Source organism: Massilia cellulosiltytica (assembly GCF_047325105.1).
GTDB classification, from domain to species: Bacteria; Pseudomonadota; Gammaproteobacteria; order Burkholderiales; family Burkholderiaceae_D; genus Telluria; species Telluria orientalis.
Genome location: NZ_CP168562.1, coordinates 6284297 through 6340390, shown reverse-complemented (window position 1 = coordinate 6340390; position 56094 = coordinate 6284297). Strand labels below are relative to the sequence as shown.

52 protein-coding genes (2 of these 52 only partly in view) are annotated in these 56094 nt (G+C 66.7%); 43 read left to right on the top strand and 9 right to left on the bottom strand.

Features of this window, described 5'->3' with window-relative positions:
• On the top strand, positions 1-120 hold the end of the coding sequence (locus ACEN9H_RS27785) for a methyltransferase (protein ID WP_413672847.1). Its footprint begins 486 nt before the window's first position; 120 of the gene's 606 nt are visible here — the last part of the coding sequence; its start codon lies off the left edge, out of view; the stop codon is at positions 118-120.
• Positions 121-210: 90 nt separating this feature from the next.
• On the top strand, positions 211-966 hold the full coding sequence (locus ACEN9H_RS27780) for an SDR family NAD(P)-dependent oxidoreductase (RefSeq protein ID WP_413672846.1): 756 nt from the start codon (positions 211-213) through the stop codon (positions 964-966).
• 1 nt (position 967) lies between these two features.
• Here the strand turns inward: ACEN9H_RS27780 and ACEN9H_RS27775 are convergent, their stop codons facing one another.
• Positions 968-1858 (bottom strand): AraC family transcriptional regulator, encoded by an 891-nt coding sequence (locus tag ACEN9H_RS27775; protein WP_413672845.1) that lies wholly within the window; start codon positions 1856-1858, stop codon positions 968-970.
• Between the two features lie 292 nt (positions 1859-2150).
• Here ACEN9H_RS27775 and ACEN9H_RS27770 point away from each other — a divergent pair, with 292 nt between their 5' ends.
• The 16 genes from ACEN9H_RS27770 to ACEN9H_RS27695 all read left to right on the top strand — a co-directional run bounded on the left by ACEN9H_RS27770 (position 2151) and on the right by ACEN9H_RS27695 (position 20651).
• The gene (locus ACEN9H_RS27770) at positions 2151-2462 is read left to right on the top strand and encodes an FmdB family zinc ribbon protein (RefSeq protein WP_413672844.1); all 312 of its coding nucleotides are present in this window, start codon (positions 2151-2153) and stop codon (positions 2460-2462) included.
• A 77-nt stretch (positions 2463-2539) separates the two neighbouring features.
• On the top strand, positions 2540-3163 hold the full coding sequence (locus ACEN9H_RS27765; RefSeq protein ID WP_413672843.1) for a DUF502 domain-containing protein: 624 nt from the start codon (positions 2540-2542) through the stop codon (positions 3161-3163).
• Positions 3164-3248: 85 nt separating this feature from the next.
• Entirely contained in the window at positions 3249-5042 is a 1794-nt protein-coding gene (gene aspS / locus ACEN9H_RS27760) for an aspartate--tRNA ligase (protein WP_200948878.1), read from the top strand.
• A gap of 134 nt (positions 5043-5176) precedes the next feature.
• On the top strand, positions 5177-5632 hold the full coding sequence (gene nudB / locus ACEN9H_RS27755; RefSeq protein WP_413672842.1) for a dihydroneopterin triphosphate diphosphatase: 456 nt from the start codon (positions 5177-5179) through the stop codon (positions 5630-5632).
• Between the two features lie 78 nt (positions 5633-5710).
• Entirely contained in the window at positions 5711-7387 is a 1677-nt protein-coding gene (locus ACEN9H_RS27750; RefSeq protein WP_413672841.1) for a diguanylate cyclase, read from the top strand.
• A 107-nt stretch (positions 7388-7494) separates the two neighbouring features.
• Positions 7495-8778, top strand: a complete 1284-nt coding sequence (locus ACEN9H_RS27745; RefSeq protein ID WP_413672840.1) for an HD-GYP domain-containing protein — start codon at positions 7495-7497, stop codon at positions 8776-8778.
• The gene (locus tag ACEN9H_RS27740; RefSeq protein WP_413672839.1) at positions 8775-10451 is read left to right on the top strand and encodes an ATP-binding protein; all 1677 of its coding nucleotides are present in this window, start codon (positions 8775-8777) and stop codon (positions 10449-10451) included. Before ACEN9H_RS27745 ends, ACEN9H_RS27740 begins: the two co-directional genes overlap by 4 nt.
• Before the next feature lie 279 nt (positions 10452-10730).
• On the top strand, positions 10731-10922 hold the full coding sequence (locus ACEN9H_RS27735) for a hypothetical protein (protein WP_413672838.1): 192 nt from the start codon (positions 10731-10733) through the stop codon (positions 10920-10922).
• A gap of 107 nt (positions 10923-11029) precedes the next feature.
• Positions 11030-11857: an endonuclease/exonuclease/phosphatase family protein gene (locus ACEN9H_RS27730; protein WP_056126690.1), complete on the top strand. Its 828-nt coding sequence runs from the start codon at positions 11030-11032 to the stop codon at positions 11855-11857.
• Positions 11858-11859: 2 nt separating this feature from the next.
• Entirely contained in the window at positions 11860-13020 is a 1161-nt protein-coding gene (clsB, locus tag ACEN9H_RS27725) for a cardiolipin synthase ClsB (RefSeq protein WP_413672837.1), read from the top strand.
• 12 nt (positions 13021-13032) lie between these two features.
• Complete coding sequence (locus ACEN9H_RS27720; RefSeq protein WP_056126693.1) at positions 13033-13416, top strand: RNA-binding S4 domain-containing protein; 384 nt, start codon at positions 13033-13035, stop codon at positions 13414-13416.
• 142 nt (positions 13417-13558) lie between these two features.
• Positions 13559-14188 (top strand): TetR/AcrR family transcriptional regulator, encoded by a 630-nt coding sequence (locus tag ACEN9H_RS27715; RefSeq protein WP_056126731.1) that lies wholly within the window; start codon positions 13559-13561, stop codon positions 14186-14188.
• Positions 14189-14223: 35 nt separating this feature from the next.
• Positions 14224-16014: an acyl-CoA dehydrogenase C-terminal domain-containing protein gene (locus tag ACEN9H_RS27710; protein ID WP_413672836.1), complete on the top strand. Its 1791-nt coding sequence runs from the start codon at positions 14224-14226 to the stop codon at positions 16012-16014.
• A gap of 162 nt (positions 16015-16176) precedes the next feature.
• Positions 16177-18573 (top strand): 3-hydroxyacyl-CoA dehydrogenase/enoyl-CoA hydratase family protein, encoded by a 2397-nt coding sequence (locus ACEN9H_RS27705; protein WP_413672835.1) that lies wholly within the window; start codon positions 16177-16179, stop codon positions 18571-18573.
• 29 nt (positions 18574-18602) lie between these two features.
• Positions 18603-19799 carry an acetyl-CoA C-acyltransferase gene (locus tag ACEN9H_RS27700; protein ID WP_056126699.1) on the top strand — a complete coding sequence of 399 codons (1197 nt, stop codon included), beginning with the start codon at positions 18603-18605 and terminating at the stop codon, positions 19797-19799.
• A gap of 78 nt (positions 19800-19877) precedes the next feature.
• On the top strand, positions 19878-20651 hold the full coding sequence (locus tag ACEN9H_RS27695; protein WP_413672834.1) for an enoyl-CoA hydratase: 774 nt from the start codon (positions 19878-19880) through the stop codon (positions 20649-20651).
• Between the two features lie 77 nt (positions 20652-20728).
• Here ACEN9H_RS27695 and ACEN9H_RS27690 read toward each other — a convergent pair whose 3' ends face one another.
• The gene (locus ACEN9H_RS27690; RefSeq protein ID WP_413672833.1) at positions 20729-21562 is read right to left on the bottom strand and encodes an oxidoreductase; all 834 of its coding nucleotides are present in this window, start codon (positions 21560-21562) and stop codon (positions 20729-20731) included.
• Positions 21563-21652: 90 nt separating this feature from the next.
• On the opposite strand from ACEN9H_RS27690, the gene ACEN9H_RS27685 reads away from it, so the two are divergent.
• From ACEN9H_RS27685 to ACEN9H_RS27665, 5 genes are all read left to right on the top strand, one after another.
• Positions 21653-22624, top strand: a complete 972-nt coding sequence (locus ACEN9H_RS27685) for an AraC family transcriptional regulator N-terminal domain-containing protein (protein ID WP_413672832.1) — start codon at positions 21653-21655, stop codon at positions 22622-22624.
• Positions 22625-22644: 20 nt separating this feature from the next.
• Positions 22645-23541: a LysR substrate-binding domain-containing protein gene (locus tag ACEN9H_RS27680; RefSeq protein WP_413672831.1), complete on the top strand. Its 897-nt coding sequence runs from the start codon at positions 22645-22647 to the stop codon at positions 23539-23541.
• Positions 23542-23732: 191 nt separating this feature from the next.
• The gene (locus ACEN9H_RS27675) at positions 23733-25010 is read left to right on the top strand and encodes an MFS transporter (protein WP_413675643.1); all 1278 of its coding nucleotides are present in this window, start codon (positions 23733-23735) and stop codon (positions 25008-25010) included.
• A gap of 16 nt (positions 25011-25026) precedes the next feature.
• Entirely contained in the window at positions 25027-26238 is a 1212-nt protein-coding gene (locus ACEN9H_RS27670; RefSeq protein ID WP_413672830.1) for a CaiB/BaiF CoA transferase family protein, read from the top strand.
• The gene (locus ACEN9H_RS27665) at positions 26235-27173 is read left to right on the top strand and encodes a hydroxymethylglutaryl-CoA lyase (RefSeq protein WP_413672829.1); all 939 of its coding nucleotides are present in this window, start codon (positions 26235-26237) and stop codon (positions 27171-27173) included. The genes ACEN9H_RS27670 and ACEN9H_RS27665 overlap by 4 nt, the downstream gene beginning before the upstream one ends.
• 9 nt (positions 27174-27182) lie before the next feature.
• Here the strand turns inward: ACEN9H_RS27665 and ACEN9H_RS27660 are convergent, their stop codons facing one another.
• A complete protein-coding gene (locus ACEN9H_RS27660) occupies positions 27183-28127 on the bottom strand; it encodes a hypothetical protein (RefSeq protein WP_413672828.1) in 945 nt (314 codons plus the stop codon).
• A 3-nt stretch (positions 28128-28130) separates the two neighbouring features.
• Positions 28131-28880: a DUF6345 domain-containing protein gene (locus ACEN9H_RS27655; protein WP_413672827.1), complete on the bottom strand. Its 750-nt coding sequence runs from the start codon at positions 28878-28880 to the stop codon at positions 28131-28133.
• 200 nt (positions 28881-29080) lie between these two features.
• Between ACEN9H_RS27655 and ACEN9H_RS27650 the strand changes: the two genes are divergently transcribed.
• Positions 29081-30601, top strand: coding sequence for a CHAD domain-containing protein (locus ACEN9H_RS27650; RefSeq protein ID WP_413672826.1), 1521 nt, complete (start codon positions 29081-29083; stop codon positions 30599-30601).
• Positions 30602-30872: 271 nt separating this feature from the next.
• Here the strand turns inward: ACEN9H_RS27650 and ACEN9H_RS27645 are convergent, their stop codons facing one another.
• On the bottom strand, positions 30873-32243 hold the full coding sequence (locus ACEN9H_RS27645; protein WP_413672825.1) for a S41 family peptidase: 1371 nt from the start codon (positions 32241-32243) through the stop codon (positions 30873-30875).
• A 190-nt stretch (positions 32244-32433) separates the two neighbouring features.
• Here ACEN9H_RS27645 and ACEN9H_RS27640 point away from each other — a divergent pair, with 190 nt between their 5' ends.
• Together ACEN9H_RS27640 and ACEN9H_RS27635 are read left to right on the top strand one after the other, a co-directional pair.
• Positions 32434-34077, top strand: coding sequence for an acid phosphatase (locus ACEN9H_RS27640; protein WP_413672824.1), 1644 nt, complete (start codon positions 32434-32436; stop codon positions 34075-34077).
• Between the two features lie 337 nt (positions 34078-34414).
• Complete coding sequence (locus tag ACEN9H_RS27635; protein ID WP_413672823.1) at positions 34415-35188, top strand: DUF4142 domain-containing protein; 774 nt, start codon at positions 34415-34417, stop codon at positions 35186-35188.
• 24 nt (positions 35189-35212) lie between these two features.
• Here the strand turns inward: ACEN9H_RS27635 and ACEN9H_RS27630 are convergent, their stop codons facing one another.
• On the bottom strand, positions 35213-35788 hold the full coding sequence (locus ACEN9H_RS27630; RefSeq protein ID WP_413672822.1) for an FMN-binding negative transcriptional regulator: 576 nt from the start codon (positions 35786-35788) through the stop codon (positions 35213-35215).
• Entirely contained in the window at positions 35788-36252 is a 465-nt protein-coding gene (locus ACEN9H_RS27625) for an OsmC family protein (RefSeq protein ID WP_413672821.1), read from the bottom strand. The genes ACEN9H_RS27630 and ACEN9H_RS27625 overlap by 1 nt, the downstream gene beginning before the upstream one ends.
• 103 nt (positions 36253-36355) lie before the next feature.
• Here ACEN9H_RS27625 and ACEN9H_RS27620 point away from each other — a divergent pair, with 103 nt between their 5' ends.
• Positions 36356-37837, top strand: coding sequence for a PLP-dependent aminotransferase family protein (locus ACEN9H_RS27620; RefSeq protein ID WP_413675642.1), 1482 nt, complete (start codon positions 36356-36358; stop codon positions 37835-37837).
• Here ACEN9H_RS27620 and ACEN9H_RS27615 read toward each other — a convergent pair.
• Both ACEN9H_RS27615 and ACEN9H_RS27610 read right to left on the bottom strand, forming a co-directional pair.
• Complete coding sequence (locus tag ACEN9H_RS27615) at positions 37829-38185, bottom strand: c-type cytochrome (protein ID WP_413672820.1); 357 nt, start codon at positions 38183-38185, stop codon at positions 37829-37831. The two genes, ACEN9H_RS27620 and ACEN9H_RS27615, sit on opposite strands and share 9 nt — an antisense overlap.
• A complete protein-coding gene (locus ACEN9H_RS27610) occupies positions 38182-38721 on the bottom strand; it encodes a c-type cytochrome (protein WP_413672819.1) in 540 nt (179 codons plus the stop codon). Before ACEN9H_RS27610 ends, ACEN9H_RS27615 begins: the two co-directional genes overlap by 4 nt.
• A gap of 83 nt (positions 38722-38804) precedes the next feature.
• On the opposite strand from ACEN9H_RS27610, the gene ACEN9H_RS27605 reads away from it, so the two are divergent.
• The 16 genes from ACEN9H_RS27605 to ACEN9H_RS27530 all read left to right on the top strand — a co-directional run.
• A complete protein-coding gene (locus tag ACEN9H_RS27605; protein ID WP_413672818.1) occupies positions 38805-39194 on the top strand; it encodes a c-type cytochrome in 390 nt (129 codons plus the stop codon).
• On the top strand, positions 39191-40120 hold the full coding sequence (locus ACEN9H_RS27600) for a c-type cytochrome (protein ID WP_413672817.1): 930 nt from the start codon (positions 39191-39193) through the stop codon (positions 40118-40120). Before ACEN9H_RS27605 ends, ACEN9H_RS27600 begins: the two co-directional genes overlap by 4 nt.
• Positions 40117-42594 (top strand): cytochrome c oxidase subunit I, encoded by a 2478-nt coding sequence (gene ctaD / locus ACEN9H_RS27595; RefSeq protein ID WP_413672816.1) that lies wholly within the window; start codon positions 40117-40119, stop codon positions 42592-42594. Before ACEN9H_RS27600 ends, ctaD begins: the two co-directional genes overlap by 4 nt.
• Positions 42595-42599: 5 nt before the next feature.
• A complete protein-coding gene (locus ACEN9H_RS27590) occupies positions 42600-42938 on the top strand; it encodes a hypothetical protein (RefSeq protein ID WP_371765164.1) in 339 nt (112 codons plus the stop codon).
• Between the two features lie 310 nt (positions 42939-43248).
• Entirely contained in the window at positions 43249-44310 is a 1062-nt protein-coding gene (gene tssA, locus ACEN9H_RS27585; RefSeq protein ID WP_413672815.1) for a type VI secretion system protein TssA, read from the top strand.
• Between the two features lie 37 nt (positions 44311-44347).
• On the top strand, positions 44348-44848 hold the full coding sequence (tssB, locus tag ACEN9H_RS27580; protein ID WP_371765162.1) for a type VI secretion system contractile sheath small subunit: 501 nt from the start codon (positions 44348-44350) through the stop codon (positions 44846-44848).
• Positions 44849-44867: 19 nt separating this feature from the next.
• Positions 44868-46355, top strand: a complete 1488-nt coding sequence (gene tssC / locus ACEN9H_RS27575; RefSeq protein ID WP_160406612.1) for a type VI secretion system contractile sheath large subunit — start codon at positions 44868-44870, stop codon at positions 46353-46355.
• A gap of 74 nt (positions 46356-46429) precedes the next feature.
• Positions 46430-46921 (top strand): Hcp family type VI secretion system effector, encoded by a 492-nt coding sequence (locus ACEN9H_RS27570; protein ID WP_056126746.1) that lies wholly within the window; start codon positions 46430-46432, stop codon positions 46919-46921.
• A 77-nt stretch (positions 46922-46998) separates the two neighbouring features.
• Positions 46999-47793, top strand: coding sequence for a type VI secretion system accessory protein TagJ (locus ACEN9H_RS27565; RefSeq protein WP_413672814.1), 795 nt, complete (start codon positions 46999-47001; stop codon positions 47791-47793).
• A complete protein-coding gene (gene tssE, locus ACEN9H_RS27560) occupies positions 47786-48292 on the top strand; it encodes a type VI secretion system baseplate subunit TssE (RefSeq protein WP_056126748.1) in 507 nt (168 codons plus the stop codon). Before ACEN9H_RS27565 ends, tssE begins: the two co-directional genes overlap by 8 nt.
• Complete coding sequence (gene tssF, locus ACEN9H_RS27555; RefSeq protein ID WP_413672813.1) at positions 48289-50172, top strand: type VI secretion system baseplate subunit TssF; 1884 nt, start codon at positions 48289-48291, stop codon at positions 50170-50172. The genes tssE and tssF overlap by 4 nt, the downstream gene beginning before the upstream one ends.
• Positions 50157-51164, top strand: coding sequence for a type VI secretion system baseplate subunit TssG (gene tssG / locus ACEN9H_RS27550; protein ID WP_413672812.1), 1008 nt, complete (start codon positions 50157-50159; stop codon positions 51162-51164). The genes tssF and tssG overlap by 16 nt, the downstream gene beginning before the upstream one ends.
• A gap of 21 nt (positions 51165-51185) precedes the next feature.
• Positions 51186-53888, top strand: coding sequence for a type VI secretion system ATPase TssH (gene tssH, locus ACEN9H_RS27545; protein ID WP_413672811.1), 2703 nt, complete (start codon positions 51186-51188; stop codon positions 53886-53888).
• A 46-nt stretch (positions 53889-53934) separates the two neighbouring features.
• Positions 53935-54540: a hypothetical protein gene (locus ACEN9H_RS27540; protein ID WP_413672810.1), complete on the top strand. Its 606-nt coding sequence runs from the start codon at positions 53935-53937 to the stop codon at positions 54538-54540.
• A 21-nt stretch (positions 54541-54561) separates the two neighbouring features.
• A complete protein-coding gene (locus ACEN9H_RS27535) occupies positions 54562-54951 on the top strand; it encodes a DUF4280 domain-containing protein (protein WP_056126754.1) in 390 nt (129 codons plus the stop codon).
• A 16-nt stretch (positions 54952-54967) separates the two neighbouring features.
• Positions 54968-56094, top strand: partial view of a type VI secretion system Vgr family protein gene (locus ACEN9H_RS27530; protein ID WP_413672809.1) — the 5' portion only. 847 nt of this gene lie beyond the right edge of the window; the window shows 1127 of its 1974 coding nt (coding positions 1-1127); the start codon lies at positions 54968-54970; its stop codon lies beyond the right edge, outside the window.

Genomic DNA, 56094 nt, shown 5'->3' with positions numbered 1-56094 from the left:
CGTGATGAGCTCGATGCCTTGCTGAAGCCCGCGTTCGAGTGCATCGCCGACGAGCCCGTCGAGGATTCGATCCCTGTCTTCGCCGGCAAGGAACGCTGGATGATCTGGCGGCGCTTGTAGAATCAGGCAAAAACGGCCCGGTTTCCGGCAACGGCCGGGCCCCACGGCGCCCGATACTCGCTGCTCCTCAATCACCGACAGGAGCACATCATGGCAAAGATCGCCATCGTTACCGGCGCCAGCCGCGGCCTTGGCCGCAATACCGCACTGCACATCGCCCGCGGCGGCGGCGACGTCATCCTCACTTACCAGAATCGCGCGGACGATGCCCGTGCGGTCGTCGACGAGATCCGCGCGCTGGGCCGCAGGGCGCTGGCGCTGCGGCTGGACGTCGGCGACACGGCCGGCTTCGCGCTGTTCGTCGAGCACGTGCGCGCCGGCCTGCGCGACGTCTGGCAGCGCGACCGTTTCGACCACCTCGTCAACAACGCCGGCCACGGCGACATGGCCGCGATCGAAGACACGACGGAGGCGCAGTTCGACCGCCTGATGAACGTCCACGTGAAGGGCGTGTTCTTCCTGACGCAGGCGCTGTTGCCGCTGCTGGCGGACGGCGGCCGCATCGTGAACCTGTCGTCCGGACTGACGCGCGTGTCGTATCCCGGCTTTGGCGCGTACGCGGCGGCCAAGGGCGCGGTCGAAGTGCTGTCCGTGTATCTGGCCCGGGAACTGGGCCGGCGCGGCATCACCGTCAACACGGTGGCGCCGGGTGCCATCGAGACGGATTTCCTCGGCGGCGCCGTGCGCGACACGCCCGACCTGAATGCGGTCTTCGCGCAGATGACGGCGCTCGGTCGCGTGGGCGTGCCGGACGACATCGGACCGGTGATCGCCAACCTGCTGGGCGACGGCAACGGCTGGATGACCGGTCAGCGCATCGAAGTGTCGGGTGGCCAGGTGATCTGATTCAGGCGGCGTCCAGGCGCTGCTGCGCGTCCGCGACGTCGCGCATCGGCGGCTTGCCGAACATGCGCCCGTATTCGCGCGTGAACTGCTGCACGCTTTCGTAGCCGACCGCATACGCGGCATGGCTGGCATTGACGCCTTCGGCCAGCATCAGGCGGCGCGCCTCGATCAGGCGCAGCTGTTTCTGGAATTGCAGCGGGGAGAGCGACGTCACGGCGCGAAAGTGCTGGTGAAACGCGGACGGGCTCATGCCTGCGACCTCGGCCAGCTTCTCGACGGGCAGCCGCTGCGTGTACTCGGCGCGCAGCAGGGCGACGGCGCGGGCGACGCGGCGCACGTGGCTGTCCGGCAGGCCCAGGCGCCGGATGGCTGCACCATGGCGTCCGGCCAGCAGCCAGTAGTGGAACTCGCGTATCAGGGCCGGCTGCAGCACCGGCAGCGCGGCCGGGCGGTCGAGCAGGCGCATCAGGCGCAGCGCCGAGTCGGCGGCGTGGCTGTCGGTCGACTCGATCCGCACCGGCGCGCCGTCGGCGTCGCCGCTGGCCGCCATGTCCGTCGCCAGGGTGGCGATGACGGCCGGGTCCAGGTCGAGCACGAGCGAATAATAGGGCGCGGCCACGCTCGCCTCGGTGACCTGGCTGGCCGTCGGCACGTCGGCGGTGATGACGAGGGAGTCGCCGGCGCGGAAGGTGAAGGACTGCGTGCCCATCGTGACGTGCTTGGCGCCCTGCAGCACCAGGCATACCAGCGGGCGCTGGATCTGGTAACTCAGTTCGGTGCGTGCGGCCGCGCGGATCGCCGTGAGGCCCCGAATCGGCGTCGACGCGGCACCGTCGCGGCCGACGTGGGCGTCCGCGTACCTGCGCACGGCATCGAGCAGTGAAGTGTCCATGTGGACTATGGTAAAGAAAAGGGCCCGCAAGCGGGCCCTGAGTGAAGTGCTTTTCTGCGGTATTGCGGCGGGCCGGAAGCCGGTCGCGCAAACTTCTGTTTCTTAATCCTTGTGCAGCATTGCTGCTAAGAATGCTATTTAATCAGTTAAGTTGACGTTCGGCAAACAGAAAACAATCGTGCGCTGACGAAAAACAACACTGTTTCCACAATGCACCAAGCCGGCCAGGCGTCCATCGGTGCCGTAAAAGCTTTATAATTCAGGGTTTTGATGATTTTTGCGGAGTATTCAGATGCCGATTTACGCCTACCGCTGCGATGAATGCGGTTTTGCCAAGGATGTGCTGCAAAAGATTTCCGATCCGGTTCTGACCGTTTGCCCTTCGTGCGGCAAGTCATCGTTCAAGAAGCAAGTCACCGCCGCCGGTTTCCAATTGAAAGGTACCGGCTGGTACGTGACCGACTTCCGCGGTGGCTCTGCGCCGGCAACCGGCACGGCCCCGGCGGCGACGTCGTCCGACAATGGCACGGGCAGCAGCAGCACCGACGCGTCGCCCGCGCCGGCGCCGGCCGCCGCGCCGGCGAAGGACAGCAGCAGTACCTGACCGCGGCGCCGGCCCATCGCGGCCGGCGCATAATGAGCACCCGACAAATCCTCGGACGAGATCCGTCACGACAATCGATGCGTAAATATTTCATTACAGGCGCGCTGGTCCTGGTTCCCCTGGCGATCACGGCCTGGGTACTGAACTTCGTGATCAGCACGCTGGACCAGTCGCTCGTGCTCGTACCGAGCGAGTGGCAGCCGCGCACGTACATCCCTGGCCTCGGGGCCATCATCACGCTGGCCATCGTGTTCCTGACCGGCGTGCTGACCAATAACCTGGTCGGCAAATGGTTCGTGCGCATGTGGGAGCGGCTGCTGCAGCGCATTCCCGTCGTGAACTCGGTCTACGGCAGCGTCAAGCAGGTGTCGGACACGCTGTTCTCGTCGTCGGGCAACGCGTTCCGCAAGGCCGTCCTGATCCCGTACCCGCACGAGAATTCGTACACGATCGCCTTCCTGACCGGCGTGCCGGGCGGCGACGTCAAGAACCACCTGGTGGGCGAGTACGTGAGCGTGTACGTGCCGACCACCCCGAACCCGACGTCCGGCTTCTTCCTGATGATGGAAAAGAGCCGCGTCGTGGAACTGGACATGTCGGTCGACGCGGCCCTCAAGTACATCGTCTCGATGGGCGTCGTGGCGCCGCCGCCGCCGCTGGATGCGGCGGCCGGGGCGCCCGCCCCCGCCACCGCGGAATAGAACCAACAACGCAGCAAAGAATCCAGGGCCAGCCATGAGCGGGCCCACCGAATCAACCAACCAGGATCGAAAAACTATGTCCTCCATGCGTACTCACTACTGCGGCCTCGTGACCGAAGAGCTGCTGGGCCAAACCGTCAGCCTGTGCGGCTGGGTGCACCGTCGTCGCGACCACGGCGGCGTGATCTTCATCGACCTGCGCGATCGCGAAGGTCTCGTGCAGGTCGTCTGCCACCCCGACAATGCGGAGGTCTTCAAGGTCGCCGAGCACGTGCGCAACGAGTACTGCCTGCGCGTGACGGGCACCGTCGTGAACCGCCTGGAGGGCACCGCCAACGCCAACCTGAAGTCGGGCAAGATCGAGATCAACACCACCAAGCTGGAAGTGCTGAACGCTTCGGTGCCGGTGCCGTTCCAGCTGGACGACGACAACCTGTCGGAAACCACGCGCCTGACGCACCGCGTGCTCGACCTGCGCCGCCAGCAGATGCAGCACAACCTGCGCCTGCGCTACAAGGTGTCGATGGAAGTGCGCAAATACCTGGACAACCTCGGCTTCATCGACATCGAGACCCCGATGCTGACCAAGTCCACGCCGGAAGGCGCGCGCGACTACCTGGTGCCGTCGCGCGTCAACCCGGGCAACTTCTTCGCGCTGCCGCAGTCGCCGCAGCTGTTCAAGCAGCTGCTGATGGTCGCCAACTTCGACCGCTACTACCAGATCACCAAGTGCTTCCGCGACGAAGACCTGCGCGCCGACCGCCAGCCGGAATTCACCCAGATCGACTGCGAAACGTCGTTCCTGACGGAGCAGGAAATCCGTGACCTGTTCGAAGACATGATGCGCGTCGTCTTCAAGAACGCCGCCGGCATCGACCTGCCGAACCCGTTCCCTGTCATGGACTTCGCCACCGCCATGGGCTCCTATGGTTCGGATAAGCCGGACATGCGCGTGAAGCTGCAGTTCACCGAACTGACGGAGCTGATGAAGACCGTCGAATTCAAGGTCTTCAACAACGCCGCCAACATGGTGGGCGGCCGCGTCGTGGGCCTGCGCGTGCCGCAGGGCGGTTCGATGCCGCGTTCGGAAATCGACGCGTATACGCAATTCGTCGGCATCTACGGCGCCAAGGGCCTCGCCTACATCAAGGTCAACGAGAAGGCCAAGGGCCGCGACGGCCTGCAGTCCCCGATCGTCAAGAACATCTCGGACGACGTCCTGGCGAAAGTGCTGGAACTGACCGGTGCCGAAGACGGCGACCTGATCTTCTTCGGTGCGGACAAGGCCAAGGTCGTGAACGACTCGATGGGCGCGCTGCGCGTGAAGATCGGCCACTCGGAATTCGGCAAGAAGGCCGGCCTGTTCGAAGACAAGTGGGCGCCGCTGTGGGTCATCGACTTCCCGATGTTCGAGTACGACGAGGACGGCGACCGCTGGAACGCGACGCACCACCCGTTCACGGCACCGAAGGACGGCCACGAAGACATGCTTGAGACGAACCCAGGCGCCTGCATCGCCAAGGCCTACGACATGGTCCTGAACGGCTGGGAACTGGGCGGCGGCTCGATCCGTATCCACCGCGAAGAAGTCCAGAGCAAGGTGTTCCGCGCCCTGAAGATCGATGCGGAAGAAGCGCAGCTGAAGTTCGGCTTCCTGCTCGACGCGCTGCAGTACGGCGCCCCGCCGCACGGCGGCCTGGCGTTCGGCCTGGATCGCCTGATCACGCTGATGACCGGCTCCGAGTCGATCCGCGACGTGATCGCGTTCCCGAAGACCCAGCGCGCGCAGGATCTGCTGACCAACGCGCCGTCGGAAGTCGACGAGAAGCAGCTGAAAGAGCTGCATATCCGTCTGCGTAACGAGCCGAAGGTCGCGTAAGTAAAACCGTCGTCACGGTTTGAATCGTCGTCCCCGCGCAGGCGGGGATCCAATCTTGCTTGCGTCTCGACTGCGCATGGAACTTGGGTCCCCGCCTCCGCGGGGACGACGTTGTTTGACGCTACAATATGGGCATGCCCCATAAGATTCCCGAATCCGTCCTCGTCGTCATCCACACCGCCGACCTGGACGTCCTGCTGATCGAACGCGCCGACCGCCCCGGCTTCTGGCAATCCGTCACCGGTTCCCTCGACCGTCCCGACGAACCGCTGCTGGAAACGGCCACGCGCGAACTGTTCGAGGAAACGGGCATCGTGGCCGACGGCGAGCGCATCGTCCTCAAGGACTGGCTCTTGTCCAACGTCTACGAGATCTACCAGACCTGGCGCCACCGCTACGCGCCCGGCGTCACCCACAACACGGAACACGTGTTCTCCGTCTGCGTCCCGCGCGACATCGCTATCACCCTCGCGCCGCGCGAGCACCTGCAATATGCATGGCTGCCGTTGTTGGAAGCGGCAGATCGGTGCTTCTCCTCGTCGAACGCGGAAGCGATCCTGCAATTGCCCTGCCACGTGGACGACAAATAACGCTTGTTTCTCAATCGTGCGTGGCGGGAATTGTGCTATTTTCCCTTGCTTTATAGCAATCGAAAGCCGCCTACTCGCATGCGCAGCGCAAGACATCTGAAGTTCGTCGCCCTGGCCGTCTTCATCGTCATGGTGTTGATCGCGGCGGTGCCGTTCTGGCTGAACCGCTCCGTCAACGATCTGCTGGCGCAATCGCGCGCCGAACTGCGCGCGCAGCAGCGCCTCGATGACATCCTGACATCCATGCGCGACGCCGAGACGGCGCAGCGCGGCTTCGTCATCACTGGCAACGACGTCTTCCTCGAACCGTACGAACAGGTCCGGCGCACGCTGCCCGAAGTGCTGCACGACGCCAAGGACAAGGCGCCCACGGATGCCGAGCGGGCCACCGCGTGGCGCATCGCGCGGCTCGCGGAACTGAAGCTGGCGGAACTCGACGAGACCATCCAGCTGCGTCGCCGCGCGGGATTCGAGGCGACGGAACACGTCGTCAGCTCCCTGCGCGGCAAGCAGTACATGGACGACATGCGCCGGCTCGTGGCGGCGGAAGATGCGCGCAGCATGGCGCGGCACGACGCGTTGCAGGCCGACCTGCTGGCCCGCTCCGCACGCTCGTTCACCGTGAGCGTCGCTGCCACGGCCTGCAACATCGTCGCATTGGGGATCCTGCTGCTGCTCATCATGCGCATGCTGCGCGCGCGCCGCGTCCTCGCCGGACAGCTGGAAACGCAGGCCGGCGAGCTTGCGGAGGCCGTCGGGCTGACGACGCGCCACAACCGCGAACTGAAGCAGGTTGCGGAACTGCTGCGCGCCGTGGAGGCCGTGCCGTCGGTCCCCGATGCCGCGCCCGTGATCGCGCGTTCGCTGCCGAAGCTGCTGCCCGGCGTGTCCGGCACGCTATTCCTGCTGCGCGACGAAGACGACCATGTGCTGGACCGGCATACGCAATGGGGCACGCCGTCCGAGCAGCCGTCCGAGATCGACATCGAGTCCTGCTGGTCGCTGCGCCACGGGGCGCGCTACCGCACGGCGAGTTCCAGCGACCTGCCGTGCGCGCACTACCGCAGGCCGGCGGATGAAACGACCGCGCGCCTGTGCATCCCGCTCGTCACGCACGATGAACTGGTGGGCATGCTGCACCTTGAGGGCCTGGCCGCCGGTCCGGCTTACGAAGAACAGGAACGCCTCGCGGTGACGGTCGCCGAGCAGCTCGCGCTGGCGCTGGGGAATGCGCGCCTGCGCGAATCGCTGCGCCGGCAATCGGTGCTCGATCCGCTCACGGGCCTGTTCAACCGGCGCCATTTCGACGCCGCGCTGAAACGCGAGCTGGCGCGGGCGCGCCGCAAGAACGTGCCCGTGAGCCTCGTGCTGGTCGACATCGACCATTTCAAACGTGTCAACGACGACTACGGCCACGCCGTCGGCGACGCCGTGCTGCGCACCATCGCGCAGCAGCTGCGCCTCGGTATCCGCGAAGGGGACATCGCCTGTCGCTACGGCGGCGAGGAAATGGTACTCTTGCTTCCGGAATGCGCGGCGGCGGACGCGGGCACGCGCGCGGAGGCGATCCGCATCGCGCTGGCCGCCATCGTGCCGCACCCCGAGGGCGAGGGGCCGGAGAAGGTGACGGCGTCGTTCGGCGTCGCGGCCTATCCCGCCCACGCCCAGGATGCCGAGGCGCTGTTCTGGGCGGCCGACAAGGCGCTGTACCGCGCCAAGCAGCAAGGCCGCAACCGGGTGATGACGGGCGCCTGATTGTGGCGCCGCCGCCGGGATTGTGTCATCAGTTCCACATGGCAACAAATGTTTCTTGACCGAAATAGGTGGGAGTTGATACTTTCGGTCTGGAAGGAGGCGTTTTCATGGCCGATACAGTCACTATCCCAATCGACCAGGTCCAGATCGGCCTGTATGTCTACCTGGACCTGAAATGGTTCCAGCACCCGTTCGCGTTCAGCCATTTCAAGGTCAAGACCGAGGACCAGCTGCGCATCCTGCGCGGCCTGGGCCTGGCCACGGTCCGCGTCGATCCCGCGCTCAGCGACGGGCCCATGCCCACGGCCGCGCCGGCAGCGGCGCAGCCTGTGCCGGCGGCGCCGGTGTCGCCGGAGGCGCGTGCCGAGTCGCCGGTCATGGCGGCGAAACGGGAGATGATGGAACGCATCCGCGAGCAGCGCGAGAACGCGGCCCGCATCGAGCAGGCGTTCGTGAACACGGCGCGCGCGATCCGCGACATCGACCGCAACCTGTTTTCCCAGCCGGCCGAAACGGTCCGCGTGGCTGGCAAATTGATCGGCCAGATCACGGAGTCGATCCTGTCCGCGCCCGAGCTGGCGATCAACCTGATGGGCGACAAGCTGGGCGGCGAGGAAATCTATGTCCACTCGCTCAACGTCACGATGCTGTCGATGATGATCGCGCGCGACATCAAGCTGCCGCACGAGGTGGCCAGCCTGCTCGGCATGGGCGCGCTGTTCCACGACGTCGGGACGAAGAACATCCCGGACAAGGTGCTGAACAAGCTCGATGCCTACAACCACGCCGAGCAGGCGCTGGTCGAAACGCATTGCGAGGGTGGCTACGAGATCGGCAGGAAGCTGGGCCTCGCGGCACCCGCGCTGGCCATCATCCGCGACCACCACGAGATGTTCGACGGCAGCGGCTATCCGCACCACCTGCAAGGGGAGGCGATCAGCATCCTCGCCCGCATCGTCGCGATCGCGAACCATTACGACGAATTGTGCAACCCGCGCAACCCGGCCGATTCGCTCACGCCGCACGAGGCGTTGTCGCTGATGTTCGCCAAGATGCGCAGCCGCTTCGACCCGAAGCTGCTGCAGGTGTTCATCCGCTGCCTCGGCGTGTACCCGCCGGGCACGATCGTCCAGCTGGCCAACGGCGTCGTCGGCATGTGCGTCAACGTCAACACCGCCAAGCCGACCAGGCCGCAGGTGATGATCTACGAGGCCAGCGTGCCGCGCGAGGAAGCGATCGTCGTCAACCTCGAGACGCAGCCGGACCTGAACATCGTGAAGTCGATCCGCCCGTCCCAGGTGCCCAAGGACATCTACAACTACCTCAGCCCGCGCAAACGCGTCAGCTATTACTTCGACGCGGGTGACCCGGCGCGGAGGAGCCAGCCATGAACCTGCACCAGCTGATGGTCGACCACAGCCCGCACATGGTGATGCTGGTCGACCCGGCCGACCTGCGCATCCTCGTCGCCAATCGCAAGGTCGAACAGACGCTCGGCTACGCGGCCGCGCAGCTGCGCGACATGCTCATCACGGACATCGAAAGCTCGCTGCAGGACGTGTTCTACTGGGAAGAGGTGCGCGCCGGCCAGTATCTCGGCTTCGAGGCGCAGGAGGGCGAGTACCTGTGCGCCGACACGTCGCTGCTGACGGTGATGAAGTCGGTGGACGTACTCCACGACGGCGACCGCCCGCTGCTGCTCGTGCGCGCGCAGGACTGCCGCCACGAGCGCCAGGTCGAGGCCCTGCTCGAGCAGACCCTGGCCCAGTTGCGCACGACGCTGGAGTCCACCGCGGACGGCATCCTCGTGGTCGACTGGCACGGCAAGATCACGAGCATGAACCGCCTGTTCTCGGCGATGTGGGAGATCCCGGCCGCGCTGCTGCAGGCCGGCGACGACGACGGCATCGTCGAATACATCGCGGGCCAGGTGGAGCAGGGCGACCTGGTCCGCAGCCAGCTGCGCCAGGTGGCCGATACGACCGAGACGCAGGACCTGTTCCGCCTGAAGAACGGCCGTTTCTTCGAATGCCGCTCGCGTCCGCAGTTCCTGGGCGAGCGCATCATCGGGCGGGTGTTCGGCTACACCGACGTCACCGAGCGCCACCGGGCCGAGGAAGCGCTGCGCGAGTCGCGCGACCAGCTCGAATCGAAGGTGCGCGAACGCACGCGCGCCCTGCAGGAGGCGAATGCCACGCTGGAAAAGGAAAAGGCGCGCCAGGCGGAGCTGATCAAGAAGCTGGGTGAGGCCCAGAGCCAGCTGCTGCAGTCGGAGAAGATGGCGTCGATCGGCGTGCTGGCGGCCGGCGTCGCGCACGAGATCAACAACCCGATCGGCTTCGTCAATTCGAACCTGGGCAGCCTGCAGCGGTACGCCCAGGGCATGCTGCGGCTGCTCGACAGCTACGCGGCGCTGGAAGGCGCGTTCAGCCCCGAAGACCGGGCCGGCATCGCGCGGGTAAAAGACGAAGTCGACGCCGAGTACCTGCGCGAGGACCTGGAGCCGCTGCTGCGCGAATCGCTCGACGGCATCGACCGCGTGCGGCGCATCGTGCAGGACATGAAGGATTTCTCGCACGTGGACGGCGGCGACCTGCAGTACGCCGACATCGAGGCGGGCCTGAACAGCACCCTGAACGTGGTCTGGAACGAGATCAAATACAAGGCCGAGGTGACCAAGGAGTATGGGAGCATCCCGCAGATCGAATGCTATCCGTCGCAGCTGAACCAGGTCTTCATGAACCTCCTGGTCAATGCGGCGCACGCGATCGAGAAGCACGGCCGCATCACGCTGCGCACGGCCCACGACGAGAAGCACGTGTGGATCGAGGTGGAGGATACCGGCACCGGCATCCCCGAGGACCGGCTGGGCCGCATCTTCGAGCCCTTCTTCACGACCAAGCCGGTGGGCAAAGGCACGGGTCTCGGCCTGTCGCTGTCGTACGGGATCGTGCAGAAGCACGGCGGCCGCTTCGAGGTGCAGAGCGAAGTGGGCAAGGGGACCCTGTTCCGCGTCGTCCTGCCGCGCTTCCAGCCGGTGCCCGAGGCGGGCGTCGTCATCTAATCGCCAACCTGGAACTTCCTGGGGCCGGCCGAGTCAAAATTCAGGAAACCGTCCTGCGAACTCATCAATCCGCGTAATTTTGAGAGTTTTGGCATGGCCAATTCTGCTCGATTGTTACATCGGGCAGTTTTTCTCCATTGTACAAACGGAATTAAATTTACTCAAATTTGATGCACACAATACAATCGCTTGTTTGACAGCTAGAAATGATTTCATTAAGTTCCACAAGTCGTTTCTGGCGACTTTTCAATTTAGCAATGTCCAACAAAGGGAGGAATCATGAGCGAACGCAGACACGAGCAGAAGGTCAAGGACGTTGGCGTCGATAACGATTACCTGTGCATCGAGCTATTGAGCGGTCTCCGCCTGATGGGTCCGTTGCGCACCAATCCGGTCTACCGCGACCCCGTCATCCCACCGGAAGCGCGTCCTCTGCCGACCGGCGATTACATGCGCGCCGTCGCCCCCTGAGCAGTCCCAACGCCTTTCCCGGCCAGAAGCCGGGAAAGGCGCCCACCGGCGCACGATTGCGCTCCCCGCCCCGGAAAGGCACGGACTGATGGGGTTACAATGTTCCCATGAAAATCCGTGTTGCGACCTACAACATCCACAAGGGCGTCTCTTCCTTCCGTAGTACGCCGCGCGTGTTGGCGCTGAAAAAAGCCATCGGTGCCTTCGATGCGGACGTCGTGTTCCTGCAGGAGGTGCAGGGCCGGCACGACCGCTACCAGGCCCGCTACGGCGAAAAGGTGCGCACCCCCCATCATCACTGGCCCGAAAAGGCCCAGCACGAGTTCTTTGCGGGTGAAAACCTGCATGCCGCCTATGGTATGAATGCCGTGTACGACCATGGCCACCACGGCAACGCGCTGCTGTCCGGTTTTCCGATCTCGAACCAGAACAACCACGACGTTTCCGACCACGCCTACGAACAGCGCGGCATCCTGCATTGCGTGCTGGAGACCCCGTCCGGCAATGTCCACTGCTACGTCGTGCACCTGGGCCTGTTCGAAGTCAGCCGCCGGCGCCAGACCGAGGCGCTGGTCCAGTGCGTGCAGGACTCCGCACGTCCGGACGAGCCCGTTATCATCGCCGGCGACTTCAACGACTGGCGCAATACCCTGAGCGATTGCCTGCGGTTGAAACTGGGCGTCGTTGAGGTATTCGATGAACTGGAGCGGCCGGCGCGGTTCGGCGCGCGGATCGGTGATATGGTGCGGAATGCGGCCGGGCGCGAAAAACGCCTGGTGCCGGCGCGGACGTTTCCTGCCGCGCTGCCCTGGTTCCGGCTCGACCGGATCTATGTGCGCGGCTTCCAGGTCGAGCATGCCGAAGTGCTGCACGGCCCGCAGTGGGCGCGCCTGTCGGACCACGCACCGATCGTGGCCAACCTGCAGCTGGCATAGCGATGCGCACCGTTACGTATGTAGCCAACAACGACGTTACCCTCCTCGAAAGCGGCAGCACTTATTTCCCGGCGCTGCTGGCCGCCATCGACGCGGCCCGCCACGAGATCCTGTACGAGACGTATATCTATGCCGAGGACGACACGGCGCGCGCCGTCACCGACGCGCTGATCCGTGCCGCGCAGCGCGGCGTCAAGGTGCGCGTGCTGGCCGACTGGTTCGGCACCGGCAACCGCGTCGCCTTGCGGCTGAAAGAGGAATTCTGCGCGGTCTGCGTGCATTATCGGATGTTCAATCCGTGGTTCAAGCGCGGTGCCGCGCGCAGCCACCGCAAGATCGCCGTCATGGACCGCGAAGTCGCGTTCGTCGGCGGCATCAACACGAACGACGACAACCTGCACGATTACGAGCCGCACGCGCCGCTGCCGGCACCCCGCTGGGATTTCGCCGTGCGCGTGCAGGGGCCGCTCGTCGCGGAAATCCACCGCGAAGCCCAGGCCCAGTGGACGCGGGCCGGGCATCTACCGCTCGTCCGTCGGATTAATTTGTTCCGGGAAATGCGCAAGCAGCCGGCCGCGCTGGGCGACCACCCCATGCGCGCGGCGTTCGTCGTGCGCGACAACCTGCGCAACCGCCGCACGATCCAGCGTGCCTACCTGCAGGCGATCGGCCGTGCGCGCAAGCGCGTGCTGATGGCCACGCCGTATTTCGCGCCGGGCCGCAAGTTCCGCGAGGCGCTGTGCCAGGCCGCGCGGCGCGGCGTCGATGTATGTTTGATGATCGGCGTCGGCGAGTTCCGCATGCAGGATGCCGTCGCGTCGTCGTTCTACCCGCAGCTGCTGGCGGCCGGCGTGCGCATCGTCGAGTACCGCAAGACGCAGCTGCACGCGAAGGTCTGCGTCGTGGACGACAACTGGGCCACGGTCGGCTCCAGCAACTGCGACGGGCTGTCGCTGTTCGTCAACCAGGAAGCGAACGTCGTCGTGCGCGATGCGCAATTTGCCGGCACGCTGGCCCGCCAGATCGAGCGGGGCGTGGCCGATGGCGTGCAGGTGTGCCTGGATGATCTGCGGCAACTCGGTTGGGTGCGCCGCTGCGGCCACGAAATGGCCTATCTTCTCTATAAATTGACCATGCGGGTCGTCGCGATCGGCTACGCATGATGGAAAGACGCTATGACAGAGAGTGACAACGTAAGGATCGACAAATGGCTGTGGGCCGCGCGTTTTTTTAAGACGCGCTCGCTGGCGGCGGATGCGGTCGACCGGGGCCGCGTGCGGATCGGCGGCGAGCCCGTCAAACCCGCCCGCTCCGTGAAAGTCGATGATAAGATTTTCATCGACAACGGTTCGAACCGCTGGGAGGTGGTCGTGCTGGGCCTGTCCGACAAACGGGGGCCGGCACCCGTCGCCCAGGCGTTGTACCGCGAGACGGAAGAGAGTATCGTCCGTAGGGAAAACGATCAGGAAGCACGCCGTTTGTTCCCCGAACCGGGCAGCACGATCAAGGGCCGCCCGACCAAGCGCGACCGCCGCGCCATCACCCGTGCGGGCGGCTGACGACACACTAGAACGTCGCCTCTAAGTTCCCGTTTGACATTTCACGGCTGGTAGATAATAGTACGAGCGTTCGGATTTTTTCGGTAGATCAAATCCACTCTTACGCGAGGCAATTATTAATACGACAGCTAAATCGATGAGCATGCGCAAGGGCGAGATGACGCGGGCCGCCATCCTCGATGTTGCGCTCGAGCTCGCCAGCCGCGACGGTCTGGAAGGCCTGACGATCGGCCTGCTGGCCGACCGCATGAATATGAGCAAATCGGGCGTGTTCGCGCACTTCGGGTCGCGCGAAGACCTGCAGATCGACGTGCTCAAGCTGTACCACCGCCGCTTCGAGCAGGAAGTCTTCTTCCCCAGCCTGAAAGAATCCCGCGGCCTGCCGCGCCTGGAGGCGATGTTCAATCGCTGGCTCAAGCGCGTCTCGGTCGAGATCGCGTCCGGCTGCATCTATATCAGTGGTGCCGTCGAATACGACGACCGCCCGGGGCCGATCCGCGAAGAACTCGTCGCCATGGTCCGCACGTGGCAGGGCGCCCTGCTGCGCTGCGCGCAACAGGCGATCGACTGCGGCGACCTGAAGCCGGGCACCGACCCCGAACAACTCGTGTACGAGATGTATGGCCTCGTGCTGGCGGTGCACCACGATGCGCGCTTCCTGCGCATCCCGGGCACGGTCGACCGCGCGCACCGCGGCTTCGCGCGCCTGGTCGAAGATTACCGCAATCCCAACAAGCAAAACAGCCAGGCGGATACCGCCAGCGCCCAGTAATTCACACAAAATATTCACCTGTCAGGAGAACAACCATGGGTCAGTACGTCGCGCCACTTCGTGATATGCAGTTCGTTCTGCACGAGTTCCTCAACGTCACCGAAGAATTCAAGAACCTGCCGGCGTACCAGGAGATCGACGCCGACATCATCAACCAGGTGCTGGAGGAAGGCGCGAAATTCACGCAGGAAGTGCTGTTCCCGCTGAACCACAGCGGCGACCGCGAAGGCTGCCACTACGACGCCGCCACCAAGACCGTCACCACGCCGAAGGGTTTCAAGGAAGCCTATAAACAGTACGTGGAAGGCGGCTGGGCTGCGCTGGCCTGCGATCCGGAATACGGCGGCCAGGGCCTGCCGGTCTCGCTGAACAACTCGTTCTACGAGATGCTGAACTCCTCGAACCAGGCATGGACCATGTACCCGGGCCTGTCGCACGGCGCGTACGAGTGCCTGAAGGAACACGGCACCGACGACCAGAAGAAGTTCTACCTGCCGAAGCTCGTCTCGGGCGAATGGACCGGCACGATGTGCCTGACCGAAGCGCACTGCGGCACCGACCTGGGCCTGCTGCGCACGAAGGCCGAACCGCAGGCCGACGGCACCTACAGCATCACCGGTTCGAAGATCTTCATCTCGGCCGGCGAGCACGACATGTCGGAAAACATCGTCCACCTGGTGCTGGCCCGCCTGCCGGACGCACCGGAAGGCTCGAAAGGCATCTCGCTGTTCCTCGTGCCGAAGTTCCTGCCGAACGCCGACGGTTCGGTCGGCGCCCGCAACGGCATCACCTGCGGCGCCATCGAAGAAAAGATGGGCATCCACGGCAACTCGACCTGCCAGATGAACCTGGACGGCGCGATCGGCACCTTGATCGGCCAGCCGCACAAGGGCCTGAACGCGATGTTCGTATTCATGAACGCCGCCCGCCTGGGCGTCGGCATGCAGTCGCTGGGCCTGACCGAAGTCGCGTACCAGAACGCGCTGGTCTATGCGAAAGACCGCATCCAGATGCGCAGCCTGTCGGGCCCGAAGTCACCGGACAAGCCGGCCGACCCGATCATTGTCCACCCGGACGTGCGCCGCATGCTGCTGACCGCCAAGGCGTATGCCGAAGGCGCGCGCGCGCTGACCTCGTACGTCGCGCTGCAGATCGACCGCGAACTGAACCACCCGGACGAAGAAGTCCGCAAGGAAGCCGCCGGCGAAGTCGCGCTGCTGACTCCGGTCGTGAAGGCCTTCATCACCGACAACGGCTGGATCGCCACGTCGGAAGCGATGCAGGTGTACGGCGGCCACGGCTACATCGCCGAGTGGGGCATGGAGCAGTACGTGCGCGACGCCCGCATCAACATGATCTACGAAGGCACCAACACGATCCAGTCGCTGGACCTGCTCGGCCGTAAGATCCTGATGGACAACGGCGCCAAGCTGCGCGCGTTCGGCGAGAAGATCAAGGCGTTCGTCGAAGACAACGGCCTGGATGAGCAGATGTCCGAATTCGTGAGCCCGCTGGGCGAACTGGGCGAGAAGGTCGGCAAGCTGACGATGGAAATCGGCATGAAGGCCTTCCAGAACCAGGACGAAGTGGGCGCCGCCGCCGTGCCTTACCTGCGCGTCGTGGGTCACATGGTGTTCTCGTACTTCTTCGCGCAGATGGCGAAGATCGCACTGGCCAAGAAGGATTCGGGCGACAAGTTCTACGAATCGAAACTGGCGACCGCACGCTTCTACTTCGCCCGCCTGTACCCGGAAACCGCGATGCTGATCCGCCAGGCACGTTCGGGTTCGTCGAACCTGATGGCGCTGGACGCCGACCTGTTTTAAACACGCACCATCAAATCTACCCGTCGTTCCCGCGAAAGCGGGAACCCATGCTGAGCATCGGAACTCGAATCATTGAGCAGCAAGGCTCCGCGTCCGACTTCGGTGCTTCAGTATGGATCCCCGCTTTCGCGGGGACGACGACCTAACTAAGGATTACGAGAGATGACTAATTTCATCGTCAAGAAAGTCGCCGTGCTGGGCGCCGGCGTGATGGGCGCGCAGATCGCTGCGCACTGCGTCAACGCCAAGGTCCCGGTCGTGCTGTTCGACCTGCCCGCGAAAGAGGGTAACAAGAACGGCATCGTTCTGAAGGCCATCGAAAACCTGAAAAAACTGTCGCCGGCCCCGCTGGGCAACAAGGAAGACGCGGCGCTGATCGAAGTCGCCAACTACGAGGACAACCTCGACGTGCTGGCCGGCTGCGACCTGATCATCGAAGCCATCGCCGAGCGCATGGACTGGAAGCACGACCTGTACAAGAAGGTCGCGCCGCACATCGGCGCGAACGCGATCTTCGCGTCGAACACGTCGGGCCTGTCGATCGAGAAGCTGGCCGAAGGCTTCGACGCCGAGCTGAAATCGCGCTTCTGCGGCGTGCACTTCTTCAACCCGCCGCGCTACATGCACCTGGTCGAACTGATCCCGACCGCCGCCACGAAGCCGGCAATCCTCGACCAGCTCGAGACCTTCCTGACGTCCGTGCTGGGTAAAGGTGTCGTGCGTGCGAAAGACACGCCGAACTTCATCGCCAACCGCGTCGGCATCTTCGGCATGCTGGCCACGATCCACGAAGCCGAGAAATTCGGCCTGTCCGTGGACGTCGTCGACGACCTGACCGGCGCCAAGCTGGGCCGCGCCAAGTCGGGCACGTTCCGCACGGCGGACGTCGTCGGCCTGGACACGATGGGCCACGTCATCAAGACGATGCAGGACAACCTGCAGGACGACCCGTTTTTCGGCGTGTACAAGACGCCGGACGTGCTGGCCAAGCTGATCGAGAAGGGCGCGCTGGGCCAGAAGACCGGCGCCGGCTTCTATAAAAAGGTCGGCAAGGACATCCTGCGCCTGGACACCGCCACCGGCGAATACGTGCCGGGCGGCGCCAAGGCGGCGGACATCGTCGCACGCATCCTGAAAGAAAAGGATCCGGTCAAGAAATTCAAGGCGATGCGCGAGTCGACCAACCCGCAGGCGCAGTTCCTGTGGGCGATCTTCCGCGACGCCTTCCACTACATCGCGTTCCACCTGGACTCGATCGCCGACAACGCGCGCGACGTCGACTTCGCGATGCGCTGGGGCTTCGGCTGGAGCGTCGGCCCGTTCGAAACGTGGCAGGCCGCCGGCTGGAACACCATCGCCCAGTGGGTCAAGGAAGACATCGAAGCGGGCAAGGCCCTGACCGATGCACCGCTCCCAAGCTGGGTGTTCAGCGCACCGGTCGCGGAGAAGGGCGTGCACACGCCGGAAGGTTCGTACTCCGTCACGAAGAACGCCTATGTGCCGCGTTCCGACCTGCCGGTCTATGAACGCCAGCAGTTCCGCGCACCGGTCGTGGGCGCGGGCGGCGACGATCCGAAGACCGCCGGCACCACCGTGTTCGAAGACGATGCCGTGCGCCTGTGGCACTCGGGCGACGAGGTCCTGGTCATTTCGCTGAAGACGAAGATGCACGTGATCGGCGACGGCGTCATCAAGGGCATCCAGCGCGCGCTGGCCGAAGCCGAGAAGGGTTTCAAGGGCATCGTGATCTGGAATACCGATGCGGCCGACGGCGGCGCGTTCTCGGCCGGCGCCGACCTGCAATCGGCCCTGCCGGCCTTCATGGCGGGCGGCGCGAAAGCGATGGACCCGATCGTCAAGGAACTGCAGGACACGTTCATGGCGATGAAATACTCGAACATCCCAGTCGTGGCCGCGGTGGCGGGTCTCGCCCTGGGCGGCGGCTGCGAGATGGCGCTGCACGCATCGAAGCGCGTCGCCTCGATCGAGTCGTACATCGGCCTCGTGGAAGTGGGCGTCGGCCTGGTGCCGGCCGGCGGCGGCCTGAAGGAAGCGGCAGTGCGCGCGGCCAATGAAGCCAAGGGTAACGACATCCTGCAATTCCTGAAGACCGGCTTCACCAACGCGGCCACCGCGCAGGTGTCGAAATCGGCCCTGGAAGCGAAGGCGATGGGCTACCTGAAGGACGACGACATCATTGTCTTCAACCCGTACGAACTGCTGCACGTGGCGAAAGTCACCGCGCGCTCGATGTTCGACGCCGGCTACCGCGCACCGCTGCGCCGCCCAGTGACCGTCACCGGCCGCTACGGCTGGGGCACGATCCGCGGCCAGCTGGTCAACATGCGCGACGGCGGCTTCATCTCCGCGTACGACTACCAGCTGGGCGACACGATCGCGGAGATCGTCTCCGGTGGCGACATCGACCAGGGCAGCGTCGTGTCCGAGCAGTGGCTGCTCGACATGGAACGCAAGGCATTCGTTTCGCTACTGAACAATCCGAAGACCCAGGAACGCATCATGGGCATGATGCAAAACGGCAAACCGGTGCGTAACTGATCGCGGCGCGGACACTAAGGACTACTGACATGAGCAAACAACTTCAAGACGCATACATCGTCGCAGCGACCCGCACCCCGATCGGCAAGGCGCCGCGCGGCTTCTTCAACAAGACCCGTCCGGACGACCTGCTGGTGGCCGCCATCCGCGGCGCGATGGCCGCCGTGCCGAACCTGGACCCGGCGCTGATCGTCGACGCCATCGTCGGCTGCTCGTTCCCGGAAGCGGAGCAGGGCTTCAACGTGGCCCGTAACGCCGTCGTGCTGGCCGGCCTGCCGAACACCGTCGGCGGCGTGACCGTCAACCGCTACTGCGCCTCGGGCATCACGGCGCTGGCCATGGCCGCGGACCGCATCCGCGTCGGCGAGGCCGACGTGATGATCGCCGGCGGCGTCGAATCGATGTCGATGGTACCGATGATGGGCCACCACCCGTCGATCAACATGGAGACGTTCAAGGACGAGAACGTGGGTCTCGCCTACGGCATGGGCCTGACGGCCGAGAAGGTCGCCGCCCAGTGGAAGGTGAGCCGCGAAGACCAGGACGCCTTTGGCCTGGAATCGCACCGCAAGGCGATCGCCGCCCAGCAGGCCGGCCTGTTCAAGGACGAGATCACCCCGGTGGAAATCGTCACCCGCACGCCGGACCTGGCGACGGGCGAGATCAAGGTGAAGCGCCGCACCGTCGACCTGGACGAAGGCCCGCGCGCCGACGCCAGCATGGAAGGCATGGCGAAGCTCAAGCCGGTCTTTGCCGCCAAGGGCAGCGTGACGGCCGCGACGTCGTCGCAGATGTCGGACGGCGCCGGCGCGCTGATCGTCGTCAGCGAGAAGATCCTGCGCGAACACAACCTGACCCCGCTGGCCAAGTTCTCGTCGTTCGCCGTGCGCGGCGTGCCGCCGGAGATCATGGGCATCGGTCCGAAGGTCGCGATTCCCGCAGCGCTGGCCGCCGCCGGCATCACGCAGGACCAGCTGGACTGGATCGAACTGAACGAAGCCTTCGCGGCACAGGCACTGGCCGTCATCCGCGACCTGAACCTGGACACCAGCAAGGTGAATCCGATGGGCGGCGCGATCGCCCTGGGCCACCCGCTGGGCGCGACCGGTGCGATCCGCGCCGCGACCGTCGTCCACGCCCTGCGCCGCAACAACCTGAAGTACGGCATGGTCACCATGTGCGTCGGCGCCGGCATGGGCGCGGCGGGCATCATCGAACGCGTGTAATCCACACGACGTGAACGGAAGGGTGGGTGCGGCACAACCGTTCCCACCCTTTTTTTATACGAACAAGCGAGACACCGAATGGACATCCTGACCACCACCGCCGACGGCATCCTCACCCTCGAATTCAACCGCCCGGAACGCAAGAACGCCATCACGGGCGCCATGTACACGACCATGGCCGACGCGCTGCGCGCGGCCGACACCGACCCCGCCATCCGCGCCATCCTCATCACGGGCAAACCCGAGATCTTCACGGCCGGTAACGACCTGGAAGACTTCCTGCACAACGTGGGCGAAGGCGCGATGACGGAATCCCGTCCCGTGTTCCAGTTCATGCGCGCGCTGGAAGGCTGCAGCAAGCCGGTGGTCGCGGCCGTCGCCGGCACGGCCGTCGGCATCGGCACCACGCTGCTGATGCACTGCGACCTCGTCTACTGCGCCGACAACGCCAGGTTCTCGATGCCGTTTTCCCAATTGGGCCTGTGCCCGGAATTCGCGTCGTCGCTGCTCGTCGCGCAATCGGCCGGCTACACCCGCGCTGCCGAAAAGCTGATGCTGGGCGAAGCCTTCGGCGCGCAGGAAGCGTTCGAGATGGGCATCGTGGCGCGCGTGCTGCCGGCCGCAGAGCTGCTCGCGTTCGCGCAAGGGCAGGCCGCCAAACTCGTGAAACTGCCGGCGGCGTCGATCCGCACGACCAAGGCCTTGATGAAGCGCTCGCGTGCAGCGCTGGTGAAAGACACCATCGCGGCGGAGAACGAACGGTTCAGTGCCATGCTGACCGGTGCCGAGGCCAAGGAAGCCTTCACGGCGTTCTTCGAGAAGCGCAAGCCGGATTTTTCGAAGTTCGATTAAATCCGGGCGTGCCATCAGTGCCATTCAGTTAGGGAACGACGAGTTTGTGGCTTGAGTGACTGGCATTGGGCGCGCCATCAACCGTCGGTCGAGACGGAGACCTCTTCCCAGGCATCCAGCTCGCGCCCCAGGTCGGCCAGCTTGCCCCGCACCAGTTGCAGCGCGTCGCTGCCGAGCAGCAGGTGCGTCGGCGGCGCGTCTGCCTCGATCACGGCCAGTATCGCGCGGGCCGCCTTGGCCGGATCGCCCGGCTGCTTGCCGCTCTTTGCCTCACGCGCCTTGCGCACCGGGTCGAACAGCGCGTCGTAGTCGGCAATCGAGCGTGCGGCTCGCTGCATCGAGCGGCCGGCCCAATCGGTGCGGAACGAGCCTGGTGCGATCGCGGTCACGGCGATGCCGAACGGTCGGACTTCCCTGGCAAGCGTGTCCGAGATGCCTTCCAGCGCGAATTTGCTGCCGCAGTAGTAGGCGATGCCGGGCATCGTGATGTAGCCGCCCATCGACGTGATGTTGACGATATGGCCGCGCCGGCGGGCGCGCATGAACGGCAGCACGGCTTTCATCATGGCGACCGGCCCGAAGACGTTGACGTCGAACTGGCGGCGCATGTCGGACAGCGGCGATTCTTCCAGGATGCCTTCGTGCCCGTAGCCGGCGTTGTTGACGAGGACATCGACGGCGCCGACGTTCGCTTCGATGTCCGCGACGACGCCGTCGATCGCATCGAATTGCGTCACGTCGAGGATGCGCGCGTGGGCGCGCGCCGGGCACATTGCCGCGAACGCTTCCGCGGCCTGCGCGTTCCTGACCGTGCCCACCACGCGGTGACCGTCGGCCAGCGCCTGTTGCGCAAGAGCGCGGCCGAAGCCGCTGCTGACGCCGGTGATCAGCAGGAGTTTATTGGGTGTCATGTCGTCTTTCCCGAGTTGATGAAAGCCGCATGTTATTCTTGGTGACATCACCAGATAAGCCAAAGTCGACTGTTTTTCTTGCCTAAAACTATGTCCAAGCCGACAGCCGCGGATGAAAGCGACGATCCGTCCGGCCACGCGCAGCGGCGCATGGTCGAGCTGCTGCGCGCATTGGCGCCGAACGAGGGCTACAACCTCACGGCGCTGCCTACCGTGCGGATCCTGCGTTCCGACCGCGCGTTGACGCGCACGCCGGTGCTCTACGATCCCGGAATCGTGATCGTTTGCCAGGGCCGCAAGCGCGGCTACTTCGGCGACAAATTGTATGTTTACGATGCGCAGCATTACCTGGCGGTCTCCGTGCCCGTGCCGTTCGACATGGAGACGGATGCGACGCCGGCGCAGCCGCTGCTCGCGCTGTACCTGCATCTCGATTTCGCCGTCGCCGCGGACCTGATGCTGCACATCGACCGCCATCCCTCGGCCGAACCTGCCCAGGCGCCGCAGAGCATGTTGTCGAGCCCCATCGATGCGGACATGCGTGGCTCGGTACTGCGTTTCCTGGAAGCGTTGAACCGGCCGCTGGAGGCGGCTGTACTGGGGCCGGGCCTGCTGCGCGAACTGTATTTCCGGGTGCTCACCGGTGCGCAGGGACGTTCGATGCGCGAGGCGCTCGCGCTGAAAGGCCAGTACGGGAAGATCGGCCGGGCGTTGCGCCGCATCCATGCCGGTTACGCGGAAGCGCTCGACCTGGCGCAGTTGGCGCGGGAAGCGGGCATGAGCATTCCAGCTTTCCACAGCCACTTCAAGGCGATCACGCAGACGTCGCCCATGCAGTACCTGAAGTCGACGCGGCTGCACCAGGCCCGCCTGCTGATGGTGCGCCGGGACCTGACCGCGGAAGCGGCGTGCCATGCGGTGGGCTATACGAGTCCATCGCAGTTCAGCCGCGAGTTCCGGCGGCTGTTCGGCTTGACCCCGGCAGCGGAGGCCAGGCGGATGCGGGCAACCTTTGCCATTCCGCCGGCGTTTCCCGGCGCCGAATTTGTGTCGTCGCACTGAACCTGGTGCACAATGGTTTCATGAACCTGCATCGCCTCGACCTCGTCTCTTTGTCCCTGTTCAGCCACGTGGTGCGCTCCGGCAGCATCAGCAAGGGCGCGCTGCTCGCCAACCTGGCCGTCGGGGCGGCGAGCAAGCGGATTTCCGACCTGGAGGCCGCCGTCGGCGCCGCGCTGTTCGAGCGCCACTCGCGCGGCATCACGCCCACCGCGGCCGGCCTGGCGCTCGCCCGGCACGCGCAGCGCATCCTCGGCGATGTGAACCTCCTCGCCGCCGAATTGCACGACCACGCCAGTGGCATCGTGGGCGTGGCGCGCCTGTGGGCCAATACCTCCGCCATCACCCAGTTCCTGCCGGCCGACATCGCCGCCTTCGCCAGGGCCAATCCGGCGATCCGGATCGAGCTCGCTGAGCTCAACAGCAACGAGATCGTGCTGGGCGTACTGGAGGGCCGCGCCGACATCGGCATCTTCGCCGACCGCACCCCGGCCCTCGGCCTGCACCTGATGCCGTATCGCGAAGACCGCCTCGTACTCGTGGTGCCGGCCGGCCACGCGCTCGCGCGCCGGCGCAGCCTGGGCTTCGAGGAGGCGGCGGATTTCGACGTCGTCAGCCTGTCGCAGGGCACCTCGCTGGCGCAGCGTCTGCAGGCCGAGACGGAAGCGATGGGCCGGCGCCTGCGCGTGCGCATCCAGGTGCGCAGCTTCGATGCGATGTGCCAGATGGTGGCCGCCGGCCTGGGCGTCGCGGTGCTCCCCGCCGACGCCGTGCGCGCGCTCGTGCGCTCGCTGAACCTGCGCCAGATCCCGCTGACGGATGCGTGGGCGCGGCGCCAGCTCCTGATCGGCGTGCGCGACCTGGAAACCCTGCCGCACCACGCGCGCCTGCTCGTCGACCATCTGGGCGCCGGGGCGTAGCACCGGGGAGCTTTCGCGAAACGCGAAAGCGGGGTTCACACCTTGGTCATTCCGCGCCCGAGGGAGTGCTGCCAGAATCGCACCATCACGCCACCAAGAGCGTGTTTCATTCGACGACTATCCATCCGGAGACAACAATGAGCAAGATTCTTTCCGCCCCGGCGGGCGCGGCCGACGCCGCCGTGCCGGACATGGCGCGGATCGTGGCGAAGGTGGCATGGCGCATCATGCCCCTCATCATGATCTGCTACCTGTTCGCCTTTTTCGACCGCATCAACATCAGCTTCGCCAAGTTCGCGCTGCAGAGCAGCCTGTCGCTTTCCGACACGGCTTACGGCCTCGGGGCCGGCCTGTTCTCGGTCGGCTACGTCCTGTTCGAAGTCCCCAGCAACATGATGCTGTACAAGGTCGGCGCGCGGCGCTGGATCGCACGCATCATGGTCTCGTGGGGCCTCGCCACCGCGCTGATGGCGCTGGTGCAGACCGAATGGCAGTTCTACGTGCTGCGCTTCGTGATCGGCGCCATGGAGGCCGGCTTCGCGCCCGGCGTGCTGTACTTCCTCACGCTGTGGTTCCCGACCGCGTACCGCGGCCGCATCACGTCGATGCTGTTCCTCGCGTCGGCATTCTCCGGCCTCGTCGGCGCGCCGGCCGCCGGTCTCGTGCTGGCCCACCTGGACGGCGTGCTGGGCATGTCCGGCTGGCACTGGCTGTTCCTCGTGGGCGGCCTGCCGTGCGTGCTGCTGGGCGCCGTCGTGTTCCTCGTGCTGAAGGACCGCGTCGAGGATGCGTCCTGGCTCGCTCCCGCGGAACGCGCGCTGCTGGCCGCGCGCATCGCCGAGCAGAACCGGAGCATTGGCAGCCACTCGCTGCTGGGCGCCCTCAAGACGCCAGGTTTCTTCACGCTGGGCCTCGTCTACTTCCTGATCCAGGTGAGCTCCTATGGCCTGAACTTCTGGGCGCCGCACATGATCCGCAGCGCCGGCACCACGAGCCCGACGACCATCGGCCTGCTCACGGCGGTGCCCTACCTGTGCGGCGCGATCGCGATGGTGGTCGTGGGCCGGCTGTCGGACGCCAGCGGCGAGCGCACGAAGTTCGTGATCGGCCTCGTGCTGCTGGGCGCGCTGGGCTTTTGCGGCGCCGGTCTGTTCGACCACCAACCCGGCCTGCTGGTCGCGGCACTGGCCGTGATGGGCGCGGGTGTGGTAGCGTCGATCCCCGCGTTCTGGGCGCTGCCGCCGAAACTGGTGACGGGCGCCGGCGCGGCGGGCGGCATCGCGCTGATCAATACGCTGGGACAGCTGGGCGGCATCGTCAGCCCGGTGATGGTGGGACGCATCAAGGACGTCACCGGCAGCACGACGCCCGCCCTGTACGTGATCGCGGCGCTGAGCGTGGTCTGCGCCGGTGTGCTGGCGTTCGGCCTGCCCGAACGGCTGCGCCAGCGCGAACAATCTGCAAACTGACGAGGACAAGATGAGCATGACGGCTTCAGGCACGATGTCCGCCAACGCCCTGCAGGGCGTGCGCGTGATCGAGATGGGACAATTGATCGCCGGCCCGTTCGCCGGCAAGACGCTGGGCGATTTCGGCGCCGACGTGATCAAGATCGAGGCACCGGGCGCAGGCGACCCGTTGCGCAACTGGCGCATGATGAAGGACGGCACCTCCGTCTGGTGGCAGGTCCAGTCGCGCAACAAGCGCTCGCTCGCCCTCGACCTGAGAAGCGAGGAAGGGCAGGACATCGCGCGCAAGCTGATCGCCGAAGCCGACGTGCTCGTCGAGAACTTCCGTCCCGGCACGCTGGAAAGCTGGGGCATGGGGTGGGACGTGCTGTCCGAACTGAATCCCGGCCTCGTCATGCTGCGCATTTCCGGCTACGGCCAGACGGGACCCTACCGCGACCTGCCGGGCTTCGGCGCGATCGGCGAAGCGATGGGCGGCCTGCGCCACCTGACCGGCGAGCCGGGCCGCGTGCCGGTGCGCTGCGGCATCTCGATCGGCGACACGCTGGCCGCGCTGCACGGCACCATCGGCGTGCTGACCGCGCTGTACCACCGCAAGGTCAACGGCGGAAAAGGGCAGGTGATCGACGTCGCGCTGCACGAAGCCGTGTTCAACGTGATGGAAAGCCTGATCCCCGAATACAGCGCGTTCGGCGCCGTGCGCGAGGCCGCGGGCAGCGCGTTGCCGGGCATCGCCCCGTCGAACGCCTACCGCTGCGTCGACGGCTATGTGCTCGTCGCGGGCAATGGCGACAGCATCTTCAAGCGCCTGATGCAGGCGATCGGCCGGCCCGACCTGGGCGACGCGACTGACCTCGCGAACAATGCGGGCCGCGTCGCGCGCGTGGACGAGATCGATGCGGCCATCGGTGCGTGGACGGCGGAGCGTACCGTGGCGGACGTACTGGACGTGCTGGGCGCGGCGAAAGTCCCGGCCGGAAAGGTCTACACGGCAAAGGACATCGCGGAAGACCCGCACTACCGGGCCCGCGACATGATCCTGACGCAGCAGACGCGGGAAGGCTACGAGGTGGAAGTGCCAGGCATCGTGCCGAAGCTGATGGGCACGCCGGGCAGCGTGCGCTCGGCCGCGCCGCGGCTGGGCGAGGATACGGACGCCGTGCTGCGCGAGATCGGCCTCAGCGAGGACCAGATCGCGGCGCTGCGCGCGCGCAAGGTGGTCGCATGAACGCCTTCGCCGGCGCCGGCCGCCGCATACACATCCAGGAAGTCGGCCTGCGCGACGGCCTGCAGGCCGAGTGCCGCTTCGTGCCGACGGCCGACAAGATCGCCCTGGCCGACCTGCTGTCGGGCGCGGGACTCGCCAAGCTCGAAGTCAGCTCCTTCGTGTCGCCGAAGGCCGTGCCGGTGCTCGCGGATGCGGCCGACGTGTTCGCCGGCATCGCACGCGCACCGGGCGTCGTCTACAGCGCTCTCGTGCCGAACGTGCGCGGGGCCGAGCGTGCCGTCGCGGCGGGCGTGGGCGAGATGAATCTCGTCATGTCGGCCAGCGAAAGCCACAACCTGTCCAACCTGCGCATGACGCGAGAACAATCCTTTGCCGGACTGGCCGACGTCGCGGCACTGGCGCGGCGCCACGGCATCGCCGTCAACGTGTCGCTGTCGTGCAGTTTCGGCTGCCCGATGGAAGGCGACGTGCCGCAGCAGGACGTGCTGGACTGGTGCGCCCGCTTCGTCGACGAACTGGGCGTGCAGGGCATCACGCTATGCGACACCACCGGCATGGCCTATCCGACCCAGGTGCACGCGCTGACGGAAGCCGTACGCGCGCGCTGGCCCGGCATCGAACTCACGCTGCACTTCCACAACACGCGCGGCATGGGCCTCGCGAACGTGCTGGCCGCCATCGATGCCGGCGCCGACCGCTTCGACGCGTCCCTCGGCGGCATCGGCGGCTGCCCCTATGCGCCCGGTGCCACCGGCAACGTGTGCACGGAGGAAGTCGTGCACGCGCTCCAGCTGATGGGCTACGACACCGGCGTCGACCTGGCCAGGCTGCTGCAGGCGGCGGTTCGCCTGCAGGACCTCGTCGGCCACGACGTGCCCAGCCAGATCGTCAAGGCCGGCCGCAGGCTGGACCTGCATCCTCGGCCGGCTGCCTGAGCGCTCCCGTCAGCGTATCGCCCGCTCGCAACGCGCGATCTCCGTCCGCCCGTGCCCGGCCACGATCCCGCTGCCGTACACGGGCAGGTCGAGATAGGCCCGTTCCGTCGCGCGCACGGCCAGCACACAGGCCTGGCGTCCCGTCTTGTGGCGCAGGACGATCTGCGCGACGTAGCCGGGCGCCAGCACGCGCTGCGACTTGCGCTTGCCCAGGTCGAGGTAGCCGAACTGCAGCGTCGCCGATTCCACCAGGTCGCCCGGGACCTCTTTCTGGCCGAGCAGCGTGGCCAGTTGCGCCACGATCTGGCGCGCGCCCGCTTGCGGTTCGATGATCGCCGCGCGGTCCAGCACTTCGCCGTTGGCGGGGCGCATGCGCACGGACAGTGCGTCGAGCCTGCCATCGCCCGTGAGCCGCAGCGCGACGGACGCCGCGCCCAGCACCGGGATGCCGCCCGTGTATTGCCGCCAGGCGCCAAGGGCGCGGAACAGCGTCGTCGGCGATGTCTTGCCGCCCGGGTCGGCGCCCTGGCCCAGCGTGCGGAACAGGCGTTCGAAGCGCAGCTCGCCGTTCGGGCCGGCCCAGTCGGACAGGGTCAGTTTGCGTGCGCGTTCCTCAACGAGGCGTTGCAGGACGGCCCGTTCGGCATCGTGTTCGAACGACGCGTCAGTGGGGCCGAGGCCGGAGACGTAGCGCAGGGCGCCGGAGGCGTGGTAGACCATGGCACGCGCGCCGTCCGGCAGGTGGATCACCGTGTGGTCGTCGCGTTGTTGCCAGGCGCCGTCGTCGGCGTGCGGGCAGTCGCCGTGTTCGGTCAGCAGCGCGACGAAGCGGCGGGCGCGGGCATGCAATTGTTCCTGCGTGGGCGTCTGCAGCAGGAGAATGTCGGCCTGCCCGGGAATGCGCGCGTCGGCGCAGGCGCCGGCCAGCTTGTGCAGCAGGGTGTGGTCGCTCATGGTTCAGCCCTCCGTCCAGTACCACAGCAGGCAGGCCTGCTGGGCAGGCGCAAGGTCCGCGGTCACGGTGCCGTGGCCCCACAGGTGATCGCGGTTGATGGCGCTGAGGTTCCAGCGGATCGCGCCGCCGTTCCAGGTGGCGGCGTCGCCCACGCACACCGTGATCGGGTGGTTGTCGACCCACCAGTCCGAGACGCCGTCGTGCCACGCGTGCGCCACCGTGTCGCCGTGCACGAGGTTGTCGCCCACGTCCTCGCCGCATTCGTCCGTCGTGATGCCGTCCCACATCAGGTCCCAGGCGCCGCAATAGATGTGCATGCGCGCGAAGATGTTCCACAGGCCCGTGACGGTGGGCAGCGCCGCCGTGTCGCACGAATACGCCATCACCCATTCGTTGTTCCAGTCCTCGCCCAGCTGCCAGTGCGCCGAATTGGCGAGCCATTCCGTGGCGGGCGTGTCGTACAGGAGCACGACGTGGCCGGCCTCGTCGTGGTTGCCGTGGGTTTCGATCCAGAACAGGTCGACGTCGTCGACCCAGTGACGGTCGTCGCCGCCTTGGTCGCTGTCGCGGATGTCTGTCTCCCAGACATCCGTATTGGCCCAGTAGAACGCGCGCGTGTGGCCGGCGCTGCGCAGTTTATTGTCCAGGCCGTTACTTCGATTGAACGTGTAGGTAAGGTCGCCCGCCGTGCTCACGTGTGCCGCACGCGCGTGGCTGAAATAGCGGATCGCCTCGACACCGAATCGTGCCATATCTGTCTCCTTGGAAATGCAGCCTGCATGAATGCCCGGGCAGCCCCCGTACGGTAGCCGCATGGGGCCAACGCCGGCCTGTTCTGCATCACGCGCGCTTGCGTGCAGGGTTGATCCAGCCCGGGTGCGGGAGCGCCGATTCGTGTGTCGACCTCGAAGGCGATGCGCTACAGTAAGAGGATGGATGACAGGAGAATCCGATGGAATGTGAAATCAAACTGGCCGTGGGCGCGACGAGCGCCGCGCAGCTGAAAAAATCCGCCGTGCTGCGCGAGCACGCCGTATCGAAGCCGCGCGACCAGGAACACGTGGACCGCTATTTCGACACCGGCGGCTTCGACTTGTGGAAGCATGGTTTTGCCTTGCGCGTGCGCAGCGCCGGCGCGCGTCACGTGCAGACCCTGAAGGGCGGCGGCAGCGCCGTGGCCGGCCTGCACCGGAGAACCGAGCTGGAAGCCGAGATTGCGTCCGAAGTGCCCGACCAGGACCTGTTCGGCAAGCAGTTGCGCGAAGCCTTGCCCGATCTCGCCCACAGCCTGGATGGCCAGCAGCTCGCCCCCGAGCCGGTCTTCGTCAACCGCACGAAGCGCACGACATGGATGCTGGCCCTGCCGGACGGCACGCACGTCGAGTGCGCGCTGGACGTGGGCGAACTGCAGCACGGCGAGCGCAAGACCGCCGTGCGCGAGCTGGAGCTCGAAGTGAAGGATGGCGATCCGGCCTGCCTGTACGAACTGGCGCAGCGGGTGCACGAGGCGATACCCGTGCGCATCGAGAACATCAGCAAGGCCGAGCGCGGCTATGCGCTGGCGACCGAGGACAAGGCGCACGCCGTCAAGGCCACGCCCGTGACGCTCAAGCGCAAGGCCACGCTGGGCGAGGCGCTGGGCAGCATCCTGCAGAACTGCCTGCAGCAGATGCAGGCCAACGAGCGGGGCGTGCTGGCGGGCGACGTCGAGAGCCTGCACCAGATGCGCGTGGGCCTGCGCCGCCTGCGCGCGGCCCAGGACATGGTCGACGGGCTCGTGACGCTGCCGGAACCGCTGGCGGCCGACATCGAATGGCTTGCCGGCGAACTGGGCGACGCGCGCAACTGGGATGTGTTCCTCGACTCCGTGCTGCCCCGCCTGCCGCTGACCGAGGAACAGAAGCCGTCGCTGGCGCGCGTGGAAGCGGCGGCGCGCGAGGAGGCGGAGCGTCATCGGGCGCGCGTGCGCTCGGCCGTCGGCAGCCCGCGCTACACGACCCTCATGCTGGCGCTGGGCGGCTGGATCGCGGGCAAGGGCTGGCAGCATACTGCGCTGCCGGCCGACCCGCTCGAACAACAGATCGCGAAGGCCGCGCCGCAGCTCGTGCAGCACGCGGCCGCGCGCGTGCGCAAGCGCGCCCGCGGCTACGACCTGAAACGGCCGGAGTGCCTGCACAAGGTGCGCATCGCGGCCAAGAAGGAGCGTTATGCGCGCGAGTTCTTCGCCGCGTTGTCGCACGACCGCAAGGCGACGAAACGGCACGATCTCCTGAGCGGAATGCAGGACGAGCTGGGGGAGATCAACGATGCGTTCGTCGCGCGCGAACTGGTTGCGCAACTGCGCGACCGCGTGCCGCAGGAGGCGGGGCTGCTCGGCTTCATCGAAGGCGTGCTGGCCGCGCGCGCGCAGGATGCGATGCCGCGCGCGCGCCGGCACGTCAAGGAGAGTCTGCGCGCCAGGGCTGGCTTCTGAGACGCCGTGTCGTTCCCGCGCACGCGGGAATCCCTACCGAGCAACCGGAGTCGGTACGTCGGAAGCACCAGCATGCTTCCGACGTACCGACTGCAGAACTTCAGCATAGGTTCCCGCTTTCGCGAGAAGTCGTTTCCGGCAGTGCCGGAAACGACGGTGTGTTGGTGCCGGTATGTTTCCCGACCGCCGACGCCGGTAGGGCGGCCGAGCCGCCATGTGCTCTCTTCCCTGGGAGCGATGCGTATTCTGACGCGGGATTGTGACGTGATCGTTACGGCGCGGCGGTCGCCGCCAGCGGCGCACCGCTCCAGCGGCGCAACAGGGCCGCGAGCGTGGAGGAACGCTTGTCTTCGGGCGTCAGGACGGCCACCGCGGTCTGCAGGGCCTTGTCGTCGCGCGTGCCGAACGTGCGCGTGGACTCGACCGGCTCGCGCTTCGCTTCGGCCATCGTGCCGAGCGGCTGCGTCGCGGGCAGGTGCTTCGCGAGATCCGCTTCGCGCAGCAGCAGGTCGTCGTCGGCGGCGACGGCCGGCGTCACGACGATGTCGGGCGTGACGCCGCGCGCCTGGATCTCGTGGCCGTTCGGCGTGAAGTAGCGCGCCACGGTGAACTTGATGCCGCTGTCCGCGTCCAGCCCGATGACGGACTGGATCGAACCCTTGCCGAACGTGCGCGTGCCGATGACGGTGGCGCGGTGCTGGTCCTGCAGGGCACCCGTGACCAATTCCGCGGCCGACGCGGACGCGCCGTTCACGAGCACCGTCAGCGGCACGGTGCGGGTCCACGCGGGCAGGCCGGCCAGCACGTCGGGCTGGCCTTGCTGGCGGTAGTAGCGCTCGTCGACGGTGACGGTGGCGTTGGCGCCCGGTTCGCGTCCGCGCGCCGAGAACAGCACGGTGTCCGGCTGCAGGAACGCGCCCGCGACCGCGACGCCCGTCGACACCAGGCCACCCGGGTCGTTGCGCAGGTCGAGGATCAGGCCGCGCGGGTTGTCCAGTTTTTTCAGGGCCGCCGCGAGGTCGGCCGCCGTGGCGCCGCCGAATTCCGAGATGCGGATCCACGCGAGGCCCGGCGCCGCCATCTTCACGCGCACCGTGTCGTTGTGCAGGTCGGCGCGCGTGATGCGCAGCGTCTCGACCTTGTTGCGGCGCGCGATGCCGACCGCGACCACGGTGCCCGGCGCGCCGTGCATGCGCCGCGCGACGTCGTCCCCCGCCATGGCGGCGACGGGCGCGCCGTCCACGGAGACGATCACGTCGCCCGCCCGGATGCCCGCGCGTTCGGCCGGCGAGCCTTCGGTGGCGGACACCACGCGCAACTGCTTGCGGTCGCCTTCGACCTCGATGCCGATGCCCACGTACTCGCCGCTGTTCTCGCGTCCGACGTCGCGCATGGCGTCCTTGTCCAGGTAGCGCGAATGCGCATCGAGCGCGGCCAGCATGCCGGACAGGGCGCCGTCGAACAGCGCCTTGTCGTCGGCCTCGCCGACGTAGTTCTGCTTGATCAGGGCGTAGACCTCCAGCAGCCGTTCCACCTGCGCCTGCGGCAGCTTCAGGGAGGGCGTTGCCGTGTCGTCGGCGTGGGCGAGGGGCGCGCAGGCCAGGGAGAGGGCGCCGAGGACGGCGAGCGCGGTGCGTTTCATGGTGTTCCTTTCGTCGATTCGTTCCCGGGATTCTGGCTTGCGGTGGTGTTAAGCGCGGTTAAAGGGGGGTAAATCGGCGTTAAGGCGTTGTAAGCGATTGCTGTCGCTTTTGCCCGTATTGACGGGCTTTTTTCTTTTCCTGATGGCAAAAAGAACAGATAATCGATGCTTTGCGCCCCAGGAGAACGCCATGCAGGATCACGACGACGACCACCCCGCCAGCCCTGCGCGCCGCCGCATCTTCCAGGCCGCCGCCGCCGTGGGCCTGTCGGCATCGATCGCGCCGGCCAGCGAGGCGAAGCCCGCCGCCAGGGCCGTCAAGCCGGTCGCCGGCTCGCTGGACGCCAAGCTGAAGGCGCACGTCAAGAACGTCGTCGTGATCTACCTGGAGAACCGCAGCTTCAACAATCTGTTCGCCGACTTCCCCGGTCTCGCGCAACCGCTGCCGGCGGCGAATGCCATCCCGCAGAAGGACCGCGACGGCAGCGTCCTGCCGGAGCTGCCGAAGATCTGGGGCGGCATGGTGCCCGCGCGCCAGAACATCGGCGGCAAGGATTACCTGATCAGGGAAGACGACATCCAGCACCTGCCGAACGCGCCCTTCAGGTTGACGGACGCCGCCGACAAGCCGCTGCCGGAAGCGATCATCACGCGCGACCTGTGGCACCTGTTCTACCAGAACCAGATGCAGATCAACGGCGGCAAGAACGACGGCTTCGTCGCGTGGGGCGACAACGGCGCGCTGACGATGGGGCATTACGGCGAGACGTCGAAGAACCTGGGCCTGTGGCAGATCGCGCGCGAATTCACGCTGTGCGACAACTTCTTCATGGGCGCGTTCGGCGGCTCCTACCTGAACCACCAGTTCCTGATCAGCGGCCGCGTGCCGGAGTTCTTCGATGCGGCGTCCACGCCGGCCGCGAAAAAGATCGCCGTGCTGGAAGACGGCCCGACGGGCGTCCGCCTCGCGCTCGCGCCGGATTCGCCGAAGTCCGCGCTGGAGGGCAAGCCGAAGTTCGTCAACAACGGCGCGATCACGCCGGACGGCTACGCGGTCAACACGATGGCGCCGCCGTTCCAGCCGAGCTGGGTGCGCCCGGCGCCGGGCGGCGATGCGCACCTGGCCGATCCGCAGGACCCGGCCGTGCTGCCGCCGCAAACGTATCGAACGATCGGCGACCTGCTGTCCGAGAAGGGCGTCAGCTGGGCATGGTATGCGGGTGCATGGCAGGCGGCGCTGGACGGCCGCGGCGAAGGCGAGCGGCCGAACTTCCAGTTCCACCACCAGCCGCTCAACTATTTCAGGCAGTTCGGACCGGGCACCGCGGCGCGCGCCGAGCACCTGCGCGACGGCGGCATGGGTGACAGCCCGATCTCGAACAAATTCATCGCCGACGCCATTGCCGGCAAGCTGCCCGCCGTGTGCTTCTACAAGCCGCAAGGGAATCTGAACCTGCACGCGGGCTATTCGGACGTCGAATCCGGCGACGCCCACGTGGCCAACGTGATCGAGCACCTCAAGAAGTCGCCGCAATGGAAGGACATGGTCGTCGTCGTCACCTTCGACGAGAACGGCGGCTGGTGGGACCACGTCGCGCCGCCGCAGGGCGACCGCTGGGGCCCGGGTTCGCGCATCCCCGCGATCGTCATCTCGCCGTACGCGAAGAAGGGCGCCGTCGACCACAATTTCTACGACACGACGTCGATCCTGCGCTTCATCACGCGCCTGCACGGCCTGCCGCTGCTGGAAGGCCTGGCCGCACGCAACGCGGCGTTCGCGGCGCGCGGGGCGCGTCCGCCGGGCGACCTGACCGGTGCGCTGAGCTTCCGCTGATCGACAATTCGGGGTCAGAGCCCATTTTTTGGCACGATCTCGGCAGCAACTTGTTGAGGGCGACGGTGCCGGCCTGTCCGTCCAGATGGGCGGGCCGGCCGGCATCTGCATTCGGCGACTCGTGCACATCAGGACATTGATCTGAAATGTGCTCTGACCCCGAATTTGAGGCCGTTCATTCTTCGCATATCGATAAAACTTTCCTGCTGGCTAACGCGCGCTGTTCAAGAAAACGCGGCGATACACTTGGCCACGGCCGTTGTCATTCAAACACGAGCTTGCGCACTGCGGCCCCCGCCAGGCGCCAACTTCATAACAGAGTTCAGGAGAGCGAAACATGCAGAACAAGAACACCTTGAAAGGGCTGCTGGCCGTCTCGGCAGTGGCAGCGATGTTCGCCACCGTCGGCGTACACGCCCAGACGGCGGCGGTCAGCCAGACCCCGAGCCAGACCGGCACCAGCAGCACGCCCGGCAAACAGAACACGTCCGGTAAAACCACCCGCGAAGGCACCATCGACAACACCAACAGCACCGGCATGGAAAACCGCAGCAAGCAGGCGGGCGCGGCCGGCATGGCCAATAAGAACGCCACCTCGAGCATGGGCGCCAGCGGCGCCGGCCAGTCGGCGGCCGGTACGGCCACCGGCGCGAAGCTGAGCACTGGCGACGAGAAGATTCTCAAGGATATGGCAATGGCCAATATGGCCGAAGTCGAGGGTGGCAAGCTCGCCCAGAGCAAGAGCCAGAGCAGCGAGGTGAAAGCGTTCGCCCAGCAGATGATCGACGACCACACCGCCAACCTGAACGAGGTCAAGGCGCTGGCCCAGGCGCGCGGCGTGACCCTGCCGACCGAGCCGGACGCCAAGCACAAGGCCATGGCCGCCAAGCTGGAAAAGATGAGCGGCGACGCCTTCGACAAGGCCTATATGAAGCAGGCCGGCGTCCAGGATCACAAGGCTGTCCACGCCAAGCTGATGGCCGCGTCGAAGAAGGCCAAGGATCCGGAAGTGAAGGCCCTCGTCGACAAGACCGAGCCGGTCGTCGCGCAACACCTCAAATCGGCCGAGCAGATGCCGATGGCCAAGGCGGGTACGACGTCGGGCAAATAAGCCGGCAAATAAGCACTGCCAGCGTTATCCCATCGCAGCCAGCACGCGCGCCCGGTCCTCGGGCGTGCGGTTCTGGCTCATCTTGAATTTTGCTTCGAGGCGTTCGATGACGATCTCGATGCCGACGGTCGTCCGCACGACCTTGTCGATGAACTCGCGCGGCGCATCCTCCACCTTCCATCCGGCGCGCGCATCTTCATGACGCCCCGTCAGCCGCGTCATCAGGCCGAGGATCCACGCCGGATCGTCGATCGCGCGCAGCCGCCCGTGCGCATGCACGGACTGATAATTCCACGTCGGCACCACGCGTCCCCCGGCCGCCTCGACGTCGTACAGCAGCGGCGACACATAGCTGGACGCGCCCTGGAACAGCGCGAGCACGGCCGCATCGCCCGCCTGCCAGATCGGATTCGCGCGTGCCACGTGGGCACGCAGCAGACCGTGCGGCGCGGCTTCCGTGGGCGCCACCAGCTCGAACGGGATGTGATCTGCTTCCAGCCCGCCGGTGCCGAGGCGCACGAGCGCGCCCAGCGGATTGGCGGCGATCAGGTCCAGCATGTCGGCCTCGTCGGCCACGGCAAATTGTCTCGGCACATACATTATTCGAATCCCTCCACGACGACGTCTCCCTTCAGCGAATTGGCGATGTAGCAGCGGGCATGCGCTTCATGATGCAGCTCGGCCAGCGCCGCGCGATCCGGCTGCCGTTCGCCGCCGAACGCGATGACGGGATCGAGCATGATGCGGGTGATGGCCGCGCGGCCGTCCGGACCGGTGTCGAGCAGGCCGACGGCGCGGTCTTCGTAGCGGTCGACGACGTAGCCGCGCGCGGCCGCGAGCGACAGGAAGAACAGCATGTGGCAGCTGGCGGCGGCCGCGACGAGGGCTTCTTCCGGATCGACGGCTGCCGGGTCCGACAATGGCACGGGCACGGACAAGGGCGACGAGGAGGCCGGCACGTCCAGGCCGCCGTCGAAGCGCCAGCGGTGCGCGCGGCTGTAGCGCAGGTCGGTGAAGGCCTGGTCGCCGCGCTGCCAGGCCAGGGTGGCTTCGAATCGTTTCATCATTTCTCCGTGTGCGAACGAGCTGTCATCTTAAGTTCAAGGATGGCTTGCTCAAATGACCAATTATCTGGAAGATGGGCGTACCAATCCTGACCCTGCCCCCATGCACGTCCACGATATCCTCGCCGCCGCCACGCTCGAGCGCGATGCCCCGACACCGCTGTTCCGCCAGCTGTACGTCCACCTGAAGGACGCGATCCTCGACGGCCGCATCGCCGCCGGCGTGCGCCTGCCGGCCACGCGCACCCTGTGCGGCCTGTTGAACGTATCGCGCCAGACCGTGCTCGCCGCGTACGAGCAGTTGATGGCCGAGGGTTATCTGCAGGGCACGGTGGGGAAGGGCACGTTCGTCAGCGCGTCGCTGCCGGCCGGTGCGCGTGCGGGCGATGCCGCCACGGCGCCGATGGTGCGGCCGCTGTCGGCGCGCGGCGAACTCATCGCGGGCGGCATGGCGCGCGTGCTGCACCACGCGGGGCCGCTGCGTGCCTTCCGCGCCAGCATGCCGGGCCTGGACCTGTTCCCGTTCGACGTCTGGCGCCGGCTGGAGGCGCGCCACTGGCGCCATTCGACCGGGGCGCTCGGCTACGGTCCCGGCGCCGGATACGCGCCCCTGCGAGAGCTGCTGTGCGCCTACCTGAAAGCGTCGCGCGGGGTGCAGTGCACGCCGGACCAGGTCGTGATCACGTCCGGCTCGCAGCAGGCGTTGTACCTGCTGGCCCAGCTGCTGCTCGCGCCGGGCGAAGCGATGTGGATCGAATCGCCCGGCTACCAGGGCGCGGTGGCGCCGTTCACGGTGGCCGGTGCGCGCGTGTGTCCGGTGCCGGTCGACACCGAGGGCATGGACGTCGCGTACGCGGCAAGGCACTATCCCGATGCGCGCCTCGCGTTCGCGACGCCGTCGCACCAGCTGCCGCTGGGCGTGACCATGAGCCTGCGCCGCCGTCTCGAACTGCTGCGCTGGGCCGAGGCGAACCGCGCGTGGATCGTCGAGGACGACTACGACAGCGAATACCGCCACACCGGCCCGCCGCTCGCGTCGCTGCAAAGCATGGACCGCGCGGGCTGCGTGATCTACGTGGGCACGTTGTCGAAGGTGCTGTTCCCCGCGCTGCGGCTGGGCTATGTCGTGGCGCCGCCCGCGCTGGCCGCGGCGCTGGCGCGGGCGAAGGCCGTCGTCGACCGCCACAGCCCCATCGTGCCGCAGGCGACGCTCGCCGACTTCATCGCCGGCGGCCACTTCGCGCGCCACATCCGCCGCACGCGCGACGCGTATGGGGAGCGCCGGCAAGCCCTCGTCGATGCGCTCGATGCGCGCCTTGGCGGCCGGCTGCGCCAGGGGCCGTCGGACGCGGGTCTCGACCTGTGCGTGCATTTCACCGAGAGGCTGGACGAGGAAACAGTCGCCCATCACGCCCGCGATGTCGGCGTGGACGTGCGCACGCTGGGCTATTACACGAATCCGCAGGCGGGCGCCGCCTGCGCCATCGATCCCGGGCTGCTGCTCGGCTTTTCCGCGTTCACGCCGGACGCGATCCGCGCCGGCGTGGCCGACCTGGCCCGCGCAATCGAGCGCGCATCAGTGTGACAGCAGCCAGGCGCTCATGTCGATCGCATCGCGCTCGGACACGCCCAGCACGGGCATCGCGGTCTTCGGGTCGATGGCCTGCGGATCGCGGATCCAGCGCACGAGGTTCGCCTGGTTGTTCGGCAACGTGCCGGCGATGATGGGACGCTTGGCCATCTCTTCGAGCGGCCGCCCCACATAGACCTTCGATCCGGTCACGCCCGGGATCATGTGGCAGGCGCGGCAGCCGTACTGCGCGAGGGCGATCCGGCCGCGCGCGGCGTCGCCCTGCAGGCCGACGGGGGCGCGGTTGGCATCGCCGCAGCCGGCCAGCACGAGCGCCGCGAGAAGCAGGACGGGCCGTTTCATTTCTTCGCCTCCGCCGTCATTGCCCGGTAATCGTCCGCGCTCTGCGTGGGCAGCTGCATGATGAACGCCACCGTGGACCACAGCTCGTCCTCGCTCAGGTGGTATTCCCAGCCCGGCATGCCGCTCATCTTGATGCCGTGCCGCGTGATCCAGTACAGCTCGCGCGGCTTCCAGTGGCGCGTGGCGTCCACCAGCGGACCGGGCACGGGCTGCATGCTCAGGCCATGCTTGCCGGGCGCCGTGCCGGGACCGCCATGGCACTGGGCACAGTTGTCGCGGTAGACGGCCGCGCCGCGCAGCACCTGCTCGTGGTTGCCCAGCGCGGGTTCGGCCACGCTCTTCGCATGGCGCCGCACCGAGTAATGCATGGCTTGTTCGAGCGTGCTGTAGACGAACGGGAAGTGCTGCGTGGTGGCGCCGATGTCGTACCAGCCGGCGCGCAGCACGACGAAGCCCGCGAGCGCGGCGATCATCCCCGATCCCAGCAGGGTAGTGATGACGGTCATCATGATCAGGCGGGCGCGCGTGGCGGGCATGCGAGTGTCCCAAACGAATCGTGTTAAAAAAAATGCATCGTCTCCGGTATTATAAAAGCCAACTCAACGTCGTGGATTCAACCGTGCCGACCTCCCTGTCACGCTCTTCCATCGCTTGTGCCGCGCTCGTATTGACGTGCGCGGGGCTGCTGTCCGGCTGCGGTGATGACGACTTGCGCAAGCCGTACATCGGCGGCGACGCGAAGATCGGCAAGCAACTGGTCACGCAATACCAGTGCGGCGCATGCCACAAGATCCCGGACGTCCCGGGCGCGGGCGGCGAGGCCGGTCCGGACCTGGAAAAGTTCGGGCGCTCGAGCTACATCGCCGGCGGCATTCCCAACGTGCCGCCGCGTCTCGTCTCGTGGCTGCTCGATCCGCCCGCCCTCAAGCCCGGCACGGTCATGCCGGCCATGGGCATGACGGAACAGGAGGCCAGGCACATGGCCGCCTACCTGTACACGCTGCGATGAATGGGACGCTGCAATCCGTCCTGCACCCGGCCGGCCATGACGCCGCCGTCATCAGCCAGTTCGCCTGGGTCCTGTTCGGGGCCGCCACCGTCATCTTCGTCGCCGTGATGGCGCTGATGGCGCTCAGCCTGCGCGACAACGCGCGGCCGCTGCGGCCCGGCCTGTGGATCGCGGGTGCGGGCGTCGCGTTTCCGGTGCTCGTGCTGTCGGCGCTGCTCACGTGGAGCACGTGGCGCAGCGCGCAACTGGTTCCGCAAAGCTCGCAGGCCGCGCTGTCGATCTCCGTCACGGCGCGCATGTGGTGGTGGGAAGTGCGCTACCGCGATCCGGCCGGCGGACGCGAGATCGTCACCGCCAACGAGATCCACATCCCGGTCGGGCAGGCCGTGTACGTGGGCCTGAACGCGGCCGACGTGATCCACAGCCTGTGGGTGCCGTCGTTGTCCGGCAAGCGCGACATGATTCCCGGCCGCGTCACCGGCCTCACGTTGCGCGCCGACCGGCCCGGGGTCTACCGCGGCCAGTGCGCGGAGTTCTGCGGCGCCCAGCATGCGAACATGGCCTTGCACGTGGTGGCGCTGGCGCCCGACGCGTTCCGCGACTGGCTGCGGCGCCAGGCATCACCGGCCCGCGCACCGCAGGGCGCGCTGCTGGAGCGGGGCCGCGCCGCCTTCCTCGAACAGCGCTGCCAGACGTGCCACACGATCCGCGGCGTGGCCGAGGCGCGCCGTCTCGGCCCCGACCTGACGCACGTCGGCAGCCGCGCGCATATCGGCGCGGGCCTCTTGCAGACGCACCAGAACACGCTGGCCGGCTGGATCGCGGACCCGCAGGCCGTCAAGCCGGGCGTGTTCATGCCCGCCGCCGCCGGTACCGACGGCGACACGCTGCGCGCGCTGGCGGCCTATCTCGAGCACCTGCAATGACGGCCCGGGACGACGACCTCGCGCGGTTGGAAGACGTCTGGCGCACGCGGCGCGGCTGGCGCTTCTTCTCGTCCGTGAACAACACGAACATCGGGCTGCTGTACATCGGCACGGCGCTGCTGTTCTTCATCCTCGCCGGCGTGCTGGGCCTCCTGATGCGCGTGCAGCTGGCCGTGCCGGACAACGGCTTCCTCGGCGCCGAGACGTACAACCAGGTGTTCACGATGCACGGCTCGGTAATGATGTTCCTGTTCGCGATCCCGATCGTGGAAGCCATCGCCGTGTACCTGCTGCCGAACATGCTGGGCGCGCGCGACCTGCCGTTCCCGCGCCTGTCCGCGTACGCGTTCTGGGCCTACGCCATCGGCGGCCTCGCATTCTTCTGCACGCTGTTCGCCGGCCTCGCACCGGACGGCGGGTGGTTCATGTATCCGCCGCTCACGGGTCTGAAATATTCGCCGGGCCTCAACGCCGACTTCTGGCTGCTGGGCATCGGCTTCATCGAGATCTCCGCCATCGCCGGCGCCATCGAACTGATCGTCGGCATCCTGTTTACGCGCGCACCGGGCATGACGTTGGGACGCATGCCCGTGTATGCGTGGGCCATGCTGGTCGTGGGCGTGATGATCGTGTTCGCGTTCCCCGCCGTGATCGCGGGCACGGCGCTGCTGGAACTGGAGCGCGCGTTCGACTGGCCGTTCTTCATCGCCGACCGCGGCGGCGATCCGCTGTTGTGGCAGCACCTGTTCTGGTTCTTCGGCCACCCCGAGGTCTACATCATCTTTCTGCCGGCCGCCGGCATGGTGTCGACGATCGTGCCGACCCTTGGCGGCACGCCGCTCGTCGCGCGCCGCGCCATCATCGCGGCCCTCGTCGGCGTGGGCGTGTTCAGCTTCGGCCTGTGGGCGCACCACATGTTCACCGCGGGCCTCGGCACGCTGGAAATGGGCTTTGTTTCCGCGGCCAGCATGGCGGTGGCGGTGCCCACTGCGATCCAGGTGTTCGCGTGGATCGCCACGCTGTGGAAAGGGAAAGTCGAAGCGAACGCGCCCACGCTGTTCCTGCTCGGCTTCATGGCCATCTTCGTCCTGGGCGGCCTGACCGGCGTGATGGTCGCCGTGATCCCGTTCGACTGGCAGGTGCACGACACGTATTTCGTCGTCGCGCACTTTCACTACGTGCTGATCGGCGGGATGGTGTTCCCCGTGTTCGCCGCGCTGTACTACTGGCTGCCGCTCGTGAACGGCAACCGGTTGTCGGAAGGGCTCGCGCGCTGGGTGTTCGGGCTGATGTTCGTCGGCTTCAACGTCGCGTTCTTCCCGATGCACGTGACGGGATTGCTCGGCATGCCGCGCCGCGTCTACACGTATGCGGCGGACCTCGGGTGGAATGGCCTGAACATGCTGTCGACCGTGGGCGCGTTCACGTTCGCGCTCGGCGTGGCGCTGTTCGCGTGGGATGCGTGGCGGTCGCTGCGCAGGCCGGAACGCCCCGTCGGCAACCCATGGAATGCACCCACGCTCGAATGGCTGCCGTCCGAGGACTACGGCAACCGCAGCATCCCGCGCATCGATTCGATCGACCCGCTGTGGGACCGGCCGGAACTGGTGCGCGAGGTGGAGGAGGGCGGCCACTACCTGCCGCGCACGGCGACGGGCGCGCGCGAGACCATCGCCACGAGCCCCGTCGCGGCGGCCCCGCGCTATGTGCTGATCCTGCCCGGCGACAGCTGGCTGCCCCTGATCGCCGCCGCCGGCACGGCCGCCTTCTTCCTGCTGCTGACCGTGAAGCTGCACGTGCTCGCATGGATCTGCGGCGTGGCGGCCATCGCGGCGGTGCTCGGGTGGATGTGGCAGGCGGATCGCGAAAGCACCGTCGCCGACGTGGACATCGGCCACGGCGAGTCGATACCGGTCGGCGCCACGGGCACGGCATCGCACGCGTGGTGGGCCGCCGTCGTCATGCTCGTCGTCGACCTCAGCATCTTCGCGTGCTTCGCGTTCGCCTACGTGCACGTGACGATGCGCCTGACGGTGTGCCCGCCGCCCGGCGCCACGCTGCCCTCGCAGGACCTCGCGCTGACGTCCGCCGGCCTGCTGGTGCTGGGCTCATTGCTCGTGTGGTTCGCGACGCGCGCCGTCGGCACGCGGCGCCTGCCGTGGCTCGTGCTGGCGGCGCTGGGCTGCGTGCTCGCGTCATGTGCGGTCGACGTGGGCGGCCTGCTCGATGCCGGGCTGGACCCGACCGCCACCGCATGGGGCGCGGGCGTCGCGGCATTGGCCTCCTACCAGGGCCTGCACGTCGTGACGCTCGCCGTGCTGGCGCCGTATCTCGCCGCGCGCGCATGGTGCGGCCTGCTGGGTGAGCGCAGCCGCGCAGCGCTCGACACCATCGCGCTCGTGTGGCACATGACCACGTTGCAGGGCATCGCCGGGATGCTCGTCGTGCGGCTCGTGCCGCTGCTGATGGCGTGATGGCCATGATGCCGCGCACCCGCGAACCGTTCTGGCGCCGCCTGCTGGCGGGGACGCTGCCGCTGCTCGTGTGGAGCCTGCACTTCGCCTTCGCCTATGGCCTCGCGGCGGCCCAGTGCACGCCGGCCGGCATGCGTCCCGGCGGGCCGGACCGCGTGCTGCTGGGCGCCGTCACCCTGGCCGCCATCGGCGCGTGCGCATGGCTCGCGTGGCGCGCGCGCGAAGTGCCCCGGCGCGAGGATGCCGGCCTGCTCGATTGGGCCCGCCTCGTGCTGGCCGTGCTGGCCCTCGTGGCGGTGGCGTGGACGGGCGTGCCGCTACTCCTGGTCACCGGCTGCGCCTGAACGCCGTATTGACATCTCTTGTAAAGAAATTACAACCATCGTTCCATGAAAGGCAACCAATGCCTTTCACTTGGCTCATCTGTACCGAAAATGAACGTGTGCTGAAACTGCTGTCAACTGTTTTGGGCAACGTTTAATGCAAAAAAAATTACGTTTCTTATTAACGGCGAGCACAGCAAATGGCGTATAGTGCCCGATTCGTAGAGGAAAAATCCTCACGAAACACACTAAATAAGAACCGCGCGTGGCCCCCGTTGCCGTGACGACGAGTTCGAACACACGTCTAAAACTAGTTAGAACGCGCACAATCATGAGTATTGTCGACGTCGATGTCCTGCTCGAGGATTTGGAGGAGACCGCCCCTTGCGGACCGAATCTCGAGTATGACCCCGCCTTCCTGGAGCTCGAGCAGAGTGTGCTCGGCAAGCCAGAAGTCCAGTACGGGGACACGATCGTCCCCGCCGTCCCCCCTGAATGGAAGCAAGTCAAGAAGCAGGCCCTCGAGCTGCTCGGCCGCACGCGCGACCTGCGCGTGGCGATGCCGCTCGTGCGCGCGCTGCTGGCGCTGCATGCGCTGCCCGGCTTCGCCGACGGCACCCGCCTGCTCGAACGCCTCGTCACCGAGCGCTGGGACCGCGTCCATCCCGAACTCGATCCGGACGACGACAACGACCCCACGCTGCGCCTCAACTGCCTGGCCCAGTTGACCGACCCGGCGACGACCCTGCGCGAGCTGCGCGAGACGGCCTTCGTCATGCTGCCCGGCCTCGGCGCCCTGACCCTGCGCGTGCTGGAGCAGGCGCACGGCGAGGCCCCCGTGCCTGACGGGCAGGCCGCGCTGTCGCCCGAATCGATCGACGCGGCGCTGGCCGACGTGTCCGACGACGCGATGCAGGCCGCCACCGGCGCCGTCAACGGTGCGCTGGACAGCATCGTCAGCCTGGAGGCCGCGCTCGCGCACCACGTGGGCAGCACCCAGTCGCTGAACCTCACCCCGCTCACGCGCCAGCTGCGCCGCATGGCCGACCTGCTGGCCAGCCGCGCGCAAGCCGCGCCCGAGGCGCCGGCCGCTGCGCCCGATGGCGACGAGGCCGCGGCACCGGGCGGCGGCACGGCCGCACCGCGCGCCGCCGGCATCACGGGCGACGTGACCAGCCGCGCCGACGTGATCCGCATGATCGACAAGATTCTCGCCTACTACCAGCGCTACGAGCCGTCGAGCCCCGTGCCGATGCTGCTGGAGCGGGCCAAGCGCCTGGCGCCGATGAGCTTCATGGAAGTCATGGAGAACCTCGCGCCCGACAGCATGCAGCAGTTGTATGTGATCCGTGGGCCCCAGCCGGGCGAGTCCAGCGGGTCGGACGATTATTGAATCAGCAGGCCGGTAGTTCATTCAAGGAGGAGTAAACGTGGGCAAAGAAAGTAGCCAGAAGTTCATCGCACGCAATCGCGCACCGCGCGTGCAGATCGAGTACGACGTCGAAGTGTACGGCGCCGAGAAGAAGGTGCAGCTGCCGTTCGTGATGGGCGTCCTGGCCGACCTGTCGGGCCAGCCCGCCGAGCCGCTGGCACCGGTCGCGGAGCGCAAGTTCCTCGAGATCGACGTCGACAACTTCGACGAGCGCCTGAAGGCCATGAAGCCGCGCGTCGCGGTGCAGGTGCCGAACACGCTGACGGGCGAGGGCAACCTGGCCGTCGACATGACCTTCGAAAGCATGGACGACTTCACCCCGGCCGCCGTCGCGCGCAAGGTGGATTCGCTGAACAAGCTGCTCGAGGCACGCGGCCAGCTGGCCAACCTGATGACCTACATGGACGGCAAGACCGGCGCGGAAGAGCTGATCTCCAAGCTGCTCGCCGAACCCGCGCTGATGCAGGCGCTGACGTCCGCACCGAAGCCCACCGAATAAAGAAAGACGGGAGAACAGAATGTCCGAAGCGTTAGCACAAAGCCAGCAGGAGTCAGGTACGCTCGAGATGAGCGACTTCGGCGCGCTGCTGCAAAAGGAATTCAAGCCGCAATCCGACAAGGCCAAGGAATCGGTCGAAGTCGCGGTGCGCACGCTGGCCGAGCAGGCGCTCGCCGGCACCAACCTGATCACCAGCGACGTGCTGGGCACGATCCAGAGCCTGATCGCCGCGCTCGACAAGAAGCTCACCGAGCAGGTCAACCTGATCATGCACACGGAGGAGTTCCAGAAGGTCGAAAGCGCCTGGCGCGGCCTGCACTACCTGGTGAACAACACCGAAACCGACGAGATGCTCAAGATCCGCGTGATGAACATCTCGAAGAACGACCTGGGCAAGACGCTCAAGAAGTTCAAGGGCACGGCCTGGGACCAGAGCCCGATCTTCAAGAAGATGTACGAGGAAGAATTCGGCCAGTTCGGCGGCGAACCGTTCGGTTCCATCGTGGCCGACTACTACTTCGACAACAGCGCGCCGGACGTCGAGCTGCTGTCGTCGATGGCCAAGGTGGCCGCCGCCGCGCACGCGCCGTTCATCGCGGCCGCCGCGCCGTCGGTCATGCTGATGGAGTCGTGGAACGAGCTGGCCAACCCGCGCGACCTGACGAAGATCTTCCAGACCCCGGAGCACGCCGCATGGCGCTCGTTCCGCGAGTCGGAGGATTCGCGCTACGTCGGCCTGACCATGCCGCGCTTCCTGGCACGCCAGCCGTACGGCGCCAAGAGCAACCCGGTCGAGGAATTCGACTTCGAGGAAGACACCAGCGCAGAGGGCAGCAAGAACTACACGTGGGCCAACTCGTCCTACGCGATGGCCGTCAACATCAACCGCTCGTTCAAGGAATACGGCTGGTGCTCGCGCATCCGCGGCATCGAGTCCGGCGGCGCGGTCGAAGGCCTGCCGGTGCATGCCTTCCCGACCGATGACGGCGGCGTCGACATGCAGTGCCCGACCGAGATCGCGATCTCGGACCGCCGCGAGGCGGAGCTGGCGGCCAACGGCTTCATGCCGCTGGTGCACAAGAAAAACACGGACTTCGCCGCCTTCATCGGCGCGCAGTCGCTGCACAAGCCGGCCGAGTACGACGACCCGGACGCCAGCGCCAACGCCGCCCTGGCCGCGCGCCTGCCGTACCTGTTCGCGACCTGCCGCTTCGCCCATTACCTGAAGTGCATCGTGCGCGACAAGCTCGGCTCGTTCAAGGAACGCGACGAGATGGAACGCTGGCTGACCAAGTGGATCATGCAGTACGTGGACGGCGACCCGGGCAGCTCCAGCGAAACGACCAAGGCCCAGAAACCGCTGGCCGCGGCCGAAGTGGTGCTGGAAGAAGTCGAAGGCAACCCGGGCTACTACACGTCCAAGTTCTTCCTGCGTCCGCACTACCAGCTGGAAGGCCTGACCGTGTCGCTGCGCCTCGTGTCGAAGCTGCCGTCGGCGAAAGCCTGACCGTTTTTTGAAGTCCCGCGCGGAACAAACCGTCCGCGCGTATTCGGAAGTACAACCAACAAGGAGAAGAAGACATGGCATTGGATATGTTCATCAACATGGGCGACAAGATCAAGGGCGAGTCGCGCGACAAGGTCCAGGGTCCGAAGGGCGACATCGACATCCTGGCCTGGAGCTGGGGCATGAGCCAGTCGGGCACCACCCACATGGGCGGTGGCGGCGGCGCCGGCAAGGCCAACTTCCAGGACATCTCGTTCACCAAGTACGTCGACAGCTCGTCCAACGCGCTGATGACCGCCCTGGCCAAGGGTTCGCACCTCGACAAGGCCGTGCTGATGGTGCGTAAAGCCGGCGAAGGCCAGCAGAAGTACATCCTGATCACCATGGAAGAAGTCCTGGTGACCTCGATCTCGACCGGCGGCAGCGGCGGCGAAGACCGCCTGACCGAGAACGTCACGCTGAACTTCGGCAAGGTGACGTTCGCGTACACCCCGCAGGACAGCAAGGGCACCGTGGCAGGCGACAAGACCTTCGCCTGGAACATCGCCGAGAACGCGGCCGTTTAATCGGACAGCCGCGCATGGCTTGCCGCCGCCCTCGCGCGGCCGGCAAGCCGGTTACAGAATTTTCAAGGGGACGTGCGATGCTCGCGCAACAGCTGATTCGTGATGGAGACCTGGCCGGCGCCCTCGCCGCGCTGCAGGATGCGGTGCGCAAGAACAGTGGCGACGCGAAGCTGCGCGTGTTCCTGTTCCAGCTGTTGTCCGTGCTGGGCCAGTGGAACCGAGCCCTGACTCAGCTGAACGTCGCGGGCGAAATGGATGCCGGCGCGCTGCCGATGGTGCAGACCTATCGCGAGGCGATCCAGTGCGAAGCCCTGCGTGCCGAAATCTTTGCCGGCCGCCGCGCCCCCGTGATCTTCGGCGAGCCGCAGCCCTGGATGGCCCAGCTGGCCGAAGCCCTCAAGCTGGATGCCACCGATCCGGATGCCGCCGCCGGCCTGCGCGCCGCCGCGTTCGACGCCGCGCCCGCGTCGCCCGGCGCGATCGACGGCGCGCGCTTCGACTGGCTGGCCGATGCCGACGGCCGCCTGGGCCCCGTGCTGGAAGTGATCGTCAACGGCCGCTACGTATGGGTGCCGTTCATGCGCATCGCGCGCATCGAGATCGACCCGCCGGCCGACCTGCGCGACGCCGTCTGGACGGCCGCTACCTTCACCTGGACCAACGGCGCCCAGGCCGTCGGGCTGATCCCGACCCGTTACCCGGGGAGCGTCGACGCGTCCGACGACGCGCTGAAGCTGGCCCGCAAGACCGAGTGGACCGGCGAGTTTCCGCTCGGCCAGCGCATGTTGACGGACGGCGGAAACGACTTTCCGCTGATGGACGCGCGCCTGATCGAATTCGACCCGAACGACAATACCGGCGACCATGGCTGAACTGGCACCGCGCGAGCGCCTGCAACCTTCGCTGCTCGACCGCCTCACCGACGATGAACCCGACCAGGCGGTCGAGTCGCGCGAACGGCGCGTGTTGTCGGTGCGCAGCCTGCGCGAAGGCGTGCTGCGCGACCTCGCGTGGCTGCTGAACACGACCAACCTGCTGTCCGTTTCCGACGTGCCGCGCCTGCCGCACCTGGCGAGCTCCGTCCTCAATTACGGCATGCCCGACATGTCCGGCGCGTCGCTGGCGAACATGAGCGCGGCCGACCTGGAACGTGCGATCCGCCAGGCCATCTGGGATTTCGAACCGCGCCTGATCCGCTCGTCCGTGACCGTCAAGGTCGTGCCGCAGCAGGAATCGATCAGCAAGATCATGTTCGAGATCCAGGCCGACATGTGGGCCCAACCGTATCCCGAGCGCCTGTTCCTCAAGACCGAACTCGATCTCGATCTTGCGCAGATCAGCCTCACCGAATTTTCCGGCGCACGGACATGACCAACCCACGCCTGCTTCGCTACTACAGCCAGGAGCTGCAGCACCTGCGCGAGATGGGCGGCGAGTTCGCGGTCCAGTACCCGAAGATCGCCGGCCGCCTCGGCCTGGAAGGCTTCGAGTGCGCCGACCCGTACGTCGAGCGCCTGCTGGAGGGCTTCGCCTTCATGGCGGCGCGCGTGCAGATGAAGATCGACGCCGAGTTCCCGCGCTTCACCCAGCACCTGTCGGAACTCGTCTACCCGCATTTCCTCGCACCGACGCCGTCGATGGCGATCGTGCAACTGCAGCCTGATCTCGCGAACCCGGCGCTGAACGCGGGCTACCGCATTCCGCGCGGCGCAGCGATGCGCAGCGTCCTCGGCAAGGACGACGCCACCGCCTGCGAATACCGTACGGCGCACGAGGTCACGCTGTGGCCGGTCGAACTCGTCGAAGCGAAATTCTTCACGCACGGCGGCCGCATCGAAGGCGTCGACGCGCGCCTGCCCGCGAACGTGAAGGCGGGACTACGCCTGCGCTTGCGTACCACCAACGGCATGCCGTTCGCCAAACTGGGACTGGACCGCCTCGCGCTGCACCTGCGCGGCAGCGACGAGATGCCGGGCCAGATCTACGAAAAGCTGCTGGGCGCCGTCGAAGGCGTTCTCGTGATGCCGGGCAGCCGTCCGGCCGGGCGCCACACGCTGTTGCCGAAGACGGCCCTGCGCCCGCGCGGCTTCGCCGAGGACGACGCGCTGCTGCCCAGCGGGCAGCGCAGCTTCCAGGGCTATCGCCTGCTGCAGGAATACTTCGCATTCGCGCAGCGCTTCCTGTTCGTCGAGCTGGCGGGCTTGCAATCCGCGGTGGCCGCGTGCGCGGAGCAGGAGCTCGAGATCATCGTACTCCTGTCGCGCGGCGATGCCCGCCTGGAGCAGGCGCTCGACCACAGCAATTTTGCGCTGAACTGCACGCCTGTCGTGAACCTGTTCCAGCGCCGCGCCGACCGCATCAACCTGACCGGCGACCAGTTCGAATACCACGTGCTGCCCGACCGCACGCGGCCGATGGACTTCGAGGTGCACCAGGTCGAGAGCGTGACGGGCTACGGTACCGGCACCGACGCCGAACAGGAATTCCATCCGCTGTACAGCGCGCGCGACCTGGGCGCCGCGACCGTGGCGGGCCAGGCCTATTACCAGATCCGGCGCGAGCCGCGCCTGCTGTCGCAACGCCAGCGCCAGCGCGGTCCGCGCTCGTCGTACATCGGTTCCGAGACGTTCATCACGCTCGTCGATGCCAGGGAAGCGCCATACCACCATAACCTGCGCCAGCTGGGGCTTGTCGTATGGTGCACGAACCGCGACCTGCCGCTGTCGATGTCGCTCGGCGTCGGCAAGACGGATTTCATCCTGGAGCAGGGCGGGCCGGTGCAGTCGGTGCGCGTGCTGGGCGGCCCGAGCCAGCCGTTCCCGTCGTTCGCCGAGGGCGGCGTGGCATGGCGCCTCATCAACCAGCTGTCGCTGAATTACCTGTCGCTGGCGGACACCGACCCGGACCAGGGCGCGCGCGCCCTGCGCGAACTGCTCGCGCTGTACTGCCATCCGCTCGACCTGACGAGCCAGCGCCAGGTGGAGGGCGTGCGCTCGGTCTCGTCGAAAACCGTCACGCGGCGCATGCCGGCACCGGGACCGATCACGTTCGGACGCGGCCTGGAGATCACGGTGACGATGGACGACGGCGCGTTCGAAGGCGCCGGCGCGTTCGTGCTGGGCGGGGTGCTCAGCCACTTCTTCACGCAATACGTGTCGATCAATTCGTTCGCCGAGACCGTCGTGCGCACCGTCGGCCGCGGCGAGATCATGCGCTGGAAGGCGGCGGAGGGCGCATGCGCGATCCTGTAGACGTCGAACGCCAGCTCGAGGACGCGGGCGCCGCGCTGGACTTCTTCCAGGCCCTGCGCCTGCTCGAGAACGCGCATCCGGACAAGCCGCGCATCGGCGCGTCGCTGCGCCCGCGCGACGACGCCGTGCGCTTCGGGCGCGATCCGTCGCTGAATTTCGAGCCAGGCGCCGTGGCCGGATTCACGCCCGCCACGGGCGACGCGCGCGCGCGCCTGGCCGTCAACTTCTTCGGCCTGTTCGGCGCCAACGGTCCGCTGCCGCTGCACCTGACGGAGTACGCGCGCGACCGCGCCCGCAACCACAACGACCACACACTGGTGGCGTTCATGGACGTGTTCCACCACCGGATGGTGTCGCTGTTCTACCGCGCCCGCGCCGCGGCCGACCCGGCCATCAGCCTGGACCGCCCGGACAGCGACCGCTTCGCCGATTACGTGGGCAGCCTGTTCGGCATCGGTGCGCCGGCCCTGCGCGGACGCGACGAGATCGGCGACTTCGCCAAGCTGCACTTCGCCGGCCTGATGGCCAACCAGCGCCGCCCGGCGGCAGGCCTCGTGACCATCCTGCGCGCGTACTTCAAGCTGCCCGTCGAACTCGAACAGTTCGTCGGCCACTGGATGAAGATCCCGCTGGACGGCCAGACCCGCATCGGCATGGAAGACCGCGGCAACCGCCTCGGCACGTCCGCCGTGCTGGGAACGAAGGTCTGGGATTGCCAGCACAAGTTCCGGCTCGTGATCGGCCCCCTCGACTACGACGACTACGAGCGCATGCTGCCCGGCGGCGCCAGCATGACGCGCGTCGTCGACTGGGTGAAGAGCTATGCCGGCACGGTGCTCGACTGGGACGTGCGCCTCGTGCTCAAGCGCCCCGAAGTTCCTCCGCTCACGCTGGGCGCGCGCCGCCTCGGCTGGACCACTTATCTCGCGAGCGGCCCGGCCGTGCGCGATGCCCGTCAACTCTTGATCAACCCGACTGCCCGCCAGGGCTGACCCCACGCGAAAGAACCGATCATGGCCGAAATCTCCCGTGTCGCACTGTTTGGAAAACTCAACGCGCTGTGCTACCGCGCGATCGAAAGCAGCACGGTGTTCTGCAAGCTGCGCGGCAATCCGTATGTGGAGATGGTCCACTGGATGCACCAGATCCTGCAGCTGCAGGACTCGGATCTGCACCGCATCATCCGCCACTACGAACTGGACGCCGCCGTGCTCGCGCGTGACGTGACGGCCGCGCTGGACCGCCTGCCGCGCGGCGCGACGTCGGTGACGGACCTGTCGTCGCAGCTGGAAGAGACGGTGGAACGCGCATGGGTGTTCGGCACGCTGATGTTCGGCGAATCGTCGGTGCGCAGTGGCCACCTCGTGTTCGGCATGCTCAAGACGTCCAACCTGCGCAACGCGCTGTACGCGATCAGCCGCCAGTTCGAGCGGATCAAGGCCGATGACCTGTCCGATCGCTTCGGCACCTTGCTGAAGGACTCGCCGGAAGCGAAGATGGCGGCCAGCGACGGCTTCCAGGCCGCCGCACCCGGCGAGGCATCCGGTGCGATCGCCCCGGCGCAGATGGGCAAGCAGGAAGCGCTGAAGAAATTCACGGTCGACCTGACGGAACAGGCCCGCAGCGGCAAGATGGACCCGATCGTGGGCCGCGACGATGAGATCCGGCAGATGGTCGACATCCTGATGCGCCGCCGCCAGAACAACCCGATCATGATCGGCGAGGCCGGCGTCGGCAAGACGGCCGTCGTGGAAGGTTTTGCCCAGCGCATCGCGCGCGGCGACGTGCCGCCGTCGCTGAAAGAGGTGCAGCTGCTGGCGCTGGACGTGGGCCTGCTGCAGGCCGGCGCCAGCATGAAGGGCGAGTTCGAACAGCGCCTGCGTTCCGTCATCGACGAAGTGCAGGCCAGCGAGAAACCGATCATCCTGTTCATCGACGAGACCCATACGCTGGTCGGCGCCGGCGGCGCGGCCGGCACGGGCGATGCGGCCAACCTGCTCAAGCCGGCCCTGGCGCGCGGCACGCTCCGCACGATCGGCGCGACCACGTTCGCCGAGTACAAGAAGCACATCGAGAAGGACCCGGCGCTGACCCGCCGCTTCCAGAGCATCCAGGTCGACGAGCCGAGCGAGGAGCGCGCGATCCGCATGATGCGCGGCGTGGCGTCGACGATGGAAAAGCACCACCAGGTGCAGATCCTCGACGAGGCGCTGGAAGCGGCCGTGCGCCTGTCGCACCGCTACATCCCCGCGCGCCAGCTGCCCGATAAATCCGTGAGCCTGATCGACACGGCATGCGCGCGCGTGGCCGTGAGCCTGCACGCGACGCCGGCCGAGGTGGACGACAGCCGCAAGCGCATCGACGCGCTGAACGTCGAGATGGACATCATCCGCCGCGAAGGCGCGATCGGCATCGAAGTGGGCGCACGCGCGCACGAGACGGAGGTCGCGCTGGCGGCCGAGAAGGAACGCCTGGCGGGCCTGGAGCAGCGCTGGAACGACGAGCGTGCGCTCGTCGACGAACTGCTGGCGCTGCGCGCGCAGCTGCGCGACGGCGCGCAGCCGGTCGAGGGCACGGGATCGAAGCTCGAAACGGCTGCCGCGGAACCGGCGCAGAACGAGGCGGAACGCGCCGCATTGAAGGAACAGCTGCAAGCCGTGCAGGAGAAGCTGACCGCGCTGCAGGGCGAGACCCCGCTGATCCTGCCGACCGTCGACTACCAGGCCGTGGCGGCCGTCGTCGGCGACTGGACCGGCATTCCCGTCGGCCGCATGGCGAAGAACGAGATGGAGACGATTCTCAACATCGCTTCCACGCTGAGCCAGCGCGTGATCGGCCAGGACCATGCGATGGAGATGATCGCCAAGCGCATCCAGACGTCGCGCGCGGGCCTGGACAACCCGAACAAGCCGATCGGCGTGTTCATGCTGGCCGGTACGTCCGGCGTCGGCAAGACGGAAACGGCGCTGGCGCTGGCGGAAGCCCTGTACGGCGGCGAGCAGAACCTCATCACCATCAACATGAGCGAGTACCAGGAAGCGCACACGGTGTCGACCTTGAAAGGTGCGCCCCCGGGCTACGTCGGTTATGGCGAAGGCGGCGTGCTGACGGAGGCCGTACGCCGCCGGCCGTACTCGGTGGTGCTGCTCGACGAAGTGGAAAAGGCGCACCCCGACGTGCACGAGATGTTCTTCCAGGTGTTCGACAAGGGCTTCATGGAGGACGGCGAGGGCCGCTTCATCGACTTCAAGAACACCCTGATCATCCTGACGACGAACGCGGGCACGGACCTGATCGCGGGCCTGTGCAAGGACCCGGACCTGATGCCGGACCCGGACGGCATGGCCAGTGCGCTGCGCGCGCCGCTGCTGAAGGTGTTCCCGCCGGCGCTGCTGGGCCGCATCGTGACGATCCCGTACTACCCGCTGTCGGACGACATGCTGGGCCAGATCGTCAGGCTGCAACTGAACCGCATCAAGAAGCGCGTGGAGGCGCGCTACAAGATCCCGTTCGAATACGGCGACGACGTGGTGAAACTGGTCGTCTCTCGCTGCACCGAGAGCGAGTCGGGCGGCCGCATGATCGATGCGATCCTGACCAATACGATGCTGCCGGACGTGAGCCGAGCATTCCTGAACCGGATGATCGAAGGTCAGCCTGTCGCTGGCGTGAACGTCGGTGTCGAAGCCGGCAATTTTACTTACGTGTTTGCCTGATCCAGGCACCACCATACCTTGAGTTTTTTTCTCCTGGAGACCTGATATGCCTTTCGCAAAACGATACGAATATTTCGAAGTCCGCACGATGTTACAAGGCGCCGAAGGTGTTGTCTCGCCGGTGACCGGCCAGGCAGCGCATTCCCGTATCCTGCATGCCAAGTCGGTGGCCGGCAGCGGCGGTACCCAGGATGCCGTCATGGTCGACCGTACCAACCTGCGTCCTGGCGAGAGCGGCCGGGCCGCGCGCGCCCGCGGCAGCGTGCCCACGTCGTCGGCGTTCCCGAACCTGCTGCAGCAAGGCTCCGCCGCCTGCGAGGCGTTGAATTCGCCGACCGGGCAGGCCGCGCTGGCCGTGTTCGACGATCCCGCCCACTTGGGAAGCAACCTGCGCCTGACGATCAACGTCCCCATCACCCGCGAGATGGGTTTTCTGCCCGCCAGCGGCGCGCCATCGCTGCACGTGTCCACGCGCGCGTCGACCGTCGTGGACAAGACGCAAAACACCTCGGGCGTGCGCCTCATCATCGATCGTGCGGCGGCGGGCCTGGTCATGCATATCCAGACGTGCATTCCGCTCGGAGGCGCCGCGCCCGCGGCAACCTGGAACGTCATCAGCAAACCGGGCGACGTCGCAGTGGCAAACGGATAACGACGCCGGCGGTGCCTTCCAATGCCTAACCAAGTCTCCATGGGTGCGATGATGACCTGCACGTTCGGTGCCGCACCGTCGTCGCTCGTCGTCCTGCCGAAGAACAAGGTATTGGCGGAGGGCCCGCCCGCCGCCAACATCATGGACCACATCCCGCTCGTGAACATCATGCCGTTCGGGGTGTGCAACTCGCCGGCCAATCCGACGGTGGCCGCGGCCACCGCCGCGGCGCTGGGCGTGCTCACGCCCATGCCGTGCGTGCCGGCGACGTCCGCGCCGTGGGTGCCCGGCGCGCCCACGGTCCTCATCGCCAACATGCCGGCGCTCGACAACGTCTCCAAGTGCATGTGCAACTGGGGCGGCGTGATCGGCTTCACGAATGCCGGCACCGTCAAGACCATGATTCCCTAACCCGTCCGCTTTTCGCATGCCCATCCTGCCCAACCAGACCCACCGCGAAGTCGCCGTCAAGACCGCGCTCGGCGCCGACGTCCTGCTGTTCAAGCGCATGCAATGCAGCGAGGCGCTGGGCCGTCTGTCGGAATTCCGCATCGAGCTCGCCTCCGAGCGGAGCGACATCAAGATCGCCGACATCCTGGGCAAGGGCATGACCGTGAGCCTCGACCTGCCGGAGGGCGGGCAGCGCCATTTCAACGGCATCGTGACGCGCTTTTCCTACCAGGGCTGGCGCGATGGCAAACCGTCCTATCTCGCGATCGTCCGCCCGACCCTGTGGCTGCTGACGCGTGCCACCAACTGCCGCATCTTCCAGCAAAAGGACGCGCTCGACATCGTCAAGGCCGTGCTGGAGGCGTATGGCGTCGCGGTCGAACTGGACCAGGGTATGCTGGCGGCTGCGCCGGCCGTGCGCGACTACTGCGTGCAGTACCGCGAGAGCGACTTCAATTTCGTCTGCCGCCTGCTGGAGGAAGAGGGTATCTACTTCTACTTCACGCACGCGGAAAGCAAGCACACGATGGTACTGGCGGATGGCTACGGCGCCCACGCGGCCGTGAGCGGCTACGACACCATCCTGTTCCGCGACGAGGAAGAGGGACGCGCTCCGCTGGGAGAGGCGGTGACGCGCCTGGTCCCCGGCGGCGAGATCCAGCCCAGCGCGATGGTGCTGAACGACTTCGACTTCGAGAATGCGTCGTCCAGCGTCAACGGCGCCCTTCTGGTCAAGTCCCAGCTGGCGGCGCCGTTTTCGCAGGCGAGCTACGAACACTACGATTACCCCGGCCGCTACCAGGAGGCGGGTACCGGCAACGGCTTCGCCCGCGCACGCATGGAAACACTGCACGGCCAGGGTGAACGGATCGAAGCGGCCGGCAGCGCGCGCGGCCTGACGACAGGTGCGCTGTTCACGCTGTCCGAACATCCGCGCGCCGACGAGAACCGCACCTTCCTGATCACGTCGGCCGAGACCGAGATCGCCGGTAACGAATACCGCTCGGATGGCGTACGGGAAGGCATCGATTTCCGCTGCCGGTTCGAGGCGATCGGCAAGGAGCACAGCTACCGCCCGCCGGCGACGGCGCGCAAGCCCATCGT

What these genes read in the sequence shown, in the direction of transcription:
- ACEN9H_RS27780 (WP_413672846.1), top strand. Translation starts at nt 211, where the DNA reads ATGGCAAAGATCGCCATCGTTACCGGCGCCAGCCGCGGCCTTGGCCGC.
- ACEN9H_RS27775 (WP_413672845.1), bottom strand. Translation starts at nt 1,858, where the DNA reads ATGGACACTTCACTGCTCGATGCCGTGCGCAGGTACGCGGACGCCCAC.
- ACEN9H_RS27770 (WP_413672844.1), top strand. Translation starts at nt 2,151, where the DNA reads ATGCCGATTTACGCCTACCGCTGCGATGAATGCGGTTTTGCCAAGGAT.
- ACEN9H_RS27765 (WP_413672843.1), top strand. Translation starts at nt 2,540, where the DNA reads ATGCGTAAATATTTCATTACAGGCGCGCTGGTCCTGGTTCCCCTGGCG.
- aspS (WP_200948878.1), top strand. Translation starts at nt 3,249, where the DNA reads ATGCGTACTCACTACTGCGGCCTCGTGACCGAAGAGCTGCTGGGCCAA.
- nudB (WP_413672842.1), top strand. Translation starts at nt 5,177, where the DNA reads ATGCCCCATAAGATTCCCGAATCCGTCCTCGTCGTCATCCACACCGCC.
- ACEN9H_RS27750 (WP_413672841.1), top strand. Translation starts at nt 5,711, where the DNA reads ATGCGCAGCGCAAGACATCTGAAGTTCGTCGCCCTGGCCGTCTTCATC.
- ACEN9H_RS27745 (WP_413672840.1), top strand. Translation starts at nt 7,495, where the DNA reads ATGGCCGATACAGTCACTATCCCAATCGACCAGGTCCAGATCGGCCTG.
- ACEN9H_RS27740 (WP_413672839.1), top strand. Translation starts at nt 8,775, where the DNA reads ATGAACCTGCACCAGCTGATGGTCGACCACAGCCCGCACATGGTGATG.
- ACEN9H_RS27735 (WP_413672838.1), top strand. Translation starts at nt 10,731, where the DNA reads ATGAGCGAACGCAGACACGAGCAGAAGGTCAAGGACGTTGGCGTCGAT.
- ACEN9H_RS27730 (WP_056126690.1), top strand. Translation starts at nt 11,030, where the DNA reads ATGAAAATCCGTGTTGCGACCTACAACATCCACAAGGGCGTCTCTTCC.
- clsB (WP_413672837.1), top strand. Translation starts at nt 11,860, where the DNA reads ATGCGCACCGTTACGTATGTAGCCAACAACGACGTTACCCTCCTCGAA.
- ACEN9H_RS27720 (WP_056126693.1), top strand. Translation starts at nt 13,033, where the DNA reads ATGACAGAGAGTGACAACGTAAGGATCGACAAATGGCTGTGGGCCGCG.
- ACEN9H_RS27715 (WP_056126731.1), top strand. Translation starts at nt 13,559, where the DNA reads ATGCGCAAGGGCGAGATGACGCGGGCCGCCATCCTCGATGTTGCGCTC.
- ACEN9H_RS27710 (WP_413672836.1), top strand. Translation starts at nt 14,224, where the DNA reads ATGGGTCAGTACGTCGCGCCACTTCGTGATATGCAGTTCGTTCTGCAC.
- ACEN9H_RS27705 (WP_413672835.1), top strand. Translation starts at nt 16,177, where the DNA reads ATGACTAATTTCATCGTCAAGAAAGTCGCCGTGCTGGGCGCCGGCGTG.
- ACEN9H_RS27700 (WP_056126699.1), top strand. Translation starts at nt 18,603, where the DNA reads ATGAGCAAACAACTTCAAGACGCATACATCGTCGCAGCGACCCGCACC.
- ACEN9H_RS27695 (WP_413672834.1), top strand. Translation starts at nt 19,878, where the DNA reads ATGGACATCCTGACCACCACCGCCGACGGCATCCTCACCCTCGAATTC.
- ACEN9H_RS27690 (WP_413672833.1), bottom strand. Translation starts at nt 21,562, where the DNA reads ATGACACCCAATAAACTCCTGCTGATCACCGGCGTCAGCAGCGGCTTC.
- ACEN9H_RS27685 (WP_413672832.1), top strand. Translation starts at nt 21,653, where the DNA reads ATGTCCAAGCCGACAGCCGCGGATGAAAGCGACGATCCGTCCGGCCAC.
- ACEN9H_RS27680 (WP_413672831.1), top strand. Translation starts at nt 22,645, where the DNA reads ATGAACCTGCATCGCCTCGACCTCGTCTCTTTGTCCCTGTTCAGCCAC.
- ACEN9H_RS27675 (WP_413675643.1), top strand. Translation starts at nt 23,733, where the DNA reads ATGGCGCGGATCGTGGCGAAGGTGGCATGGCGCATCATGCCCCTCATC.
- ACEN9H_RS27670 (WP_413672830.1), top strand. Translation starts at nt 25,027, where the DNA reads ATGACGGCTTCAGGCACGATGTCCGCCAACGCCCTGCAGGGCGTGCGC.
- ACEN9H_RS27665 (WP_413672829.1), top strand. Translation starts at nt 26,235, where the DNA reads ATGAACGCCTTCGCCGGCGCCGGCCGCCGCATACACATCCAGGAAGTC.
- ACEN9H_RS27660 (WP_413672828.1), bottom strand. Translation starts at nt 28,127, where the DNA reads ATGAGCGACCACACCCTGCTGCACAAGCTGGCCGGCGCCTGCGCCGAC.
- ACEN9H_RS27655 (WP_413672827.1), bottom strand. Translation starts at nt 28,880, where the DNA reads ATGGCACGATTCGGTGTCGAGGCGATCCGCTATTTCAGCCACGCGCGT.
- ACEN9H_RS27650 (WP_413672826.1), top strand. Translation starts at nt 29,081, where the DNA reads ATGGAATGTGAAATCAAACTGGCCGTGGGCGCGACGAGCGCCGCGCAG.
- ACEN9H_RS27645 (WP_413672825.1), bottom strand. Translation starts at nt 32,243, where the DNA reads ATGAAACGCACCGCGCTCGCCGTCCTCGGCGCCCTCTCCCTGGCCTGC.
- ACEN9H_RS27640 (WP_413672824.1), top strand. Translation starts at nt 32,434, where the DNA reads ATGCAGGATCACGACGACGACCACCCCGCCAGCCCTGCGCGCCGCCGC.
- ACEN9H_RS27635 (WP_413672823.1), top strand. Translation starts at nt 34,415, where the DNA reads ATGCAGAACAAGAACACCTTGAAAGGGCTGCTGGCCGTCTCGGCAGTG.
- ACEN9H_RS27630 (WP_413672822.1), bottom strand. Translation starts at nt 35,788, where the DNA reads ATGTATGTGCCGAGACAATTTGCCGTGGCCGACGAGGCCGACATGCTG.
- ACEN9H_RS27625 (WP_413672821.1), bottom strand. Translation starts at nt 36,252, where the DNA reads ATGAAACGATTCGAAGCCACCCTGGCCTGGCAGCGCGGCGACCAGGCC.
- ACEN9H_RS27620 (WP_413675642.1), top strand. Translation starts at nt 36,356, where the DNA reads ATGCACGTCCACGATATCCTCGCCGCCGCCACGCTCGAGCGCGATGCC.
- ACEN9H_RS27615 (WP_413672820.1), bottom strand. Translation starts at nt 38,185, where the DNA reads ATGAAACGGCCCGTCCTGCTTCTCGCGGCGCTCGTGCTGGCCGGCTGC.
- ACEN9H_RS27610 (WP_413672819.1), bottom strand. Translation starts at nt 38,721, where the DNA reads ATGCCCGCCACGCGCGCCCGCCTGATCATGATGACCGTCATCACTACC.
- ACEN9H_RS27600 (WP_413672817.1), top strand. Translation starts at nt 39,191, where the DNA reads ATGAATGGGACGCTGCAATCCGTCCTGCACCCGGCCGGCCATGACGCC.
- ctaD (WP_413672816.1), top strand. Translation starts at nt 40,117, where the DNA reads ATGACGGCCCGGGACGACGACCTCGCGCGGTTGGAAGACGTCTGGCGC.
- ACEN9H_RS27590 (WP_371765164.1), top strand. Translation starts at nt 42,600, where the DNA reads ATGATGCCGCGCACCCGCGAACCGTTCTGGCGCCGCCTGCTGGCGGGG.
- tssA (WP_413672815.1), top strand. Translation starts at nt 43,249, where the DNA reads ATGAGTATTGTCGACGTCGATGTCCTGCTCGAGGATTTGGAGGAGACC.
- tssC (WP_160406612.1), top strand. Translation starts at nt 44,868, where the DNA reads ATGTCCGAAGCGTTAGCACAAAGCCAGCAGGAGTCAGGTACGCTCGAG.
- ACEN9H_RS27570 (WP_056126746.1), top strand. Translation starts at nt 46,430, where the DNA reads ATGGCATTGGATATGTTCATCAACATGGGCGACAAGATCAAGGGCGAG.
- ACEN9H_RS27565 (WP_413672814.1), top strand. Translation starts at nt 46,999, where the DNA reads ATGCTCGCGCAACAGCTGATTCGTGATGGAGACCTGGCCGGCGCCCTC.
- tssE (WP_056126748.1), top strand. Translation starts at nt 47,786, where the DNA reads ATGGCTGAACTGGCACCGCGCGAGCGCCTGCAACCTTCGCTGCTCGAC.
- tssF (WP_413672813.1), top strand. Translation starts at nt 48,289, where the DNA reads ATGACCAACCCACGCCTGCTTCGCTACTACAGCCAGGAGCTGCAGCAC.
- tssG (WP_413672812.1), top strand. Translation starts at nt 50,157, where the DNA reads ATGCGCGATCCTGTAGACGTCGAACGCCAGCTCGAGGACGCGGGCGCC.
- tssH (WP_413672811.1), top strand. Translation starts at nt 51,186, where the DNA reads ATGGCCGAAATCTCCCGTGTCGCACTGTTTGGAAAACTCAACGCGCTG.
- ACEN9H_RS27540 (WP_413672810.1), top strand. Translation starts at nt 53,935, where the DNA reads ATGCCTTTCGCAAAACGATACGAATATTTCGAAGTCCGCACGATGTTA.
- ACEN9H_RS27535 (WP_056126754.1), top strand. Translation starts at nt 54,562, where the DNA reads ATGCCTAACCAAGTCTCCATGGGTGCGATGATGACCTGCACGTTCGGT.